The following is a 55348-nucleotide window of genomic DNA, read 5'->3' on the forward strand; positions in this document are numbered from 1 at the left end:
CTTTCCTTTTGTGGTGGCCTTTTAATTTTTTTAATATCCCCCCGCCCTTTCCCCCGCCCCCTTTTTATCTTACACCCCGGGGGGGGGGCGGGGGCCCCCCCGCCCCGCCCCACCCCTCTCCTCTTCACTCACTCGAACAAGGAGTACGCATCACCATGGCCCGTTTCGACGTCAACGCCGCCCGCGCCCAGCGACAGGAGGCCCACGGCCGCGCCTGGTCCTTCGAGCTGGACGGCGAGAGCTACACCCTGCCCACCGAGCTGAGCCGCGCCACCGCCAAGGCGCTGCGGAAGCTCGACGACAACGACGTGGACGGCCTGCTCGCGCTCCTGATGGGTGAGGAACAGTTCGCGCGCTTCGAGCACCACGACGTCACCGTGCAGGACATCGCCGCCATCCTGGAGGCCTACGGCAAGGAGACCGGGCTCGGCCTGGGGGAAGACTGAGCCTCGTCGAGTTCGTCGAAGAACACGCCGAGGCCCTTGAGGCGGACTTCCTCCGCTACTACGCCACCGATCTGCTCGACTGGCACCGCGGCGAGCTCTCCAGCCGCCGGGTCCTGGCGCTGATCAAACACCTGCCGCAGGACAGCGCCGTCCAGCGCGAGCTCCACGGCGAGGCCGCCGAGTGGTCGGTCACCGACCATCTGCTGGCGGCCACGGTGGACCATCTCGCCGTCGCCAACTGGATGTTCGCCTGCGTCAACGTGGGCGAGGACGGCGATGCGCCCGAGGCACCGAAGCCCGTCCCCCGTCCGGGAAACGCGGACGAGGACGAGGACGAGGGCCGGCAGGGCACGGAACAGGGCGGGCGGAACACGCCCGCCGGGGCGGACGACGCCACGTCCCCCCACGCCCTCGCCCGGTTCTTCGGGTGATCCCGCGGCCCCCGGAGCCCCCTCCCGTCAGGGAGTGGGCTCCGGGGGCGCTTCCTGTGCTCGCTCGGCGGCCATGTCCTCCGCCAGGGCCCTGGCCCGGTCGGACAGCCGGCGTCCCTTGCTCGCGCGCGATACCGGTACGGCCGGGTCGGGCTCCGGGTCGGGCTCCGGGTCGGGTTCCGGTTCGCGGCGGTCGGCGGCCACGCCGGGCTGGATCGGCACCCCGGCGAGCGGCGGGACGATCGGGCGCCCGCCCTTGCCGCGGACGACCTTCCGTACCGGCTGGGCGTTCCGGCGGGTACGGCTCTCCTGGGCGGTCAGCAGGACCTCGGGTTCCGCGTCCGGTTCGGGTCCCGTGCGGTGCTCCGGTTCGGGCTCGGCGCGCTGGTCGAACAGCTCGCGCTCCTTGCGGACGCGCTCCTCGGCCTCGACGACGGCCGCGGGGGGTTCGAGGAGCCGGGCGAAGGGCAGCGCGATGACCCTGGCGCCCTCCTGGCCGACGTCCGTACGGCGCTGGGGGCGGCGGATTCCCCGCGCGTCACCCTGTCCCTGCGCGTAGGCGTCGGCGACCCGCTTCTCGTACTCCCTGCGGATACGGGGGAGTTCGTCCGACACCGCCTCGGCCCAGCCGGCGGTGAAGGCGGCGGTCTCCCGTCGGTCGATCTCGGCCCGCGGGATCACGACGAGTTCGTCGGGCGCGTACCCGGCAAGGTGGACGAGCTCCGAAAGGTAGGCGAAAAGGTGGGGCAGATCTGGGTGGGCGTCGAGCCAGTCGACTACCCGCTCCCCCCGATTGGCGCCCGGCTCCGTTTCCATGCGTCAGTGCTGCCTTCCAGCCCCCTGGGGTCCCCGCGCGCCCCTCGCGCCCCTCGCGCCCCGAAGTGGTCGGCCCCAGGAATGCGTCCTCCAGGTTACCCGGTCGAACGCATGAACAGATCAAGGGCCAACCCGTAGGGGGAACGCCGGAGGAGACACGCCGTCAGACGTTTCCCGCTCGACAAACATCGAACAGATGCTCCACACTCTGTTCGCACAACAGTTCGAACACACGTGGTGCCCCCGCTCCTCAGTCCGCGGCGCCGCCACACACGCACGGGCAAGCAACCGGAAGGCAGGCGTCCATGACCCAGCAGGCCGAGTCATCGCGACCGCAGATCCCTCTCCAGGACCGCCTCCGCCAGCTCCTCGACGGACCCGTCGCCCTCGACAAGAGAGCGCTGCTCGGCACGCTGTACGCCGAGGTGTCCCGCCGCGAGACCGTCGCGTACACGGCCGGCTGGAACGACGCCCTCGCGACGGCGCGCCGCGGACCCCGCCGGGACGAGGACGCCTAGCCGCGCCCGCTGCCCCCCACGAACGAGCCCCCGCCGGAACCGGCGGGGGCTTTTCGGCGCTTGGCCCTCACGGGCCGGAAGCGGAGCAACCATGTCAACCCTCAGATTCGACCCGGCGAAGACGGTTCCGGAGCTCTCGGACAACCTGAAGGACCACCACCAGTACCTCTCGAAGGTCGACGGCGACCCGCTGCCCACGACCGGCTGGATGACGCAGCTGATGGCCCCCGCCAACAAGCTGATCGCGGACCTCAAGGCACAGCAGGACAAGGTCGCCGAGGAGGTCGTCAAGCCCACCTGGGAACAGGTCATGGAGAAGCTGGGCCTCGGACCGGTGGCCGAGATCATCAAGAAGGGCATCGAGGGGGGCATCGGGGCCGCCATCATCGCCGGCATCGTCGCCCTCGGCGGCATCATCGTCCCCCTCCTCATGATCGCGATCGGTGCCCTCCTGGTCTTCCAGCTGCAGAAGTGGCACGCCGGCAGGAACGCCAACAACCAGACGGTCGGCATGCGCCCCGACGGCAGCTTCGGCCGGCGGAACTTCACGGACATCCAGAACGAGCGGAACGGCGTCGCCGGCGGCGGCATCGCCGACCTCCCGGCGAACGCCAACTTCGACGCCCTGCGCAACCAGCTCATGCTGCTGAACCCGCACCTGGAGACGTTCAACAGGCACGCCCCCGACTTCGTCACGCACTTCAAGAAGCTGCCGACCGAGAGCAAGGCCACCAAGGCCGCGAAGGGCGTCAAGGCCGTCGCCGAAGCCGTCGCGAACGTCGACCACCAGGCGATGCCCCTGGTCGCCAGCGGCATGGGCAAGATCAACGGCGCCGTGAAGAACTCGGACCCCAAGAAGACGGCCAGGTTCGCCGACGGCATCGGGAAGCTCAAGATCGCCATGACCGGCCTCGACGTGGACAAGGTCCCGAAGGCGGGGACCTTGGGGCAGGCGGCCGACGCCGCCCAGCGACTCGCCGAGAAGACCGGGACCCTCGCCCAGAAGATGCGCGACTTCGCCCGGGAGGTCAGCAGCATCAACGCCGAGCTCGGCGGCGCCACCAATCCCTGATCCCACGTCACCACGGAAGGAGGAACACCCATGTCTCTCGTCAGAAACCTCAAGAACGCGTCCACGGCCCTCGGCAACCTCAAGACCCAGGCGTCCGGCGCCGGCACCTCGGTCAAGAAGGTCGGCGACGCCGGCAAGGCGGCCTCCGGCCACCTGAAGAACCTGCGCACCAACGCCCAGGGCTCCACCGGCCAGCTCAAGAACCTGAAGACCGCGTCGGACCAGGCCGAACGCGCCATGAAGAAGGCCGGCGACACCGCTCAGTCCGCCGGCGGAAAGCTCGGCAAGTACGAGTCGGGCGCCGGCAAGGCCGCCAAGGGCCAGGACAAGCTCAACAAGTCCATGAAGGGCAACATCCTCGCCCGGCTCCTCGAACTCTTCATGCCGCTCATCGAGAAGATCGTCGAGATGGCGATGCGCTCGAAGACGATGCAGACGGTCATGAAGAAGGCGTTCGACGCCATCAAGACCGTCATCAGCGCCGTCATGAAGGCCATCGGCCCGATCATGAAAAAGGCCGGCGACCTGATCAAGACGGTCTGGAACGGCATCAAGACCGCCATCTCCACCGTCGTCAAGGCCGTCGCCACGGTCATCAAGACCTACGTGAACATCTGGAAGACGGTCATCACCACGGTGATGAACGCGATCAAGAGCATCATCAGCGGGGTCTGGAACGGCATCAAGGCCGTCATCACGCCGGTCGTCGACTGGATCAAGACCACGATCCCGAAGGCGTTCACCGCCGTCAAGGACAAGATGTCGGACATCTGGAACGGCCTCAAGGACATCGCGTCCCGGGCGTTCGACGGCATCAAGAGCGGCGTGAAGGGCCCGATCAACTCCGTCATCGGCCTCATCAACTCGATGATCGGCAGCCTCAACCGCGTCAAGGTCAGCGTCCCCGGCTGGGTCCCGATCGTCGGCGGCAAGACCTTCGGCGTCAACCTGCCGACCATCCCCATGCTCGCCACCGGCGGTGTCGTCATGCCCCGCCACGGCGGTGTCCCGGCGATCCTCGCCGAGGCCGGCGAGGCCGAGGCCGTCCTCCCGCTCTCCAAGCTGGACCGGCTGCTCGCCCTCACCGCACAGCGCGCCCGCACCGCCGCGGGACCGCAGGCCGGCCGGGACGGCGCCGGACTGCACATCGAGCACTACCACGCCGCCCGCGGCAGTGACCCGCAGTCCACGGCCGACGCCCTGATGTACCTGGCGAAGGCACGCGGATGAGTGCGGTCGCAGCCATGCCGAACTTCCGCGGGGCCGTCGGACCGGTCGACAACCTGCTGCGGGGAATCGGTTCGGCGGGCGGCTCCCTCAAGCAGCTCAAGCAGGGCATCCAGCAGGCCTCGAGGGGGCTCGGCGGCCTCCACACCATGGCCCGCAACGCCGGGACGACCCTGAAGCCCCTCGGCCAGGGCGCGGCCGGCGCCGCCGGCTCCGTCGACAGGATCCGCCGGTCCACCGCACCCGACCGCATCAAGCGGATCGGCACCGCGGCCGGCAAGGCCCGTACCGCCGCGGGCAAGATCGGCACCGGCGTCGGCGGGATCCTCGCCCTGCTGCTCCCGATGCTCCCCGTCGCCGACGTCATCACCGGCCTGATGGGCACCTTCGGCACCGTCATGACCGTCGCCTCCGTCGCCATGACCGCCATCAACGTCGCCATGCGGGCCAACCCGCTCGGCTTCGTCGTCGGCATCATCGTGCCGATCGCGGCGGCCATCATCGAGTTCGCGCTGAACTCCGAGACCGGCCAGCGGATCATGGAGCAGGTCTTCGAGCACGCCTTCGCGGTCATCGAGGAGATCTGGGCGTTCCTCGCCCCGTTCGTGGAGCTGATCGGGACGGCGATCGGGACCTACTTCGAGGGGTACCTGGCCCTGATCACCGGAGTGATCACGGGCATCGGCGCCGTCATCGGCGGCATCACGAAGCTCGAGTCCGCCGTCTCCTCGGCGTGGAACGCGCTGCGCGGGATCGCCTCCGGCGCGATGGACGGCATCAAGAACGCCGTACGGCCGGTCGTCTCCTGGATCACCGAGTCCGTCCCCGGCTTCTTCCGGACCGCGAAGGACGCGGTCTCCGGGGCCCTGCGCGGGATCGGCGACCTGATCGAAGGCGCCCTGAGCACCGTGATCGGGGTCGTCAAGGGACCGATCAACGGCCTGATCGCCTTCGTCAACTGGATCATCGACGGTCTCAACAAGCTCAGCTTCGAGATCCCCTTCACCGGCAAGAAGTTCGGCGTCGACCTCGACAAGATCCCGATGCTCGCCGACGGCGGCATCGTCTTCCCGGGCGGCGACGCGGACGAGTACCGCATCGACTCGCTCTCCCAGCTGGAGAACCGCCGCGTCCCGGCCCTCACCGAGGCGCCCCGGCAGCCGCACCGCGTCCGGGAGTTCCACGAGGCGCCGGGCGCCGGCCCCCGGTCGACCGCCGAGGACCTGCTCTTCCTCGCGGCCGCCCACGGCTGACCGCTCGCCTGCGGATCGACCGTCCACGGCTGACCGCCCGCCCGCGGATCGGCCGTCCGCCGTTGACCGCCCGCCCGCACCGCCGGGCGACGGCCCGCCCGCGAGCGACCGCCCGCCCCTGACACACCCCGCCGACCTCCCATCAGAAGTGAGGTGACGGCCCCCATGGCCGAGACCACCACCGCATACGCCGGAAACACCTACACCGCCGACCTCGCGCCCGGCTCGCTGATCACCCAGGACGGGCAGATCCAGTGGGCCGGGCTGCTCATCGGGCCCGGCACGCCGTTCGCCGTCGACAAGTCCGGCCTCTCCGGCTGGGAAGACCTGCCCGAGTACGACTCCTCCGACGCCGACCGGCCGACCTCCCACGGAGCCTGGCCGGGCTCCCGGTTCGCCAAGCCGCGCAAGGTCGGCGGCACGATCGTGCTGATGCCGGAGTACGACCACGCCACCGAGGCCATCCGCGCGCTGCGCCAGGCGCTCGCCCTCCTCGACGAGGAGCGCTGGCTCACCGTCCGGCTGCACGGCGAGCTGCTCGCCGTACGCGCCCGGATCGCCCAGCGCGTCGTCCCCGCCGACCAGGGCTTCGCCACCCAGGGCAGCTCGCGCATGTCGGTCCAGTGGCTGGCGTCCGACCCCCGCCGGTACGGCGTCACCGAGCAGATGGTCAGCACGACGGCCCCGCAGCCCGAGCGGGGTCTCGAATGGCCCCTCACGTGGCCGCTCACCTGGGGCGAGGCCAAGAGCACCGGTGACGCCGTCGCCGTGAACACCGGCTCCGCCGCCTGCCATCCGGTGATCGTCTTCCGCGGCCCGTGCTCCGTCCCCACCGTCACCGAGCGGACCACCCGCCGCCGGTTGCGGTACGCGATCGACCTGGCCGCCGGCGACGAACTCGTCGTCGACACCGGCGCGGGCACGGTCATGCTCAACAACTCCGCGTCGCGACGGCACACCGCGATGGCCGACTCCAACCCGGAGGAGCTGTTCGCGCTCGAACCGGGCCGTACCGAACTGTCCTTCCGGCCCGACTCGGCCACCCCGGACGCCCAGATGACGGTCCGCTGGCGCAGCGCCGAATGGTGACGCGCCACCGCTGACCCCGGCCCGGCCGACCCCCGGCGCCGATCCCGGCAGCCGACCCCGGCAGCCGACCCCGGCCACCCGATCTCAGGCCTCCGGCCACCGATCCCCGGCCACCCGATCCCCCCTGATCCCGCCGCCCCGACCGTCACGGAGAGGTGACCCATGACCGTACGCGCCGCTTGGCTCCAGACCACCGGCCAGACCCGCGAGGACACCCGGCTCGCCCTCGCCGCCCTGCTCACCCCCAGTGGCCAGAGCGCCGAGGAGACCCCGCTGCGCTCGCGGCCGGGCATCCTGCCGGGCGGTTTCGTCCTGACCGGCAGCTCGCCCATGCAGTGCTCCATCGGCACCGGCCGGGCGATCGTCCAGGGCAAGGACACCGCCCAGGGTGCCTACCTCGTCGCCGTCACCTCCCCGGAGCTCCTCACCATCGCCGACGGCGACCCGATGTACGACCGGATCGACCTGATCGAGCTCGCGGTCGTCGACGACGCCTACGACCGCACCGGTGTCACGGAGGCGGTGGTCCGCCTGGTCAAGGGCACCCCCGCCGCCTCCCCCGCCGCCCCGGCGAGCGGACCGGGCAGCACGATCCCGCTCTACACGGTCCTGGTGCCGAAGGGCATCTCCGCCGGCGCCGGCGGCATCCTGTGGAGCACCTCGGCCGTCACCGTCATGCACTGGCCGGTCGTGGCGCTCGGCGGCATCCTGCCCGCCAGCGGCTTCAAGGGCGCGTACGTCGGCCAGTACCGCGACACCGCCGGGCTCCTCCAGCGCTGGGACGGGACGACCTGGGTCTCGTACCCCAAGCCCATCGGCGGCATCGCCCCGAGCACCACGGCCGCCGGCGGCTACACCGGCCAGTACCGGGACAACGGCGGCGGACTCCAGCGCTGGAACGGTTCCTCCTGGCAGTACGTCGAAGGCGCCTCGACCGTGCTGTTCAGCGCCACGCAGTGGCAGACCGCCCAGGCGCAGAGCGTCGCCCCCAACACCTGGACCGTGCTCAGCCTGCCCACCGTCGAGATCGACGACGCCGCCGCCTGGACCACGAACACCACCTACGTCGTGCCGCGCACCGGCTGGTGGCGGGTCTCCGGACACGCCACCTGGGCCAACGAGTCCCAGACCGGCATGCGCGGCGCCCGCGTCATGGTCGGCGGTGTCGGCCAGTCCCGGCTGACCTGGCTCATCCCCGCCGGCAACGGCGCCATTTCCGTGGGCGGGAGCGGCCTGCTCCGGCTGGTCGCCGGCGAGACCCTCCAGCTCTCCGGCTTCCACAACCACACCGCGGCGATCAAGACCCTCGGCGGCTCGGGCTACGCCTGCAACCTCTCCGCCGAATGGGTCAAGTCCTGACGCCCCCGACCGCTGAACCGTCCTTCCCCTCCTCGAACGGAGAAACCCCATGAACCTGCGCAGCAGCTGGGTCGCCGAGACCGGCCAGACCCGCGAGGACACCCGCCTCACCCAGACCGGCGTGACGACGCTGGCCAACCCCGTCCAGGTCCGGTCCGGCGTCCTGCCGGGCTCGTACTCCGGCCAGTACCGGCTGTCCGGCTTCTGGACGACCGGCACCTCCGCCATGACGGCGACCGTCTCCGAGGGCCGGGCCGTCGTCCAGGGCGAGATCTCCCAGGGCGTCTACCCGGTGACCCTGCCGACCTCCGTGGTCGTCACCTTCGAACCGGGCGACGCCCAGTACGGCCGCATCGACCTGATCGTCGTCCGGATCTACGACAACCTCTACGACTCCTCGAACCGCAACGAGGCGAAGGTCGAGATCATCAAGGGCGTCCCCGCCCCGACTCCGCAGGCCCCGGCCGTCCCGCCGCGCACCCTCGCGCTGTACGAGGTGACCGTCCCGGCCACCGTCAGCGCGGGCAACGGCGGCATCCCGTGGGCGACCTCCCTCAAGGACCTGCGCACCCCGATCGTCTCCCTCGGCGGCATCCTCCCGGTCGAGGGCCCGGTCTTCCCCGGCGCCTACCCGGGCCAGTACCAGGACTCCGGCGGCGCCCTCCAGCGCTGGGACGGCAGCGCCTGGGTGCCGTACCCGTCCGCGCTGGGCGGCATCGCCCCGGCCGGCGCGGTCAACGTCGCCAGCTACACGGGCCAGTACCGGGACACCGCGAGCGGCGTGCTCCAGCGGTGGAACGGCACGGCGTGGGCGCCGGCGGTGCCGGGACCGGCCTTCGTCGACAACTCCGACTACGGGGACACCGCGTCGACCACATACACCCCGACGCTCGCGGCGCGGGCCACGAACCCGCTCGCGGTCTCCTTCACCGCCACGACGTCGAAGGTCATCGTCAGCTTCGGCGGCCGCATGAAGTCCCGTGACGACCACTACTGCTTCATGGCGCTCAAGCTCACCCAGGGCGCCACGGTCGTCCAGGACCTCGACGACGAGCACGCGACCATCGTCGCCAGCACCACCACGATCTCGGCCTCCACCACGCGCCGGATCTCCAACCTGACGCCCGGCACGACCTACACGCTCACCGCGTACTTCCGGATCCTCGCCAACACCCTGGGGCTCAAGGCCGGTTTCGACAACACGTTCATCCGCGTCGACCCGCTGGCGTAACCGCCGTCCGCCCCCCTCTCTCCGGGAGAACCCATGACCTTGCACACCGGTTGGCTCGCCCCCACGGGACAGACCCGCCAGGGCACCCGCCACATCGCCGTCGGTGCCACCACCCCGGCCACTCCGCTCACCGCCCGCTCCGGCATCCTGCCCGGCACCAATGACGGCAAGTACCGCGTCGGCGGTCTGTGGCTGAGCGGCAACGGCCCGATGACCGCCACCGTCTACGCGGGCCGGGCGGTCATCCAGGGCCCCGCCGCCCAGGGCGCCTACCCCGTCACGCTCGACCAGGACACCGTCGTCACCTTCGCCGACGGCGACCCGCTGAACGACCGGCTCGACCTCGTCGTCCTCCGCGTGTACGACGACCAGTACGACAGCTCGCGGCGGAGCGAGGCCGCCATCGAGATCGTCAAGGGCACCCCGTCGGCCGTCCCCGCGGTCCCCGCGGCGCCCCCGGTCTCCCTCCCCCTGTTCAGCGTCAAGGTGGCGGCCGGCACCTCCGCCGGCAGCAACGGCATCCTCTGGTCGGCGACCGGCGTCGTCACCGACCTGCGCGTCACGACGGCCGGCGTCGGCGGCATCCTGCCCGTCTACAACAACGCGGCCGTGCCCGGCGCCTACCCGGGGCAGTACCAGGACAACGACAACACGCACTTCCTCCAGCGCTGGGACGGCACCGGCTGGGTCGCGTACCCCCGGGAGATCGGCGGCATCGCCCCCAACGGCTCTCTGCCCACGGGCAGTTACGCCGGACAGTTCCGCGAGGCGAACGGTGTCCTCCAGCGCTGGAACGGCACCTCCTGGGTGAACTACCACGCGCCGTACGACCACGAGACGATCACCACCGGCGCCGTCGCGCAGCCCGGCTGGAGCGTGTCGTCGTTCTGGGCCCGCCGCACCCGCGACGGCGTCGTCACAGTGCGCCTCAGCGTCACCCGCGCCGGTGCGGACATCGTCGCCAGCGCGAGCGGCGGCATCTCCGACTTCCCCCTCGCCACCCTGCCCGCGGGCTGGAACCCGGGCACGACGTTCGACGCCGTGGCCTCCAACTCCGTGGGCTCCGGCACCGCCACCTTCTACACCTACACCAACTCGCCGGTCACCCTGCGCGACTGGAGCGCCAACGGCACCATCGCCAACACCGGGGGACTGAACGTCTCCGCCACCTACATCCTGTAAGGGAGGAACGCGATGGCACTCGACACTCCCTACCGGGCGATCTTCTGCGATCTGCTCTCGGACCAGACCATCGACATCCTGCCCCTGCGGGACGTCCAGTTCGACGACTACATCGGCAAGGCCGGCTCCCTCTCCGGCACCATCCCCATCCCCGACCGGGCGATCGCCGAGCGCGTCCGCCAGGTCGAGGAGGGCCGCACCGCGGTCTACCTGGAGCGCGGCGGCGACCTGTGGTGGGGCGGCATCATCTGGACCAGCACCCTGCAGAGCAGCGAGCGCGGGGTGATGACGCTCTCCATCCAGGCCGCGACTTTCGACTCGTACGCCGCCCGCCGCCGCATCCGTACGAAGATCGACGTCACGACGCCCACCGACCAGCTGGAGATCGCCCGGACGCTCTGGAAGGAGCTCCAGAAGGCCAACGGCGGCAAGATCCGTGTCGAGTACGGGGAGGAGGTCTCCACAACCAAGCGGACCGCGAGCTGGCGCAAGGGCGACGAAACCCTCTACTCGGAGGCGCTCGAACAGCTCGCCTCCCTCGACGAGGGCTTCGAGCACCAGATCATGGTCTACCGGGACCCGGTCGACGGACGACGGATCCGCCAGCTCCGGCTCGGCGCGCCCAAGATCCGTACCGGCGCCACCGACCTGGTCTTCGACCGGCCCGGCACGATCCTGTCGTACTCCTTCCCGCGCGACGCGACCCGCGGTGGCACCACCTCCATGGCGCGCGGCGCGTCGATCAACTCCAACGCCGCCGCCGAGTCCCGGCCGCTGTACTCGGGCGAGAAGGAATCCCCGCTGATCAAGGGCGGCTGGCCGCGGATCGACCTGTCCTCGGACCACAACGAGATCACCTCCCAGGCCACCCTGGAGAAGATGGCCGAGAACGAGCTCGCCCAGGCCGCCGGCGCCGTCGTCATCCCCGAGATCACCATCCGGCTCGGCGGGGTCGTGCCGCCGGCGCTGCTCGGCCGCTCCGCCCGGATCCGGATCACCGACGAGTGGCACACCCCCGGCCTCGACGCCCGCTACCGCATCGTCGGCGTCAAGGTCAGGCCGCCGGAGCGCGGCCGCCCCGACACCGCCGAGCTCTACCTTGAGGAGGCCTGATGCCCCAGCTGCCCGAGGACATCATCGACCGGCTGACCCAGATGGAGCGCCGGATCCAGGCGCTGTCCACCGCGGTCAACACCCGGCCCGCCATGAACGAGGTCACCGACGGCGCCCTCAACGTCAAGCTGCCGAACGGCACCTCCGTCCTCCAGGTCGGCAAGTGGGACGCCGACCCGGAGAAGAGCGAGTACGGGGTGGCGGTGCGCCGCCAGACCGGCGAGCTGGCCATCGCCCTGTACAACGGCAGCGGCAGCGACACGACCAAGCAGGTGCTGCGGTTCTACGACGCGTACGGCCACGAGGTCTTCTCCGACGACATCGGCGCCGGCGGCCTCGCCCGGCCCTGGCTCGCGATGCTGCCGCCGCAGGACCTCGCCTCCGTGAACTGGCCGGCGACCGGTTCCCTGAACAACTGGGCGACGATCGCCCGCTCGTACAACCCGGTCTGGCAGCCGCGGATGCGCCTGCTGATGGAGACCCGCGTCAGCGCGGGCGCGACCGGCGAGGTGAAGGTGATCATCGACGGCGCCACCCAGTTCGGCGGGACCGTCGCCGCCGGCAGCCAGTTCGACGTCACCGACGCGATCGTCAGCGACATCACGACGCGTTTCGGCACCACCGCCAAGATCGAGATCCAGGCCCGGGTCACCAGTGCCTCCGGCACCGTCTACGCCAAGCCGGTCCTGATGTACGGCACCCAGAGCTGAGCCGTCCCGCCCCCATGGAGAGGAACACCCGCATGATCATCGACCCGGCACAGCCCTGGGGCGTGGCCATCGACTACGCAGGCCGCGCCACCGTCACCGACGGCGGTCACACGCTCGACGTCCGCATCTACGACACCACGCTCGGCGGCGCGCTGGAGGTGGACCCGATGACCGGCGAGTACCCGCAGGTCTACGTGACCGCCCAGCTCGGCGAGGCCGGCGCGGCCGGCTCCGCGCTGCGCGGCAGCGGGCTCGTCATCCTCAACGCGCAGGGCGGCCGGCCGGTCGGCCCGAGCCCGGAGGCCGTACGCGACGCCGTCGCCGCCGCGCTCGCCGACTTCGAGACCCGCCGGGCGGCCTACGCCGCGCTCTGCGCCACCTGGGCACCGCCGGCCCCGGACCCGACGCCGGACCCGGCCCCCACGCCGGAGCCCACTCCCGAGCCGACCCCCGAGCCGACCCCGGAACCCGTCCCGGAGCAGCCCGGCACCGAAACGCCCAAGGAACCGCAGGCCGCCCCCGAAGCGGCCGACGCCCCGGAGGCCACCGCCGAAGCGCCCAAGGACGCGGAGCCCAGCCCCACCCCGTAGCCGCGGCCCCGCCCCACCCGTACGAACGCCCGACCCGTACGTCCGCCCGCCCGAGTGCGGGCCTTCTTCATGTCCGGAGGACACCAGATGGCCACTCCCCTGCCCGCGGACCGGCTCCTCGCCGCACTCCGCGCCGAAGGCGTCACCGTCGTCGAACACCCCGGCTGGCGCACCCACAACCGCAACCACACCGGCGCCTGGGGCCCCGTCACCGGCGTGATGATCCACCACACCGTCTCCACCGGCACCGCCTCCTCCGTCGAGCTCTGCTTCAACGGCTACGAAGGCCTGCCCGGACCGCTCTGCCACGGCGTCATCGCCAAGGACGGCACCGTCCACCTCGTCGCCAACGGCCGCGCCAACCACGCCGGCGGCGGCGACCCGTCCGTCCTCCAGGCCGTGATCAGCGAGACGTACGGGGACCGGCCGCCGACCCCCCGCGCCCACCAGGGCAGCCCGAACGCCGTCGACGGGAACTCCCGCTTCTACGGCTTCGAGTGCATCAACCTCGGCAACGGCGCCGACCCCTGGCCGGCCGCCCAGCTCGACGCGATCGAACGGGTCTCCACCGCCCTCTGCCGGGCCCACGGCTGGGGCGCCCGCTCCGTCATCGGCCACCTGGAGTGGTCCGACTGGAAGAGCGACCCCAAGGGCTTCGGCATGCCGACGATGCGCGACCGCGTCCAGGCCCGCCTCGCCAAGGCCCCCGCCAAGAACACCCCGGGGAGCGGCGGGCCCGGCGCCGGAAAGCCGGCCGCCCCCCGCCTCCACCCCTTCCCGGGCACCTCGTTCTTCCGCAAGGAGACGAGCTCCCCGGTCATCACGGCGATGGGCCGCCGCCTCGTCGCCGAGGGCTGCTCCGCGTACACCGTCGGCCCGAGCCCCCGCTGGGGCGAGGCCGACCGGCTCAGCTACGCCAAGTGGCAGCACAAGCTCGGCTTCCGCGGCTCCGACGCCGACGGCATCCCCGGCGCCGCCTCCTGGAGCGCGCTGAAGGTCCCGTACACGAAGTAGCCCGCACGAGAGGAGACCCCCGATGTCCGATGCCGCCAAGCGCACGGCCCGCACCGTCCTCCAGTCCGCCGTCGGCATCGCCGTCGTGCTCCCCGCGATCGTCGACGCCTCCGGCGTCCCCGCGACCCTCCCCTGGGTCGCCGGGGCGCTGGCCGTCGCCGGCGGACTGACCCGGGTGATGGCCCTCGACGCGGTACAGCACCTGCTGCCGTCCTGGCTGCGCAGCTCCCCCGGCGGTGCCGATGACCGAGTCTGACCCGAACGACCCCGTCGCCGTCGCCCTCGAACTGGAACGCCTCCGCGGCACCCTGGAGGCCGGTTTCGCCCGCGTCGACGGCTCGCTCGCGCTGCTCGTCCAGCGCAGCGACCAGACCGACAAACAGCTGGCCGACCACGAGGCCCGGCTCGACGCCCTGGAACGCGCCCGCTGGCCGCTGACCAGCATCGCCGCGCTCACCGCGAGCGCCGGCGTGCTCGTCGCCGTCTGGGAACTGGCCGCGCGCTGACGACACCCGGGTGACGGGGCCCGGCCGACGAAGCCGGCCGGAAACGCCGAAGGGCGGCCACCCCGCAATCGGGGTGACCGCCCTTCGGTTCGCACTACTTACTGGTTGTACGGACCGTAGTCGTAGTCCTCCAGCGGAACGGCCTGGCCGGAGCCCGAGCCGAACGGCGAGTAGTCGATGTCGTCGTAGCCGACGGCCGAGTACATCGCGGCCTTGGCCTCTTCGGTCGGCTCGACCCGGATGTTGCGGTAGCGGGCGAGGCCCGTACCGGCCGGGATGAGCTTACCGATGATGACGTTCTCCTTGAGGCCGACCAGGGAGTCCGACTTGGCGTTGATCGCCGCGTCGGTCAGAACCCGGGTCGTCTCCTGGAAGGACGCCGCCGACAGCCACGACTCGGTGGCGAGCGAGGCCTTGGTGATACCCATCAGCTGCGGACGGCCGGAGGCGGGGTGACCGCCCTCGGTGACCACACGACGGTTCTCGGTCTCGAACTTCGAGCGCTCGACGAGCTCGCCCGGCAGCAGCTCCGCGTCGCCGGACTCGATGATCGTCACGCGGCGCAGCATCTGCCGGATGATGATCTCGATGTGCTTGTCGTGGATCGACACGCCCTGCGAGTTGTAGACCTTCTGGACCTCGGCGACCAGGTGGATCTGGACCGCACGCTGACCGAGGATGCGCAGCACGTCGTGCGGGTTGGTGGCACCCACGGTGAGCTTCTGGCCCACCTCGACGTGGTCGCCCTCGCCCACGAGCAGACGGGCACGCTTCGAGATCGGGAACGCCGTCTCGTCGGTGCCGTCGTCCGGGGTGACGACGATCTTCTTGGTCTTCTCGGTCTCCTCGATACGGATGCGGCCGGCCGCCTCCGAGATCGGGGCGACACCCTTGGGCTGACGGGCCTCGAAGAGCTCGACGACACGGGGCAGACCCTGGGTGATGTCGTCACCGGCCACACCACCGGTGTGGAAGGTACGCATCGTCAGCTGGGTACCGGGCTCACCGATGGACTGGGCGGCGATGATGCCGACCGCCTCACCGATGTCGACCAGCTTGCCGGTGGCGAGCGAACGGCCGTAGCAGAACGCACAGGTACCGACGGCGGACTCACAGGTCAGGACCGAACGGGTCTTGACCTCCTCGACGCCCGCGTTGACGAGGGCGTCGATGAGCACGTCACCCAGGTCGACGTTGGCCGGCGCGATGACCTTGCCGTCGACGACGACGTCCTCGGCGAGCATCCGCGCGTACACGGAGGTCTCGACGTCGTCCGTCTTCCGCAGGACACCGGTCTCGTCCTTGGCCGCGATCCGCAGCTTCAGACCGCGCTCGGTGCCACAGTCCTCCTCGCGGATGATGACGTCCTGCGAGACGTCCACCAGACGACGGGTCAGGTAACCCGAGTCGGCGGTACGCAGGGCGGTGTCGGCGAGACCCTTACGGGCACCGTGCGTGGAGATGAAGTACTCGAGGACGGTGAGGCCCTCACGGAACGACGCCTTGATGGGACGCGGGATCGTCTCGTTCTTGGCGTTCGACACCAGACCACGCATACCGGCGATCTGACGCATCTGCATCATGTTTCCTCGGGCACCCGAGTCAACCATCATGAAGATGGGGTTCGTCTTGGGGAAGTTCGCGTTCATCGCCTCGGCAACCTCGTTGGTCGCCTTGGTCCAGATCGCGATGAGCTCCTGCGTGCGCTCTTCCTTGGTGATCAGGCCGCGCTCGTACTGCTTCTGGACCTTCTCGTCCTGCGCCTCGTAGCCCTTGACGATCTCCTTCTTCGCCTCGGGAACGACGACGTCGGAGATGGCCACGGTGACACCGGAACGGGTCGCCCAGTAGAAGCCCGCCGCCTTCAGGTTGTCGAGCGTCGCCGCCACGATGACCTTGGGGTAGCGCTCGGCGAGGTCGTTGACGATCTCGGAGAGCTGCTTCTTGCCGACGGAGTAGTCGACGAACGGGTAGTCCTCGGGCAGCAGCTCGTTGAAGAGCGCGCGACCCAGGGTCGTCCGCAGACGGAACGAGTCACCCTGCTGCCACTCACCGGCGGCGACGGAGTCGTCACCCTCCTCCGTGACCGGGGGAACCCAGCCGCGGGGAGCGACCGTGCCGACGGGGAAGCGGATGTCGATCTCGGACTGCAGCGCCAGCTCGCCGGCGTCGAACGCCATGATCGCCTCGGCCGTGGAGCCGAACGCACGGCCCTCGCCCTTGGTGTCACGGAGCTCACCGTCGGTGGTCAGGAAGAACAGACCGAGGACCATGTCCTGGGTCGGCATCGTGACCGGACGGCCGTCGGCCGGCTTCAGGATGTTGTTCGAGGACAGCATCAGGATGCGGGCCTCGGCCTGCGCCTCCGCGGAGAGCGGCAGGTGCACGGCCATCTGGTCACCGTCGAAGTCCGCGTTGAACGCGGTGCAGACGAGCGGGTGGATCTGGATGGCCTTGCCCTCGACCAGCTGGGGCTCGAAGGCCTGGATGCCGAGGCGGTGCAGCGTGGGCGCACGGTTCAGCAGAACCGGGTGCTCGGCGATGACCTCTTCGAGGACGTCGTACACGACCGTGCGGCCGCGCTCGACCATCCGCTTGGCGCTCTTGATGTTCTGCGCGTGGTTCAGGTCGACCAGGCGCTTCATCACGAACGGCTTGAAGAGCTCCAGCGCCATGGCCTTCGGCAGACCGCACTGGTGCAGCTTCAGCTGCGGACCCACGACGATGACGGAACGCGCGGAGTAGTCCACACGCTTGCCGAGCAGGTTCTGACGGAAACGACCCTGCTTGCCCTTGAGCATGTCGCTCAGGGACTTCAGCGGGCGGTTACCCGGACCGGTGACCGGGCGACCACGGCGGCCGTTGTCGAACAGCGCGTCGACGGCCTCCTGCAGCATCCGCTTCTCGTTGTTCACGATGATCTCGGGGGCACCGAGGTCAAGGAGACGCTTGAGGCGGTTGTTGCGGTTGATCACGCGGCGGTACAGGTCGTTCAGGTCGGAGGTCGCGAAGCGGCCACCGTCCAGCTGCACCATCGGACGCAGGTCCGGCGGGATGACCGGCACGCAGTCGAGAACCATGCCCTTGGGGCTGTTCGCGGTCTGCAGGAACGCGGAGACGACCTTGAGGCGCTTGAGCGCACGGGTCTTCTTCTGGCCCTTGCCGGTACGGATGATCTCGCGGAGGCGCTCGGCCTCCTCCTCGAGGTCGAAGGACTCCAGGCGCTTCTGCAGGGCAGCCGCACCCATCGAACCGTCGAAGTACGTGCCGAAGCGGTCACGCAGCTCGCGGTAGAGGAGCTCGTCGCCCTCCAGGTCCTGGACCTTGAGGTTCTTGAAGCGCGACCAGACCTCGTCCAGACGGTCGATCTCGCGCTGCGCACGGTCGCGCAGCTGCTTCATCTCGCGCTCGGCACCTTCGCGCACCTTGCGGCGCACGTCGGCCTTCGCGCCCTCGGCCTCAAGCTCGGCCAGGTCGTTCTCGAGCTTCTTGGCGCGGGCCTCCAGGTCGGAGTCGCGACGGTTCTCGATCTGCTGACGCTCGACGGAGACGTGCGCCTCGAGCGAGGGCAGGTCACGCGTACGACGCTCGTCGTCGACGAACGTGATCATGTACGCCGCGAAGTAGATGACCTTCTCGAGGTCCTTCGGGGCGAGGTCGAGCAGGTATCCGAGGCGCGACGGGACGCCCTTGAAGTACCAGATGTGGGTGACGGGAGCGGCGAGCTCGATGTGGCCCATCCGCTCACGACGCACCTTGGCGCGGGTGACCTCGACGCCACACCGCTCACAGATGATGCCCTTGAAGCGGACACGCTTGTACTTGCCGCAGTAGCACTCCCAGTCCCGGGTCGGACCGAAGATCTTCTCGCAGAAGAGTCCGTCCTTCTCGGGCTTGAGCGTGCGGTAGTTGATGGTCTCCGGCTTCTTGACCTCGCCGTGGCTCCACTGACGGATGTCGTCAGCGGTAGCCAGACCGATCCGGAGCTCGTCGAAGAAGTTGACGTCGAGCACTATGCGTCAATCCCTCTCAGGGTTGTAAGTCTTGGGGTCTGGAACGGGGGTCCTGGGGCCGGCCGGGGGTTCATTGCTGAACCCCCGGTCCGGACTCCCGTCAGACCTCTTCGACGCTGCTCGGCTCGCGCCGGGACAGGTCGATACCGAGCTCCTCCGCTGCGCGGAAGACGTCCTCGTCGGTGTCGCGCATCTCGATGGACATGCCGTCCGAAGAGAGCACCTCCACGTTGAGGCACAGGGACTGCATCTCCTTGATGAGCACCTTGAAGGACTCGGGGATGCCGGGCTCAGGGATGTTCTCGCCCTTGACGATGGCCTCGTAGACCTTCACGCGGCCGGTCACGTCGTCGGACTTGATCGTCAGCAGCTCCTGGAGGGCGTACGCGGCGCCATAAGCCTCAAGCGCCCACACCTCCATCTCACCGAAGCGCTGGCCACCGAACTGGGCCTTACCACCCAGCGGCTGCTGGGTGATCATCGAGTAGGGACCGGTCGACCGAGCGTGCAGCTTGTCGTCGACCAGGTGGTGGAGCTTGAGGATGTACATGTACCCGATGGAGATCGGGTCCGGGAACGGCTCGCCGGAGCGGCCGTCGAACAGCCTCGCCTTACCGGTCGGCTGCACCATGCGCTCGCCGTCGCGGTTCGGGATGGTGTGGTTCAGCAGACCCGCGAGCTCGTCCTCACGCGCACCGTCGAAGACGGGGGTGGCGACGTTGGTGCCCGGGGCGACCTGGTCGGCACCGATGGCCTGCAGGCGCTGCGCCCAGTCGTCCGCCAGGCCGGAGACGTCCCAGCCGCGGCTGGCGAGCCAGCCGAGGTGGATCTCCAGGACCTGTCCCGGGTTCATTCGGGACGGGACACCCAGCGGGTTGAGGATGATGTCGACCGGCGTGCCGTCCTCAAGGAAGGGCATGTCCTCGATCGGAAGGATCTTGGAGATGACACCCTTGTTGCCGTGACGGCCGGCGAGCTTGTCACCGTCGGTGATCTTGCGCTTCTGGGCGACGTAGACGCGGACCAGCTGGTTCACGCCCGGGGGAAGCTCGTCGCCCTCTTCGCGGTCGAAGACGCGGACGCCGATGATCTTGCCGATCTCGCCGTGGGGCACCTTCAGCGAGGTGTCACGGACCTCACGGGCCTTCTCACCGAAGATCGCGCGGAGCAGGCGCTCCTCCGGCGTCAGCTCGGTCTCGCCCTTGGGCGTGACCTTGCCGACGAGGATGTCGCCGGCGACGACCTCGGCACCGATACGGATGATGCCGCGCTCGTCGAGGTCGGCGAGGACCTCCTCGGAGACGTTCGGGATGTCCCGGGTGATCTCCTCCGGGCCGAGCTTGGTGTCACGGGCGTCGACCTCGTGCTCCTCGATGTGGATCGAGGAGAGGACGTCGTCCTGCACGAGGCGCTGCGACAGGATGATCGCGTCCTCGTAGTTGTGACCCTCCCACGGCATGAACGCCACGAGCAGGTTCTTGCCGAGCGCCATCTCGCCGTCTTCGGTGGCGGGACCGTCGGCGAGGACCTGGCCCTCGATCACGCGGTCGCCCTCGTCGACGACGACCTTCTGGTTGACCGAGGTGCCCTGGTTCGAGCGCGAGAACTTGTGCAGGCGGTACGTGATGTACGTGCCGTCGTCGTTGGCGACCGTGACGTAGTCGGCCGACAGCTCCTGGACGACACCGTCCTTCTCGGCCTTGAGCACGTCGCCGGCGTCGGTGGCGCAGCGGTACTCCATGCCGGTGCCGACGAGCGGGGCCTCCGACTTGATCAGCGGCACCGCCTGACGCATCATGTTCGCGCCCATGAGGGCACGGTTGGCGTCGTCGTGCTCGAGGAACGGGATCATGGCGGTCGCGACCGACACCATCTGGCGCGGCGAGACGTCCATGTAGTCGACCTCGGCCGGCAGGACGTAGTCGACCTCGCCGCCACGCTTACGCACCAGGACGCGGTTCTCGGTGAGCCGCATGTCGTCGTTGAGCGCGGCGTTGGCCTGCGCGATGACGAAGCGGTCCTCCTCGTCGGCGGTGACGTAGTCGACCTCGTCGGTGACCTGGCCGTCGATGACCTTGCGGTACGGCGTCTCGATGAAGCCGAACGCGTTGACGCGGCCGTACGAGGCGAGCGAACCGATCAGACCGATGTTCGGGCCTTCGGGGGTCTCGATCGGGCACATGCGTCCGTAGTGGGACGGGTGCACGTCTCGGACCTCGAAGCCGGCCCGCTCACGGGACAGACCACCAGGGCCCAGCGCCGAGAGACGACGCTTGTGCGTCAGACCCGACAGCGGGTTGTTCTGGTCCATGAACTGCGACAGCTGCGAGGTGCCGAAGAATTCCTTGATCGACGCCACGACCGGGCGAATGTTGATCAGGGTCTGCGGCGTGATCGCCTCGACGTCCTGCGTGGTCATCCGCTCGCGGACGACGCGCTCCATACGAGCCAGACCCGTGCGGACCTGGTTCTGGATGAGCTCGCCGACGTTGCGCAGACGACGGTTGCCGAAGTGGTCGATGTCGTCGGTCTCGACGACGATCTCGTTGCCGTTCTCGCCGACCGTCTCGGTCTCGCCCGCGTGGAGCTTGACCAGGTACTTGATCGTGGCGATGACGTCGTCGGTGGTGAGCACGCCGGCGTCCAGCGGCTCGTCGGCGCCGAGCTTCTTGTTCACCTTGTAGCGGCCGACCTTCGCGAGGTCGTAGCGCTTCGGGTTGAAGTAGAGGTTCTCGAGCAGCGTCTGAGCGGCCTCACGGGTCGGCGGCTCGCCCGGACGCAGCTTGCGGTAGATGTCGAGCAGCGCGTCGTCCTGGCCCTGGGTGTGGTCCTTCTCCAGGGTGGCGCGCATGGACTCGTACTCGCCGAACTCCTGCAGGATCTGCTCGGTGGTCCAGCCGAGAGCCTTCAGCAGAACGGTGACCGACTGCTTGCGCTTGCGGTCGATGCGGACACCGACCAGGTCGCGCTTGTCGATCTCCATCTCCAGCCAGGCACCCCGGGACGGGATGATCTTGGCGGAGAAGATGTCCTTGTCGGACGTCTTGTCGATCGAGGAGTCGAAGTAGACACCCGGCGATCGGACCAGCTGCGACACCACGACACGCTCGGTGCCGTTGATGACGAAGGTGCCCTTGTTGGTCATGAGCGGGAAGTCGCCCATGAAGACCGTCTGGGACTTGATCTCGCCGGTCTCGTTGTTGGTGAACTCGGCGGTGACGAAGAGCGGGGCACCGTACGTGAAGTCACGGTCCTTGCACTCGTCGATCGAGTTCTTCGGCGGCTCGAAGCGGTGGTCGCGGAAGGTCAGCGACATCGACCCGGAGAAGTCCTCGATCGGCGAGATCTCCTCGAAGATCTCTTCCAGGCCGGACTTCGTGGGGACGTCCTGTCCCGACTCAAGGGCAGCCTCGACGCGAGCCTTCCAGGCGGCATTGCCGAGCAGCCAGTCAAAGCTCTCGGTCTGCAGCGCGAGGAGGTTCGGAACCTCGAGGGGCTCCCTGATCTTTGCAAAGGAGATGCGCAGCGGGGCGGTGCTTGCGCCGTTGTTCGTATTGGTCGAGGCGTTGCGCGAGGCGGCCAAGAGGGGGTCCTTCCGAGGGCTCGGACTCACTACGCGCGTACCGGTCCCCAGCAATGCTTTGCGGCAGACTTTTCCTGAGATGACCGAAAGGCCAGTTCAGACGGGGTCGGTCCACGAAGCGGATGCGAAGGTATGCCCCTGGTGACGGGCAGGGGGCAGCTAACAGGCAGCGCAAAGGGTCAGTGTAGCCACTTGGCTCACTGATGTCCAGGGCGAATAATTCGCGACCCTCGTTGCTCTCAACTCCGCGGTACCTCGCGCCGTGCGGCGCACCTCGATACTGCCCGTTCAGTCGTCGATCCATGCCTCGGATACGGATCGTTGTGACGACGCGTCCTGAGAATTGCGCGCTGCGTGCGGTTCGTCAAGGCCCCCCGGTCTGCGGGGCGCACGGCGAAGATCACCATACTCCGCCTCCGGCGGCCCTCGGGGGCCCCGCCACGCCCTTCCCGGGGAACGCCGAAAGGCGACCACCCAGAAGGGTGATCGCCTTTCGATGCCCTCGCGTTACACGAGGGCAGGAGTCAGCTTCAGCGACTCGAAACGGTCTTACTTGACCGTGACGGAGGCGCCGGCGGCCTTGAGGGACTCGGCAGCCTTCTCGGCGACGTCCTTCGCGACCTTCTCGAGGACGGCCTTCGGGGTGCCGTCGACGAGGTCCTTGGCCTCCTTGAGGCCCAGGGAGGTGAGCTCGCGCACGACCTTGATGACCTGGATCTTCTTGTCGCCGGCGCCCTCGAGGACGACGTCGAACTCGTCCTGCTCCTCAGCGGCCTCGGCGGCAACCGGGGCACCCGGGCCGGCAACGGCGACGGCCGCGGCGGCGGTGACGTCGAACTTCTCCTCGAACGCCTTAACGAACTCGGAGAGCTCGATGAGGGTGAGCTCCTCGAACTGGGCGAGAAGTTCGTCCTGGGTGAGCTTCGCCATGATGGGCGATCCTTCCACTAATTCGGCAGGTGCCGGATGTATAGAGAGGCGGGCGTAACGGCCCGCTGCGACCCACGCACTAGGCGGCGTGGATCAATGCGCGAGCCGAATTACTCGGCACCGCCCTGCTCGGCGAGCTTGACGCGAAGCGCCTCCGCAGTGCGGACGAACTTCGACGGCAGCGCCTGGAAGAGCGAGGCAGCCTGAGACTGCTTGCCCTTGAACGCGCCGGCCAGCTTGCTGAGCAGAACCTCGCGGGACTCGAGGTCCGCAAGCTTCTTGATCTCATCGGCGGTCAGCGCCTTACCGTCAAGGACACCGCCCTTGATGATGAGGTTCGGGTTCTCCTTGGCGAAGTCACGAAGACCCTTCGCCGACTCCACCGGGTCACCGGTGATGAAGGCAGCGCCCGTCGGACCGGTGAACTGGTCGTCGAGCGAGGTGATCCCGGCCTCGTTGGCCGCAATCTTGGTCAGCGTGTTCTTCACCACGGCGTACTGGGCGTTCTCACCGAGCGAACGACGCAGCGTCTTGAGCTGCGCGACGGTGAGACCCCGGTACTCGGTCAGCACGACGGCGCTCGAGCTCTGGAACTTGTCCTTGAGCTCGGCTACCGCGGCAGCCTTGTCGGGCCTTGCCATGAGCGCGGCCTCCTTCCGGGTGATGGGACCGCGCGGAAGGGGCTAACAAAACAAAACGCCCCGGCGCAGGCGCCAGGGCTTAGCTCGACCGCATCACAAGGATTCGGGAACTCATCCACAGTCACCTGCGCGGGTCGTTCGCATCTCAGCGAATCCTTCGGCCACCGCACCCGAGTGGGAGCAGCGACGACCAGCGGTCTTTGGCTTCTGTGGAAGCGTACGTGACGGGGCGCGGTTCGGGCAAATCAGCCCTGCTTGAGGCCCTCGCCGAGCTCCTTCAGCATCTGGAAGAGGTCCAGGGTGTCCTTGGCCGGCGGGGCCTGGACGGCGGCCTTGGTGCCGTAGTCGCTGTAGTCCGCCCGCATCTGCATCGAGCCCTCGGCCATGGTCATGCCGATGTCCATGCGCGCCGGGTAGCCGTCCTCGTTGACCCAGACCTCGGTGTCGTAGCCCTTGAGGCCCGACTTCTTCACGCCGGCGAGGAGCTTGTCGTAGTCCTCCTTGGGGAGCAGCTTCGAGGAGTCGCCGGCCTTGAGCATCTGCTCGACCGTGAGCGTCCCCTTGTAGTGCTGCGTCTCCATGCCGTTGATCTTCTCGGCGCCGACGTGCTTGAGGTTCGGCGAGTCGAGGAGCAGGGCGAGCTGCTGGGCCGGGTCCTGGTTCATGCTCTCCAGGCCGCCGGTCATCTGCTTCTGGAGGGCCTTGTCGCCGGAGGCCTCCGCGGCGGCCGTCAGGTCCAGCTTCATCCAGCGCTTGCCGTCCATCTCGGCGGCCTGCTTCGCACCCATGTCCATGTACATGACGTTGTCGAGCATGACCATGCGGACCTGCTCGGGTGCGTCACCGCCGGCACCGGCACCGGCGCCGGCGGCGCTCAGCATGGAGCCCTTCATGGTGATGTCCATGACCGCGGGGTCCCAGCCCTGGACGCCGGTCATCTCGGCGGTGCCCGAGTCCGCGCCGGCGCCGGTCATGCTCATCGTCATCTTGATCTTGGCGGCCTTGGCGGCCGAGGTCTTCTCGTACGCGGCCTGGATGACCTTGGTGACGTCCCCGCGGCTCTGCACCTCGGCGCCCGCCTTGGCGTCCCCGCCGTCCTGACACCCCGCGACGGCCACGACGGCGGCCGTGGCCGTCAGGGCGACGCCCGCGCGCTTCCATGCGGACATGTTCATGAGCGTTCCCCACCCCTTGGTGATTCTTTACGGTCCCTTGAACCGTAACAAAGAACAGGCCCCCGCCTCTCCGAGGAGAGGCGGGGGCCTGTTGAGCACTCAGTGAACCGTGTGAGGTTCGGCCCGGCTAGACAGCGGCCGGGTCCTCCTCGACGAGGAGGTTACGGGTGCGGTTCGAGTCCAGCGGGATGCCGGGGCCCATCGTCGTCGTCAGGGTCGCCTTCTTGATGTAGCGGCCCTTGGCGGCGGACGGCTTCAGACGAAGGATCTCGTCCAGGGCCGCGGCGTAGTTCTCGACCAGCTTCGTCTCGTCGAAGGAGACCTTGCCGATGATGAAGTGCAGGTTCGAGTGCTTGTCGACGCGGAACTCGATCTTGCCGCCCTTGATGTCGTTGACAGCCTTCGCGACATCGGGGGTGACGGTGCCGACCTTGGGGTTCGGCATGAGACCACGCGGGCCGAGGACGCGGCCGAGGCGGCCGACCTTGCCCATGAGGTCCGGGGTGGCCACAACGGCGTCGAACTCGTTCAGGCGGTTGCCCTTGGAGATCTCGTCGATGAGCTCGTCGGAGCCGACGATGTCGGCGCCGGCGGCGATCGCGGCCTCGGCACGGTCACCGGTCGCGAAGACCAGGACCCGGGCGGTCTTGCCGGTGCCGTGCGGGAGGTTCACGGTGCCGCGGACCATCTGGTCGGCCTTGCGCGGGTCGACGCCCAGGCGGAAGGCGACCTCGACGGTTCCGTCGAACTTGGTGGCGGCGGTGTCCTTGGCGAGACGGACGGCCTCGAGGGGGGCGTAGTTGCGCTCCCGGTCGATCTTGGCGTCCGCGGCGCGGAGAGCCTTGCTGCGCTTCACTTCTTCTCCTGTTGGTTCAGGTGTGGAGTCGTGGTGCGGGCCGGCGCGGGCCCTACCACTAGGTCACGAGGGGGGTGATCAGCCCTCGACCGTGATGCCCATGGAGCGGGCGGTGCCAGCGATGATCTTGGACGCGGCGTCCAGGTCGTTGGCGTTCAGGTCGGGGAGCTTGACCGTGGCGATCTCGCGGACCTGGGCGGCCGTGAGCTTGGCGACCTTGGTCTTGTGCGGCTCGCCGGAGCCCTTGTCCACACCAGCGGCCTTGAGGATCAGCTTGGCGGCCGGCGGAGTCTTGGTGATGAAGGTGAAGGAGCGGTCGTCGTAGACCGTGATCTCCACCGGCACGACCATGCCACGCTGCGACTCGGTCGCGGCGTTGTAGGCCTTGCAGAACTCCATGATGTTGACGCCGTGCTGACCGAGCGCGGGGCCGACCGGCGGGGCCGGGTTCGCCGCACCGGCGTTGATCTGGAGCTTGATAAGCCCCGTGACCTTCTTCTTCTTGGGAGGCATTGCTCTCTCCGGGTCCTAGTGAGAGTGTTCAGCCCGCCTTCCGGTCATCCGGATGCAGGCATACCGCACAACGATAACGGGTATAGACGCGCGGCTAAAAACCGACCAGGTCAGAGCGGCTGTGAGAGCCACTCTGACCTGGTCGGAAGACGGTGAGATCAGTTCTTCTGGATCTGGTCGAAGCTGAGCTCGACCGGGGTCTCGCGACCGAAGATCTCGACGAGGCCCTTGACCTTCTTCGAGTCCGGGTTGATCTCGTTGATCGTGGCCTGGAGCGTCGCGAAGGGACCGTCCGTGACCGTGACCGAGTCGCCGACCTCGAAGTCCAGAACCTGGACCTCCAGCTTGCGGGCGGGAGCGGGCTTGCCCTCGGCCTCGGCGGCCTCGCGGGCGGCCTTCTCCTCGGCCTCCGGGGCGAGCATCTTGACGATCTCGTCCAGGGTCAGCGGGTACGGGTCGTAGGCGTTGCCCACGAAGCCGGTGACGCCGGGGGTGTTGCGGACGACGCCCCAGGACTCGTTCGTCAGGTCCATGCGGACGAGAACGTAGCCGGGAAGCTTGTTCTGCTTGACGTTCTTCCGCTCGCCGCCCTTGATCTGGACGATCTCTTCCTCGGGGACCTCGGCCTGGTAGATGAAGTCCTCGACGTTGAGCGAGACGGCACGCTGTTCCAGGTTGGCCTTCACGCGCTTCTCGTAGCCCGCGTAGGTGTGGATGACGTACCACTCGCCGGGAAGGGTGCGGAGCTCCTCGCGAAGCGCGGCGACCGGGTCGACCGGGGCGGCCGGCTCGGCCTCCTCCTCGGTCTCGTCCTCGGCGTCCTCGGCCTCGACGGACTCTTCGTCGTCGGAGTCCTCGGACTCGTCCGACTCGTCTTCCTCGACCTCGACCTCGTCCTCGGCGTCCTCGTCGGACTCCTCGGTCTCGTCGGCTTCCGCCTCGTCCTCGTCCTCGACGTGGAGAGCGGCTTCCTCGGCGGCGTCGCCGGCGGCGTCGTCAGCAGCGTCTGCCTGGTCCTCGTCGGCGGCCTCGATGATGTCCAGCTCGTCCTCGACGGACTCGGACTCGAAGGCGTCGTTCAGGTTCGCGTCAGACACGGTGGCTGCTTCTTCCTGCGATACAGATGGGGTGGAACAAAAAGTCAGCCGAAGACGTACTTGACTGCTTCCTGGAAGCCATAGTCAATCACGGTGACAAGGCCGATCATGATGACGACGAAGATAATCACCACAGTGGTGTACGACGTCAGCTGGCTACGAGTGGGCCAGACGACCTTGCGGAGTTCCGCGACGATCTGGCGGTAGAAGAGCGCGAGACGGCCCAGGGGGCCCTTCTTGCCGCGCTTGCCGCCCTTGCGGGCCTTCTTCTTGGACTCAGAGGCCTCGTCGTCGGCATCAGGCATGTCGATGGAGCCTACGGCGTCCGTCACGATCTCTCACCTGATTCCGGGTCGGCCGTGCCGCGCCCGGGATGGAGCCGCACGGCGGTGCAATGAAGTACGTACATGCGCACAACACCTGGCGGTGTGTGTAGCAGGGCCGGAGGGACTTGAACCCCCAACCGCCGGTTTTGGAGACCGGTGCTCTACCAATTGAGCTACGACCCTTTGTTGGTGTCCCTCAACGTACCGCATCGTGAGATGTGGTCGGTGCGGGCCAACGAGGAGTGAGCATACGTGGTGATGGGGGTCCGCGTCGAACAGAAACCACGCCGACCTGCCGTCGGACGGGCGTACGACCGGTAATGACCGTTCCTGTCCGGTCCGTGAAACCTGTGTGCCGGGCCCGGATGCGGTCTGGGACGATGGGCCGTATGAGCGCTGCTACCCCTCCCACCGAGCGTCGGGTCTCCGCCCGCATCGGTGCGATCTCCGAGTCCGCCACCCTCGCCGTCGACGCCAAGGCCAAGGCCCTCAAGGCCGCCGGGCGCCCGGTGATCGGCTTCGGTGCCGGTGAGCCCGACTTCCCGACCCCCGACTACATCGTCGAGGCGGCCGTCGAGGCTTGCAGGAACCCGAAGTTCCACCGCTACACGCCGGCCGGCGGTCTGCCCGAGCTGAAGGCCGCGATCGCCGCCAAGACGCTGCGCGACTCGGGCTACGAGGTCGACGCCTCCCAGGTCCTCGTGACCAACGGCGGCAAGCAGGCCATCTACGAGGCGTTCGCCGCGATCCTCGACCCGGGCGACGAGGTCATCGTCCCGGCGCCGTACTGGACGACGTACCCCGAGTCGATCCGTCTCGCCGGCGGTGTCCCGGTGGAGGTCGTCGCCGACGAGACCACCGGCTACCGGGTCTCGGTGGAGCAGCTGGAGGCCGCGCGCACGGAGAGGACCAAGGTCGTCCTCTTCGTGTCGCCGTCCAACCCGACCGGTGCGGTGTACCCCGAGGCCGACGCCGAGGCCATCGGCCGCTGGGCCGTCGAGCACGGCCTGTGGGTCCTGACGGACGAGATCTACGAGCACCTGGTCTACGGCGACGCGAAGTTCACCTCGCTGCCGGCGATCGTGCCCGAGCTGCGCGACAAGTGCATCGTGGTCAACGGCGTCGCGAAGACGTACGCCATGACGGGCTGGCGCGTCGGGTGGATCGTGGGCCCGAAGGACGTCGTCAAGGCCGCGACGAACCTCCAGTCGCACGCCACGTCCAACGTGAGCAACGTGGCGCAGATCGCCGCCCTCGCCGCCGTCTCGGGCAACCTGGACGCGGTCGCGGAGATGCGCACCGCCTTCGACCGTCGCCGCCAGACGATCGTGCGGATGCTGAACGAGATCGAGGGCGTGTACTGCCCGACGCCGGAGGGCGCGTTCTACGCGTACCCCTCGGTGAAGGGTCTGCTCGGCAAGGAGATCCGCGGCAAGCGCCCGGAGACCTCGGTCGAGCTCGCGGCCCTGATCCTCGACGAGGCCGAGGTCGCGGTCGTCCCGGGCGAGGCCTTCGGCACGCCGGGCTACCTGCGCCTGTCGTACGCGCTCGGCGACGAGGACCTGGTCGAGGGCGTGTCCCGGATCCAGAAGCTGCTCGCCGAGGCGACCGCCTGATCCCCTCGCGTGACCTGACGGGCCCCGGTTCTTCGGAACCGGGGCCCGTTTTTACGTTCTAGCAAGGTCCCGATCGGGGAAACGGGGTGCCTTCGTCCATTCGGGTGCGGCAGTATCAGTCGATGGAGCACGTTTCACGCGACATCACCCTGCTGCCCAAGGCCCATCTGCACCTGCACTTCACCGGTTCGATGCGGCCCACGACGCTCATCGAGCTGGCCGACAAGTACGGCGTCCGTCTTCCCGAGGCGCTGAGCAGCGGTACGCCCCCCAAACTGCGGGCGACCGACGAGCGCGGCTGGTTCCGCTTCCAACGTCTGTACGACATCGCGCGCTCCTGCCTGCGCGAGCCCGACGACATCCGGCGGCTCGTCCGAGAGGCGGCCGAGGAGGACGTCAGGGACGGCTCGGGGTGGCTGGAGATCCAGGTCGACCCCACCTCGTACGCCCCGCTGCTGGGCGGGCTCATCGCGGCCATGGAGATCATCCTCGACGCGGTCGACGCGGCCGCCCGGGAGACCGGGCTCGGCATGCGGGTGCTCGTCGCCGCGAACCGGATGAAGCACCCCCTGGAGGCGCGGACGCTCGCGCGGCTCGCGGTGCGGTACGCGGACCGGGGCGTGGTCGGCTTCGGGCTCTCCAACGACGAGCGGCGGGGCCTGGCGCGCGACTTCGACCGGGCGTTCTCGATCGCCCGCGACGGCGGTCTCCTCGCGGCCCCGCACGGCGGTGAGCTGACCGGCCCCGCCTCCGTACGGGACTGCCTGGACGACCTGCGGGCCTCGCGCGTCGGCCACGGCGTGCGGGCCGCTGAGGACCCCCGGCTGCTGCGGAAGCTGGCGGAGCGCGGGGTGACCTGCGAGGTCTGCCCCGCGTCGAACGTGGCCCTCGGGGTGTACGAGCGGCACGAGGACGTACCGCTGCGGACGCTCTTCGAGGCGGGCGTCCCGATGGCGCTCGGCGCGGACGACCCGCTGCTCTTCGGCTCGCGGCTCGCGGCGCAGTACGAGATCGCCCGCCGGCACCACGGGTTCACGGACGAGGAGCTGGCGGAGCTGGCCCGTCAGTCGGTGCGGGGCTCGGCGGCCCCGGAGGGCGTCCGGGCGAAGCTGCTCGCGGGGATCGACGACTGGATCGCCGGCTGATCCCGCTCCGTATCCCTCTCCCTATCCCCCTCCGTATCCCTCGGCCGGTCCGTCAGCCGATCCCGCGCATCAGCGTGCGGGCGATCGTGCGGGCGAAGTCGTCGAGCGGCCCGGGGCCGTCCTCCGTCATCTCGTACGCGAAGGCCCGCTGGACGCAGGCGCCGAGGAGGAGCGCGGCGGCCGCCCGCGGGTCGGCGTCGGCGGCGACGCGGCCGAGGCGCTGCTCGGTGCGGAGGTAGGCGGTGAGCCCCTCGACGGGCTTGTGCGGGCCGGCGCCGAGCCGGCGCATGCCCTCCTCGTGGCGGGCCTTGAGCTGCGGCTCGGCGTAGAGCGAGGCGGCCATCGGGAAGCTCTCCTCGTAGAAGAGGGCGGCCTGCCGGGCGATGTCGGTGAGGTTCTCCTCGACGGTCCGGCTGCCGGGGTCGGCGGCGAGGGCGCCGAGCAGCCCGCCGAGCCGGGGAAGCCGTTCGTCGAGGACGGTCAGGAAGAGCTCTTCCTTGCTCGTGAAGTACTTGTAGAGCGCCGCCTCCGAGCAGCCGGCCGCCTTGGCGATCTCCTTGGTCGTGGTGCGGGCGAGCCCCGCCGTCCCCATGAGGTCGCGCGCGGCGTCGACGATCCGTACGCGGGTCGGTTTCCGTTCCATGCATCCTCCAGCCACGCTTGACGCGTGAGTGAGTATCCACCCACCCTGGGGGTGAGTGAACACTTACCCACCCTGGGAGGGTGCGACATGAGGCTCACAGTCTTCGGTGCGACCGGCGGCATCGGCCGGGAGCTCGTCCGCCAGGCACTGGCCTCGGGCCACGAGGTGACGGCGGTGGTGCGGGACCCCGCGCGGCTGACCGTCACCGGGGAGCGGCTCGTGGTCCACCGGGCCGACCTCACCGACCCGGAGGCCCTGCGCGCGGCCGTCACCGGCCGGGACGCCGTGCTCTCGGGTCTCGGGGCCCGCGGTCGCACGGACGCGGCCACGGGTGTCGCGGCCCGGCTGACCGGCTCGGTGCTCACGGCGATGGAGGCGGAGCGGGTCCGGCGGCTCCTGGTGGTCAGCGCGGCCCCGGTGGGCCCCGCCGCGGCGGGCGACGGGCTGCTCGACAAGGTCGTCCTCGCGGTGATCAGCAGTGTCCTGAAGGACGTCTACGCCGATCTGCGGGTGATGGAGTCCGCGCTGGCGGCGAGCGCCACGGACTGGACCTCGGTCCGCCCGCCGAAGCTGACGGACAAGCCGCTCAACGGCCGGTACCGCACGGTCGTCGGCGGCAATCCGCCCCGGGGCCGCACGCTGGCCCGCGCGGACGTGGCCCACGCGATGCTGGCGATGATCGACGCCCCGGCGACGGTCAAGCAGGGCGTGGGCGTCGCGTACTAGGCGTACGAGACGTACGAAGCGTGCTAGAGCTCCACGCCCACGGTGACGGGCTCGTTGACGAGGGTGATCCCGAAGGCGTCCCGCACGCCGGCGACGACCTCGCGGGCGAGGGCGAGGAGGTCCTCGGTGGTCGCCTCGCCGCGGTTGGTGAGGGCGAGGGTGTGCTTGGTGGAGATCCGGGCGAGCCCGGTGCCGTACCCCTTGGTGAACCCGGCCCGGTCGATCAGCCAGGCCGCGGAGGTCTTCACGGCGCCGTCCTCGCCCGCGGGGAAGGCCGGCGGGGCGACGTCGGGGCCGAGCCGTCCGGCCACGCGCGTGAGGAAGGTCTCGTACTCCCCCGCCGTGAGGATCGGGTTGGTGAAGAAGGAGCCCGCGGACCAGGTGTCGTGGTCGGCCGGGTCCAGGACCATGCCCTTGCCGGCGCGGAGCCGCAGCACGGTCTCGCGGGCCTGGCCGAGCGGCACCCGGTCCCCCGCCTCCACGCCGAGGGCGCGGGCGGTCTCGGCGTACTTGATCGGCGCCGAAAGACCCTCCGCGTCCTCCAGGTCGAAGCGGACCCGCAGCACCACGTACCGCTCGGGCTCGTCCTTGAAGAGGCTGTGCCGGTACGAGAAGGCGCACTCGGCGTTCGTGAGGGTGACGGTCTCCTCGGCGCGCCGGTCGTAGGCGACGACCTCGGTGACGGTCGCGGAGACGTCCTGCCCGTACGCGCCGACGTTCTGGATCGGGGTCGCGCCGGCCGAGCCGGGGATGCCGGCCAGGCACTCGATCCCGGCGAGCCCGGCCTCGACGGTCCGTGCCACGGCGTCCGTCCAGACCTCGCCCGCGGCGAGCTCCAGGCGCGTGCCCTCCAGGGCGAAGCCGGTGGTGGCGATGCGCAGCGCGGTGCCGTCGAAGCCCTTGTCCCCGATGACGAGGTTGGAGCCGCCGCCGATGATCAGCAGCGGGGTGCCCGCGTCGTCGGCCTCGCGGACGGCCGCGACCACCTCGTCGTCGGTGGTGGCGGTGACGAGCCGGGTGGCGGGTCCGCCGAGCCGGAAGGTGGTCAGGGGCGCGAGGGGGGCGTCGTGGAGTGGCTGCACGGGCTCAAGGGTACGGGCCCGCCGCTTCCGCGACGGGCCCGTGACGCTCGTACCGTCAGGCGAGCTCGACGACGGCGCGCGACATGCCGAGGACCTTCTGGCCCGCGCTCGTCGCGGTGAGGTCGACCCGCACCTTCCGGTCGTCCAGCTTCGCGGCGACCTTGGCGCTGACCTCGACGAGGGCGCCCTGGTCGTCGTTGGGGACGATGACCGGCTTGGTGAAGCGGACGCCGTACTCGACGACGGCGGCGGGGTCGCCGGTCCAGTCGGTGACGACGCGGATCGCCTCGGCCATGGTGAACATGCCGTGGGCGATGACGTCCGGGAGGCCGACCTCCACCGCGAACTTCTCGTTCCAGTGGATGGGGTTGAAGTCCCCGGAGGCGCCCGCGTACCGCACGAGTGTGGCGCGGGTCACGGGGAAGCTCTGGGCGGGCAGCTCGGTGCCGACCTCGACCTCGTCGTAGGCGATCTTGGCGGTCATGGTCAGGCCCCCTCGGGTGCGCGGGAGACGAGCTTCGTCCAGGCGGTCACGACGTGCTCGCCGGAGGCGTCGTGGACCTCGCCGCGGATGTCCAGGATGTCGTTGCCGGCGAGGGACTTGATCGCCTCGATGGTGGAGGTGACCGAGAGCCGGTCCCCGGCGCGTACGGGCCGGGTGTAGGCGAACTTCTGGTCGCCGTGGACCACGCGGCTGTAGTCGAGGCCGAGCTGAGGGTCCTCGATGACGGCGCCGGCGGCCTTGAAGGTGATGGCGAACACGAAAGTCGGCGGGGCGATCACATCGGAGTGCCCGAGCGCCTTGGCCGCCTCGGTGTCGGTGTACGCGGGATTGGCGTCACCGATCGCCTCGGCGAACTCGCGGATCTTCTCGCGGCCGACCTCGTAGGGCGGGGTGGGCGGATAGGTCCGGCCCACGAAGGACTGGTCGAGCGCCATGGACTCGATACCTCCTGGATGTATTGCCGATGGTGCCAATGCTGCGGATGCTGCGGAGAAACGACACGAGGCCGCCCCCTGGTGGGGACGGCCTCGTGTACGAGCCTGTTTAGCGCGTCTCGCGGTGCGCAGTGTGCGAGTTGCAGCGGGGGCAGTGCTTCTTCATCTCCATGCGATCCGGGTTGTTACGCCGGTTCTTCTTGGTGATGTAGTTCCGCTCCTTGCACTCCACGCAGGCCAGCGTGATCTTCGGGCGGACGTCGGTGGCAGCCACGTGAGTGCTCCTTGGACGGATGGGACGGATGAACGCATAAAAGAGTAGCCGATCGAAGGACCGACCCCACAATCGGCTACCGTGTGTAGCGGTGACCGGACTTGAACCGGTGACACAGCGATTATGAGCCGCTTGCTCTACCATCTGAGCTACACCGCTTTGATGATCTGGAACCCGCCCGAGGGCGGGGTCCTTCTCACCAGAGCCCCAATACGGAATCGAACCGTAGACCTTCTCCTTACCATGGAGACGCTCTACCGACTGAGCTATTGGGGCGAGCGAGGAAGACATTACACGGTCTCCCGCCCATCACCCAAATCGGTTTCCGCGCGCCCTCACGACGACCTTCGCCAAGCGTCCGCGACGGCTCTCACCAGGCGTCACGTACGCCACTCGTGGACTCATCGGTACGACTATTGCGCTCCTCCTCGAAGGTCGGTCCGAGCCCCCCTAGGCTCTGCCCCACCTTGCGCGATCTTGATCTTGAGAGGCCTTGAGGAGCCCGATGTCAGCCGACAGCAAGCAGCCCCAGCCGCCCGAGGACGGGGCCGCCACCACCGCCGACTCGACCTCGCTCCTGCTCTCCCACGCCCGCCTCACCGACGGCCGGACCGTGGACGTCCGGCTCGTCGGCGGGCGCATCGAGGCCGTGGGCACCGCCGGCAGCCTCAGCGCCGGCGGCGGTTCCCGCGTCGACCTCGCCGGCTATCTGCTGCTGCCCGCCGCCGCCGAACCCCACGCCCACGCCGACACCGCGCTCTCCGCCGACACCCCGGGCCCCGTCTCGTACGCCCCGGACGAGGTGCAGCGCCGGGCCACCGAGGCCGCCCTGCTCCAGCTCGGGCACGGCGCGACCGCGCTCCGCGCGCACGTGCGGATCGGCGACGTCCACGGCCTCGGCCCGCTCGAAGCCGTGCTCCAGGCCCGGCGTTCGCTGCGCGGCCTCGCCGACCTCACGGCCGTCGCCGTCCCCCGGCTCCTCACCGGGATCGCGGGCGCGGACGGGCTCGCGATGCTGCGGGACGCGGTGAAGATGGGCGCCGGGGTGGTCGGCGGCTGCCCGGACCTAGACCCGGACCCGGCGGGGTACGTGGAGGCGGTCCTGGAGGTCGCGGCCGAGCACGGCTGCCCGGTGGACCTGCACACCGACGGGGACGACCCGGCCCGGCTCGCCCGGCTCGCGGCGATGGCCGGCGGGCTGCGGCCCGGGGTGGCCATCGGGCCGTGCGCCGGGCTCGGCCGGCTCCCCTCGGACGTGGCGCGGCGGGCGGCGGACCAGCTGGCGGCGGCCGGGGTGACGGTGGTGTGCCTGCCGCAGGGCGGCTGCGGGGGGACGGAGCTGCGGGGCGCGGCCCCGGTCCGGCTGCTGCGGGCGGCCGGGGTGCGGGTCGCGGCGGGCAGCGGGGCGCTGCGGGACGTGTCCAACCCGGTGGGGCGCGGGGACCCGCTGGAGCCGGCGTACCTGCTCGCCTCGCTGGGCGGGCTGCCGCCCCAGGAGGCGTACGCGGCGGTGAGCGCGGGGGCGCGGGCGGCGATGGGGCTGCCGGAGGTGCGGGTGGAGGCGGGCTTCCCGGCGGAGCTGCTCGCGGTGCGCGGCGAGCGGCTCGCGGGCGTGCTGTCCCTCGCGTACAGCCGGATCGTGGTGCACCGGGGGCGGGTGGTGGCCCGGACGAGCGCGGTGCGGGAGTACTGCGACTCGGCGGCGGCCCTGGACCTGCCCCGGCAGGTGCGGCCGGAGCGGCCGCAGCCGCCCGAGCCGGGAAGCCCTCCGGCCGGTCCCGTCGTACGGTCGTGAGTATGCGCATCGTCATCGCTGGAGGACACGGACAGATCGCCCTGCGCCTGGAGAGGCTGCTGTCGGCGGGCGGGCACGAGGTCGCGGGGATCATCCGCAGGCCCGAACAGGGCGACGACCTACGGGACGCGGGCGCGGAGCCGGTGGTCCTGGACCTGGAGACGGCGTCGGTGGAGATGGTCTCGGCGGTGCTCCAGGGCGCCGACGCGGCGGTCTTCGCGGCGGGCGCGGGTCCGGGGAGCTCGGTGGACCGCAAGGACACGGTGGACCGCGCGGCGGCCGTGCTCTTCGCGGACGCGGCGGAGCGGGCGGGCGTACGGCGCTACGTCGTCGTGTCCTCGATGGGCGCGGACGCGGCCAAGGCGGGCGACGAGGTGTTCGACGCGTACCTCCGCGCGAAGGGCGCCGCCGACGACTCGGTCCGCGCGCGTACGGCCCTGGACTGGACGATCCTGCGACCGGGCGCCCTGACGAACGACGCGGGCACGGGCCTGGTCCGCCTGGAGGCCCACACGGGCCGGGGCATGGTCCCGCGCGACGACGTGGCGGCGGTCCTCGCGGAGCTCCTCGACACCCCTGCGACGGCCGGTCTGACCCTGGAACTGACCAGCGGCTCGACGCCGCTCTCGGTCGCGGTGAAGGACGTGGCCGGAAACTGACCCGAGGACGGGCGGCGCCCGCAAGGTCCGGAAACGAGTGAAGGTCCCCGGTGCGAACACCGGGGACCTTCTTCACGTGGCGACGCCAGGATTCGAACCTGGGTAGGCTAAGCCGACGGATTTACAGTCCGCTCCCATTGGCCACTCGGGCACATCGCCATGAGATCGCTGCCGTGGAGCCGCTTTCGCGGTGTTCCGTGGCAACGACGTAAACAATACCTGATCCCGGAGGGTGGTCCGCCACCGGATTGATCAGCGGTTCGAGTCGCGGCGAACCCCCTAGGCTTTGGGCTGTACCCCACAGCAACCGAGCAAGGAGCCACGAGTCATGGCCGACTCCAGTTTCGACATCGTGTCCAAGGTCGAGCGGCAGGAGGTCGACAACGCCCTCAACCAGGCCGTGAAGGAGATCTCCCAGCGCTACGACTTCAAGGGCACCAACGCCAAGATCGAGTGGTCGGGCGAGAAGATCCTCATGCAGGCGAGCGGCGAGGAGCGCGTCATGGCGATCCTCGACATCTTCCAGACCAAGCTGATCAAGCGGGGCATCTCGCTGAAGTCGCTGGACGTCGAGGGTGAGCCGCAGCTGTCCGGCAAGGAGTACAAGCTCTTCGCCTCGATCACCGAGGGCATCTCGCAGGAGAACGCCAAGAAGGTCGCGAAGGCCATCCGGGACGAGGGCCCGAAGGGCGTCAAGGCACAGGTCCAGGGCGACGAGCTGCGCGTCAGCTCGAAGAGCCGGGACGACCTGCAGGCCGTGCAGGCGCTGCTCAAGGGCAAGGACTTCGACTTCGCCCTCCAGTACGTGAACTACCGCTGACACATCGAGGCTCGTGTCCGAATTCCGCCAGCCCGAGGGTCGGCGGGCCCCGCACACTGGATCGTGGAAGGCCCGTGCGGGGAGAGGAACCAGTCATGACCGTGTACGCGTACGTCGACGGCCCCCTGGGCGAGATGCTGCTGGTCGGGCGGCTCGCCGAAGGGGGCCGTGCCGTGCTGCGCTCGCTGTCCCTGCCGGGGCAGAAGGGCGGCGTGGAGGTCGAGGACGGCTGGACGTGCGCGCCCGAGGCGTTCGAGGACGTCGCGCGCCAGCTCGGCGAGTACTTCGCCGGCCGCCGGGACCGGTTCGACGTCCCGTACGACCCGGGCGTCGGTACGGAGTTCCAGCGGCGCGTCTGGCGGGCGCTGGAGGAGATCCCGTACGGCACGACCGTCTCCTACGGGGACGTCGCCCGGCTCGTCGGCTCGTCCGGGGCCGGGGTGCGGGCCGTGGGCACCGCGATCGGGCGCAACCCGCTGCTCGTGGTGCGGCCTTGCCACCGGGTGATCGGGGCCGACGGAAGCCTGCGCGGGTACGCCGCCGGCCTTGAGCGGAAGGAGCGGCTCCTCGGGCTTGAGGGCGCCCTGGAGCGGTCCGCGTGAGCGAGGGGCTCTTCCCTCGCGAGCGGGCCGTCGTCGCGCCCGGGGCCGTGCACGTGCCCGGGTGGCTGCCGCCCGCGCGGCAGCGGGAGTTGGTGGACGCCTGCCGGGAGTGGGGGCGGGGGCCGGTGTCGTACCGGCGGACCGTGCTGCCGGGCGGGGGCGTCATGTCGGTGCGGTCGCTGTGCCTGGGCCGGCAGTGGGAGCCGTACCGCTATCTCGACTCGGTCGGCGTCGAACTGCCCGACTGGCTTGCCGCGTTGGGGCGGGAGGCGGTCGTCGAGGCGTACGGGGAGGACGGGGAGCACACGGGTTTCTCCCCTGACACGGCGCTCGTGAACTTCTACGGGCCGGGCGCGCGGATGGGCATGCACCAGGACAAGGAGGAGCGGTCCGGGGCTCCCGTGGTGTCGTTGAGCCTCGGGGACCGGTGCGTCTTCCGGTTCGGGAACGCGGAGAACCGCGGCCGGCCCTACCGGGACGTCGACCTGGCCTCCGGTGATCTCTTCGTCTTCGGCGGGGCCTCGCGGTGGGTCCATCACGGGGTGCCCACGGTCCACCCGGGGACGGCCGATCCGGCGCTCGGCCTGGCCGGGCGGCTCAACATCACACTGCGCGAGACCGGTTGCTGACCGCCCCCTAGGCTGAGGGCGTGGCAGAGGAACTGCGCCGGTCGCTCGGCGTCTTCGACGCGGTCGTGATCGGGCTCGGCTCGATGATCGGGGCCGGGATCTTCGTGGCGCTCGGGCCCGCTGCCGGTGCGGCCGGGTCCGGGGCCGGGCTCCTGTGGGCGCTCGGGATCGCCGCCGTCGTCGCGTACGCCAACGCCATGGCCTCCGCCCGGCTCGCCGCCCTCTACCCGGCCTCCGGCGGCACCTATGTGTACGGTCGCGAACGCCTCGGGTCGTTCTGGGGGTACCTGGCCGGCTGGGCGTTCGTCGTCGGCAAGACCGCCTCGTGCGCGGCGATGGCACTGACCGTCGGGACGTACGTGTGGCCCGCTCAGGCGCACGCGGTGGCGGTCGCCGCCGTGGTGGCCCTGACGGCCGTGAACTACCGGGGAGTTCAGAAGTCGGCGCTGCTCACGCGGGTCGTCGTGGCGGTGGTCCTCGCGGTCCTCGCGTGTGTCGTCACGGTCTCCCTCGAAGCCGGCGAGGTGTCCTCCGCCGCGTTCGCCGGGGAGGTGCTGGCGGGCTCGGAGCTCCAGGCCGCGGGTTTGCTCTTCTTCGCGTTCGCGGGGTACGCGCGGATCGCCACGCTCGGCGAGGAGGTCCGCGATCCGGCCCGCACGATCCCCCGGGCGGTGCCGGTGGCCCTCGGGATCACGCTCGCCGTCTACGCGGCGGTCACGGTGAGCGTGCTCGCCGTCCTGGGTCCCGCCGCCCTGGCGGACTCCCCCGCGCCGCTCGCCGACGCGGCCCGCGCGGCGGACGCGGGGTGGCTGGTGCCGCTCGTCACGGTGGGCGCGGCGGTCGCCGCGCTCGGCTCGCTGCTCTCGCTGATCCTCGGGGTGTCCCGGACGACCCTGGCGATGGCGCGGGACGGCTACCTGCCGGCCGGGCTCGCCGTCGTGCACCCCCGCTTCCGGGTGCCGCACCGGGCGGAGCTCGCCGTCGGCGCGGTGGTGGCCGTGGTCGCGGCGACGGTGGACGTGCGGGGCGCGATCGGCTTCTCGTCGTTCGGCGTGCTCGTCTACTACGGCATCGCGAACGCCTCCGCCTGGACCCTGGGCGGCCGGAGCCGGCCGCTCGCCGCGCTCGGGTTCGTCGGCTGCACCGTGCTCGCCTTCGCGCTGCCGCTCGGGTCGGTCCTCGCGGGGTCCGGGGTCCTCGCGGCGGGCGTCGTGGCGTGGGCGGTCAGTCGAGGACGAGCCGTACCCCCGCGTCCCTGAGGTCGTCGGCGAGCTCCTGGAAGGTCGGCGGGCGGTGCCCGCTGTAGGGCAGGACGCCCAGGCAGGCGCGGGCCACGTCGGCGTGGTGCCAGACGACGGTCGTGCCGGCCAGCTCCTCGACCGTCGCCCCGGAGCTTCCCGCGCCTAAGCAGCGGCCGGCGCCGAGCACGGCCTCCCCCAGAGCGCACCGGAACGAGTCCTCGTCGACGACGTCGGTGCCGTCGAGGTGGTACGTGGCGCCGGGGACGAGCTCCGGGGCGCCGTACGAGCCGTGGGCCGCTGCCCGGTCCAGCCACTCGCCGCGCGCCGCGCCGGTGAACCGCCGCCAGGTGCCGGGCTCGGTGGGCCTCGCGTGCCAGAACAGGTCCCATATCTCGCCGGTCGCGGGCGGCACCAGGCGCGTACGGGGGAAGGACAGGGTGAGGTCGAGGAGGCCGCGGTGGCGGGCGGAGGTGTCCCAGCCGGTGATGCGGCCGGCCTCGCCCTCGTGGTGCTGGTTCCCGATCCGGGTGAGGCCTTGGTAGCGCACCTCGCGGAACTCCTCCGCGCCCGCGGCGAGGGCGTCGCGGAGTGCGCCGCGCGGGGAGCAGCCGACGAAGGTGACGGCGGTGTGGGTCTCCTCCTCGGGTGCGGCGCGCGTGACCGGGATCAGGTTGCCGCACGGGACCGGGTCGGCGGCGTGGTGGGCGCGGCGCGGCTCGCCGGCGGCCTCGACCGTGACGACGTCGCCGCGCATGCCGAGGACCCGGGTGTCGGCGAGGGCCCATCGGGTGCCGTGGAGGTCCACGACGAGCGTGCCGAAGGGGGCTGTGCCCTCGACGACCGCCTGGGTGACGGCCCGGCCCAGCTCGCCGCGGGGTTCGCAGCCGCGGAGCTCGTAGCGGACGCGGGCGGGCCGGGCGGGTTCGGCGAAGAGGCCCGCCACGTCCTGGCAGAGGGCCAGGACGTGGGGGGCGGGATCTCCGGGGGCGGGCACCAGCGCGTAGCGGGGGTACTGCATCAGCGGGCCGCGTACGCCTGGTCCGTGGGGACGATCTCCTTGCCGAGGGGGAGCAGCGAGACGGGGATCAGCTTGAAGTTCGCGATGCCGAGCGGGATGCCGATGATCGTGATGCAGAGGGCGATGCCGGTGACGATGTGGCCGAGGGCGAGCCACCAGCCGGCGAGGATCAGCCACAGCACGTTGCCGATGCAGGAGGGGGCTCCGGCGTCCCGGCGGTCGACGACCGTGTATCCGAAGGGCCACAGGGCGTAGAGGCCGATGCGGAACGCGGCGAGGCCGAAGGGGATGCCGATGATCGTGATGCAGAGGAGGACGCCCGCGAGCATGTAGCCCAGGAACATCCAGAATCCGCAGAGGATGAGCCAGATGATGTTGAGGATGGTCTTCACGAGCGGGGACCTGCCATCTGTTCGAGCCGGGCGATGCGCTCGGCCATCGGCGGATGGGTGGAGAACATCTTGGACATGCCCTGACCGGGGCGGAACGGGTTGGCGATCATCATGTGGCTCGCGGTCTCGATCCGGGGCTCGGGCGGCAGCGGCAGCTGCTTGGTGCCCGCCTCCAGCTTCCGCAGGGCGCTGGCCAGGGCGAGTGGGTCACCGGTGAGCTGGGCTCCGGAGGCGTCCGCCTCGTACTCGCGGGAGCGGGAGATGGCGAGCTGGATCACCGAGGCGGCGATCGGGCCGAGGATCATGACCAGCAGCATGCCGAGGAGTCCCGGGCCGTCGTCGTCGTTGGAGCGGCCGACCGGGATCAGCCAGGCGAAGTTGACCAGGAACATGATCACGGAGGCGAGTGCTCCGGCGACCGAGGAGATGAGGATGTCCCGGTTGTAGACGTGGCTCAGCTCGTGGCCGATGACCCCGCGCAGCTCTCGCTCGTCGAGGATCGCGAGGATGCCCTCGGTGCAGCAGACGGCGGCGTTGCGCGGGTTGCGGCCGGTGGCGAAGGCGTTGGGCGCCTGGGTCGGCGAGATGTAGAGCCTCGGCATCGGCTGGCGGGCCTGCGTGGAGAGCTCGCGCACCATCTTGTACAGCGCTGGGGCCTCGAACTCGCTGACCGGTCGGGCCCGCATGGCCCGCAGCGCCAGCTTGTCGCTGTTCCAGTACGCGTACGCGTTGGTGCCGAGCGCCACGAAGAGCGCGACGATCAGCCCCGTCCGTCCGAAGAAGCTGCCGATGACGATGATGAGGGCGGAGAGCCCTCCGAGGAGGACCGCGGTCCTCAGCCCGTTGTGCCGGCGGTGCACGGTACGCCCTCCAAGTGGTGCGGCAGGGGAACCCTTTGCTTCGTGGTGGTCCACTCGTCCAGTGGACCCTCCCGTACTGGTCAACGCCAGGCGGGAGGCTCGGGTTCCCCCGGCCGTACCGGGGCGGCCAGGGCAGGCTCCAGGGCCGTTCGGGTGAAGGGGCTCGTCAGCGGGCCGCCGGGACGGCGAGCTTCTCCAGGGTGACGGCGGTGGGCTCGACCTCGCTGGTGCAGTGGGCGCAGCGGGAGGCGATGGCCGGGATCTCGGTGAAGCAGCGGGGGCAGTCGCGCTTCTCGGCCTTGGGGTCGGCCGCCTCCTCCTTGGCGAACCTCTCCTGGACCTTCGCGAGCGGGGCGACGATCAGGAAGTAGAGGACCGCGGCGGTGATGACGAACGCTATGGCGGCGGAGATGGCGAGGCCGTAGGGGAAGACGGTCTTCCCGACGCTGAACCTGGCCTCGCTGAAGTCGCCGACGGAGCCGGTCGCGAGACCGATGAGCGGGGTGATGAAGGCCTTGCTGAAGCCCGTGACGACGGCCGTGAACGCGGTTCCGACGGCCAGACCGATGGCCATCGAGATGACGTTCCCGCGAAGTATGAAGTCCTTGAATCCGTTCAGCACGGGGTGTTGCTCCTCGGTGTTTCTCTGTGGGGGGGGCTGTATGGGGGGGGTCAGAAGAGGCCGTCCGCCGCGAAGCGGAGGGCGAACTGCGGGTAGCCCGACAGCACGACTCCGGCGGCGGCGGTCAGCGCGATCGCCAGGGTGACCGGCCCGGAGGCCTTGTGGGGGACGGGGGCCCCCACCGGCGCGCGGAAGAGCAGCGCCGTCCAGCGCAGGTAGTAGTACAGCGCGATCACGACGTTGACGCCCATCACCACGGCCAGCCAGCCGAGGCCCGCGTCGACGGCCGACGAGAAGACGGTCACCTTGGCGAAGAGGCCGATGATACCCGGGGGCAAACCGGCCAGATTCAGGAGGAAGAACCCCAGCGCGAGGGCCGTGGCCGGGCTGGCCGCGTACAGGCCCCGGTAGTCCGCGATCCGGTTCTCGGGGCGGGTCCGGGCGACGAAGGCGACGACCGCGAAGGCACCGAGGTTCACGACGGCGTACATGAGGGCGTACGCGACGGTGGCGCCGACCTGCTCGTCGTCGGCGTACGCGGCGGCGGCGATCGGCACCAGGAGGTAGCCGGCCTGGGCGACGGACGACCAGGCGAGCAGCCGGACCGCGCTCCACGCGCGCGTGGAGACCTGGCGGAGGGCGGCGACGTTCCCGGCGGTCATGGTGAGCGCGGCGAGGACGGCGAGCGCCGGGCCCCAGACGTCCGCGTACGAGGGGAAGGCGACGACCGTCACCAGGATGAGTCCGGTGAAGCCGACGGCCTTGCCGACGACGGACAGGTAGGCGGCGACGGGCAGCGGGGCGCCGACGTAGGTGTCGGGGACCCAGAAGTGGAAGGGGACGGCGGCCGTCTTGAAGGCGAAGCCGACGAGGGTGAGGGCCACGCCCGCCTGGGCGAGCGTTTCCAGCTGCCCGGGGACGGAGTCGAGGCGCTGGGCGATCTCCGTGAGGTGGAGGGTGCCGGTCGCCGCGTACACGAAGCTGACGCCCAGCAGGGTGACGGCGGTCGCGGTGACGGAGGAGAGGAAGAACTTGAGGGCGGCCTCGCCGGACATGCGGTCGCCGCGCTTGAGGCCGACGAGCGCGAAGGCGGGCAGCGAGGCCACTTCGAGGGCGATGACGAGGGTCGCGAGGTCGCGGGAGGCGGGCAGCAGGGCCGCGCCGGCGGCCGAGGAGAGCAGCAGGAACCAGAACTCGCCGGCGGGGAGCTTCTCGCGGGTCTGGTCCAGGGAGAGGAGCGCGGTGAGCAGCGCGCCGCCGAGGACGAGTAGCTGGATGACGAGCGTGAAGTGGTCGGCGGTGTAGCTGCACGCGCCCGCGTGCCCCTGGGCCTGGGCCTCCGCGGTGAGGCAGAAGGTGGAGCGGTCGCCGGCCCGCAGCGGGACGAGGAGCGCGAGGGCGGCGACGAGGCCGCCGATCGCGGTCCAGCCGAGGAGCCGCTTGCGCTCCGGGGGGACGAACAGGTCGGCGACGAGGACGACGAGCGCGACCACGGCCGTCAGGGTGGGGGGCGCGATCGTGAGCCAGTCGACGGACTGGACGAGCGACTCACCGGCGAGTGCCGTCACTGGGGTCATCGGGTGCCTCCGGCGAGGAGCTGCTGGACGGCCGGGTCGGTGAGGCCGAGGAGGACGGCGGGCCAGAGTCCGGCGAGGACGGTGAGGGCGACGAGCGGGGTCCAGGCGGCGAACTCGTACCCCTGGACGTCGGCGATCGTCGTCTCCCCCGCGGGCCGCGGGCCGCCCATGCAGACGCGGCGGACGACGAGGAGGAGGTAGGCGGCGGTGAGGAGGGTGCCGAACGCGCCGATCGCCATGAAGGTGAGGAAGGCGGGGCGGCTGAGGCCCGGGGCCGGGTCGAAGGCGCCGAAGAGGGCCAGCATCTCGCCCCAGAAGCCGGCCAGGCCGGGGAGGCCGAGGGAGGCGACGGCGGCGAAGGCGAGGAGGGCGCCGAGGCGCGGGGCGCGGCCGTAGAGGGCGGCCCCGGTGGCGCCGGCGAGGGTGTCGAGGTCGGCGGTGCCGTACCGGTCCTTGAGGGCGCCGACGAGGAAGAAGAGCAGGCCGGTGACGAGGCCGTGGGCGATGTTGGCGAAGAGGGCGCCGTTGACCCCGGTGGGGGTCATGGTGGCGATGCCGAGGAGGACGAAGCCCATGTGGCCGACGGAGGAGTACGCGATGAGGCGCTTGAGGTCGCCCTTGGCGCCGGGGCGCACGAGCGCGAGGCAGGCGAGCGATCCGTAGATGATCCCGGCGACGGCGAAGGCGGCGAGGTAGGGCGCGAAGGTCCGCATGCCGTCGGGGGCGATCGGCAGGAGGATCCGGACGAAGCCGTACGTGCCCATCTTGAGCAGGACGCCGGCGAGGAGGACGGAGCCGACGGTCGGGGCGGCGGTGTGGGCGTCCGGGAGCCAGCTGTGGAGCGGCCACATCGGGGTCTTCACCGCGAGCCCGAGACCGATCGCGAGAACGGCGGTGACCTGCACGGACGTGGTCAGTTCGCGGCCGTTGTCAGAGGCGAGTGCCACCATGTCGAAGGTGCCCGCCTGTACGCCGATGAGGAGCAGGCCGAGCAGCATGACGACGGAGCCGAGCAGCGTGTAGAGGATGAACTTCCAGGCGGCGGCCCGCCTGCCCTCGCCGCCCCAGCGGGCGATGAGGAAGTACATCGGGACGAGGACCATCTCGAAGGCCAGGAAGAACAGGACGAGGTCGAGGACGGCGAAGGTCGCGAGGGTGCCGGACTCCAGGACGAGCAGGAGCGCGACGAAGGCCTTCGGGGACGGGCCCGCGGGCATCTTGAAGTAGCTGTACAGCGCGCAGAGGAAGGTCAGCAGCGCGGTCAGGACCAGGAGGGGGAGGGAGATGCCGTCGATGCCGAGGTGGATGCGCACGTCGAGTGCGGGGATCCACGCGATGTCCGTCGTGGCCTGCATCCTCGACGGCTGGTCGTGGTCGAAGCCGACCGCGAGGACGATCGCGGCCAGCAGGATCACGCCGGTGACGGTGACGCCGTGGCGGAGCACGGCCTGGTCCGGGGACTTCCCCTTCAGCCCGGGCGGGGCCGGGAGGAGAGCGGCGGCCGCGCCGATGAGCGGGCCGACGACGGTGAACGCGAGAAGGAACTGCATCACGGATTCGCTGATATCGATCACGGCTCACGCTCCGGCGACGGCGTTGGCGAGGGCGACTGCGGCGATCACCAGGACGACGGAGCCGGCGAGCAGGGCGCTCAGATAGGTCTGGACGTTGCCGGTCTGGGCACGGCGGACGAGCCAGCCGAGGCCCTGGGCGGAGTTGCCCGCGGCGCGGACGTAGGTGTCGACGACCTCGCGGTCCAGGAAGCGGACCAGGGAGGCGGCGGCGAGGACGGGGCGGACGAACGCGGCCCGGTAGACGGCGTCCAGGTGGAAGCCGTCGGCGGCGGGGGCGTACAGCGGGCCCAGGAGGGCGCGGCCGGGGTCGGCCGGGTCCTCGGCGGGGTGCGGCAGGTGCAGCGCCTCGGCCTCGACCAGGCCGGCGTCGGCGTCCGGGTGGGCCACGTGCGGGGCCGGGGGCCGTACGACGGCGGTCCTCGCGGCGAGGGTGCGCCAGACCGCGTAGGTGATCACGGCTCCGGCGACGGCGAGGCCCGTGCCCAGGACGGCCGTGGTGACGGTCGGGGTGAGCGGGTGGCCGTCGAACCAGTCGTCCAGGTAGGTGACGGCAAGGCCGAAGCCCAGGGAGGGGATCGCGAGGACCCACAGGACGGTCGTCATGGCGATCGGCTGGCGGCCGTGGTCGGGGGCCTCGGCGCCCCGGCCGCGGAAGGTCCGCAGCCACAGGCGGAGCGCGTACGCCGCGGTGAGGAGCGCGGTGAGCAGCCCGGCGACGAGGACGGTCCAGCCGGCCCCGGCGGGGGCGACGCTCCGGTCCCCGAGCGCGGTGTGCTCGGCGGCCACGAGGACGGCGTCCTTGGAGAAGAAGCCGGCGAAGGGCGGGATCGCGGCGAGCGCGAGGAGGGCGACGGTCATCGTCCAGTACGCGTCGGGGATGCGCTTCGCGAGGCCGCTCATGCGGGACATGGCGGTGAGCGAGTTCGTCCCGGCGGCGTGGATGACGGTGCCGGCGGCGAGGAAGAGGAGCGCCTTGAAGGCGCCGTGCGAGATGAGGTGGAAGACGGCGGCCCCGCGGTCGCCGACCGCGAGGGCGCCGGCCATGTAGCCGAGCTGGCCGATCGTCGAGTAGGCGAGGACCCGCTTGATGTCGTCCTGGGCGAGCGCGGCCAGTGCCGAGCCGACCATCGTGATCGCGGCCATCACCGCGAGCACGGTCATCGCGGCGGCGGAGGCGGCGAAGACGGGCAGCAGCCGGGCCGTGAAGTAGATGCCGGCGGCGACCATCGTCGCCGCGTGGATGAGCGCGGAGACGGGGGTGGGGCCGGCCATCGCGTCCGGGAGCCAGGTGTGCAGCGGGAACTGGGCGGACTTGCCGGCCACGCCCGCGAGCAGCAGCAGCGCGATCAGGGTGGGGTGGTCGAGGCCGCCGCTCGCGACGGTGCCGAGGACACCGGTGATGCGGAAGGTGCCCGCGTCGGTGGCGAGCGCGAAGAGACCGATGAGGAAGGGGACGTCACCGAGCTTGGTGACGAGGAAGGCCTTGAGGGAGGCGGCCCGCGCCTCGGGCGTCTCCCAGTAGTGGCCGACGAGGAAGTACGAGCAGATGCCCATGATCTCCCAGCCGACCAGGAGCACCATCAGGTCGCCGGAGTAGACGACGAGGAGCATCGCGGAGGTGAAGAGGGAGACGAGCGCGGCGTACGACGGGTAGCGGGGGTCGTCGCGGAGGTAGCCCGTCGAGTAGATCTGCACGCAGGTCGCGACGACGCCGACGAGGACGGCGACGAGGGCCGCGAAGCCGTCGATGTAGAGGGCCAGGTCGATGGGGACCGAACCGGTCGGGGTGAGCTCGGTGGCCGCGACGATCGGCTTGCCCCCGCCCTGGCGGGCGGCGACGAGGACGGCGAGGACGGCCGCCGCGAGCGTCGGGAGCACGGCGAGCGGGCGGACGAAGCCGGGCGCGGTGCGGCCCAGGAGAAGTCCGGCGACGGAGCCGAGGAACGGGAGGAGGGGGACGAGGACGGCGAGGGTCGTGGTGGTCACGCGGTGGCCTCGGCCTTCTCGCCGTGGGGCGTGTCGTCTGCGGGTGCGTCGGTGTCGGATGCCCCGTCCGGGGACTCCGGCCGTTCCGCCGTGTCGCGGAGGCGGTCGACGTCCGCGGTGCCGCGGTTGCGGTGGACCATCAGGACGATCGCGAGACCGATGCCGATCTCCGCGGCGGCGACGGCGATGGTGAAGAGGGTGAGGGCCTGCCCGGCGTGCAGGGTGTCGCGGAGCCAGACGTCGAAGGCGACCAGGTTGAGGTTGACGGCGTTGAGCATCAGCTCGACGGACATCAGGACCAGGATCGCGTTGCGGCGGGCGAGGACGCCGTACACGCCGACACAGAAGAGGAGGGCGGCGAGGACCGCAGGATAGGCGAGGTGCATCAGCGCTCCTGCTCCTTCTTGCGGGAGAGGACGATCGCGCCGACCAGCGCGGCCAGGAGGAGCACCGAGAGGGCCTCGAAGGGCAGCACCCAGTGCTTGAAGAGGGTGGCGCCGGTGACCTCGGTGGAGCCCTGGACGGCTCCGTCGAGGTCGATCCAGGTCGTACGGAACGCGTCGACGACGACCCAGACGAGCGCGACGGCGGCGGCGAGCGCGACGCCGAGGGCGACCGGGCGGTTGCCGGAGTCGGCGTCCGGGGAGCGGCCGATGGGGGCCTTGGTGAGCATGAGGCCGAAGAGCAGGAGGACGACGACGGAGCCGACGTAGATCAGGACCTGCACCCAGGCGATGAACTCGGCGGTCAGGAGCAGGTACTCGACGGCGAGCCCGCCGAGCGCCACGACCAGCCAGAGGGCGGCGTGGACGAGTTGGCGCGTGGTGACGGTGACGACGGCGGCGCCGAGGGTGACGAGGCCGACGAGGAGGAAGGCGATCTCGACGCCGGAGGGCGAGAGGAAGCCGGGGGCCTCCGCGGCCGCTTGTGCTGCCAGGATCACTGCTGTTCCTCCTGGGCCTCGGCGGCTGCGGCCTTCTCCGCCGCCGCCTTCTCGGCCGCCTTCTCCGCCGCCTTGCGGGCCGCGGCGATCTCCTTCGGTTCCTCCGCCTTCGGGTCGAGCGCGGGCGGCTCCGGGACCGTCCACATCCACTCGCGGAGCTTGTCGCGCTCGTGGGTCAGCTCGTGGATGTCGGTCTCCGCGTACTCGAACTCCGGCGACCAGAAGAGCGCGTCGAAGGGGCACACCTCGATGCAGATGCCGCAGTACATGCAGAGCGAGAAGTCGATGGCGAAGCGGTCGAGGACGTTCCGGCTGCGCTCGCGGCCGCCGGGGGCGGCGGCCGGCACCGTCTCCTTGTGGGAGTCGATGTAGATGCACCAGTCGGGGCACTCACGGGCGCAGAGCATGCAGACCGTGCAGTTCTCCTCGAACAGTCCGATGACCCCGCGGGTGCGGGGCGGCAGCTCGGGCTGGACGTCCGGGTACTGCGCGGTGACGGTCTTCCGCGTCATCGTGCGGAGCGTGACGGCGAGGCCCTTGGCGAGGCCGGAGCCGGGGATGGGAGGCATGGTTACTGGATCGCCACCTTCACGATGCCGGTGAGCGCGATCTGCGCGAGGGCGAGCGGGACGAGCGTCGTCCAGGCGAGCTTCTGGAGCTGGTCCTCGCGCAGGCGCGGGTAGGTCACCCGCAGCCAGATCACGACGAACGCGAGGACGGCGGTCTTGAGGAGCGTCCAGACCCAGCCGAGTCCGTCACCGCCGAAGGGGCCGTGCCAGCCGCCGAGGAAGAGGACGGTGGTGAGACCGCAGAGGACGACGATGCCGGCGTACTCGGCGAGCAGGAAGAGCGCGAAGCGGAGGCCGGTGTACTCGGTGTACGCGCCGAAGATGATCTCCGAGTCGGCGACCGGCATGTCGAACGGGGGCCGCTGGAGCTCGGCGAGACCGGCGACGAAGAAGACGATCGCGCCGACGATCTGCCAGGGCAGCCACCACCACTCGAAGGCGTTCAGGATGCCGGGGAGGGAGACGGTGCCGGCGGCCATCGCGACGGACGCGGCGGCGAGCAGCATCGGGAGCTCGTAGGCGAGCAGCTGGGCGGCGGTACGGAGACCGCCGAGCAGCGAGAACTTGTTGGCGGACGCCCAGCCGGCCATGAGGCTGCCGAGCACGCCGATGCCCATCACGGCGAGCACGTAGAAGATGCCCGCGTCGACGACCTGGCCGACGGCGCCCTCGCTCGGCCCGATCGGGATCGCGACGAGGACGAGGAGGTACGGGAGGAGGGCGACGGCCGGCGCGAGCTGGAAGATCCGCCGGTCCGCGTCCTTCGGGACCACGTCCTCCTTCTGCGCGAACTTCACGCCGTCGGCGACGAGCTGGGCCCAGCCGTGGAAGCCACCGGCGTACATGGGGCCGAGGCGGCCCTGCATGTGGGCCATGACCTTGTGCTCGGTCTGCCCGACGACCAGCGGCAGGACGAGGAACACGCCGAAGACGATCAGAAGCCGGACGGCGACGTCGAGTGCGTCGTTCACGCGGGGTCGCCTCCGGCGGGGTCGGTGGGTTCGGTCGGTTCGATCGCCTCTTCCCGCCCTGCGGGCGGCGGGGCTTGGGGGGCGTCGGGCTGGGGGCCGGGCTCGGGCTGGGCGGCGGGCTCGGCCGGGGTGGCCGGGGCGTCGGGCTTGGCCGGGGCCGGGGCTGTCGGCTCGGCCGGGGTGGCCGGTGCCTCGGGCTCCGCCGGGGTGCCCGGTGCCTCGGTCGGCTCAGCCGCCGGGGCGGCCGGGCTCTCGGCCGGAGTGGCCGGTGCGGCCGGGTCCGGGGTGGCCGGTGCCTCGGGCTCCGCCGGGGTGCCCGGTGCCTCGGTCGGCTCCGCCGGCGGGGCGGCCGGGGGCTCGGCTGCGGTGGCCGGGGCTGCCGGGGTTTCCGGGTTTTGTGGTTTCTCGTCGAAGGCCGGGCGGGCGTGGTGCCAGGGGGCGTCCGCGCTGCGGGTGCGCGGGGTGGCGTCCGTCGTCGCGCCCTGCTCCGGGGTCGCCTGGCTCGCCGAGCCGTCGGCGGCCGTGCGGGAGCGGCGCGGCGGGCGCGCCGTGGGCGGGGCCTCCGCCGGCGCGTCCCCTGTCGGGGTCGCCTGGCTCGCCGAGCCGTCCGCTGCCGTGCGGGAGCGGCGCGGCGCGGGCGGGGTTCCGGGCTCCGGAGTGCCCGGCTGGGCCTCCGTCGCGGGTGTCTGGCTTGCCGAGCCCTCCGTCACGGAGCGGGAGCGGCGTACCGGCGCGCCGGCCTCCGGGGTCGGCTGGGTCGCCGAGCCCTCCGTCACCGAGCGGGTGCGGCGGGCGGGGCGGTCGCCCGCGGCCGCCCGGGCCGGGCGGGCCGGGGCCGGGGGGAGCTGGCCCTTCTGGGGGCCCCACTCGTTGGGGTCCGGCACGCCCGGCGGGAGCATCTGGCGGCGCTTCGGGCCTCCGCCGTCGTGGGACTCGCCCGGCTCCTTCGCACCCGGCCACGCCTTCGCGACGCGGGCCGCGAGGACGAAGTCCTTGCGGAGGGGGTGGCCCTCGAAGTTCTCGGGGAGGAGGAGCGGGACGAGGTGGGGGTGGCCGGTGAAGTCCACGCCGAACATCTCGTGGGTCTCGCGCTCGTGCCAGCCCGCGCCCGCGTACACGCCGATCGCCGTCGGGAGGGCCGGGGCCTCGTGCGGGACCGTCGTCCGGACGAGCAGGCGGCGCGGGGCGTGGCCGGCCGTGAGGGCCACCACGTGCGCGCAGACGCGGAAGCCCGTGCCCGGCTCGTCGACCGCGCTCAGCCAGTCGAAGTAGGTGCAGCCCAGCTCGTCGCGGGCCGTCGTGAGGGCCTCGATCCAGGAGGCCGGCGGGACGTCGACGGTCAGCAGGTCGTACGCCTGCTCCGCCGTCGCCTCCTCGCCGAAGATCTCCGTGACGGAGTCGGGGAGGGAGTCGTACGTACTCATGACCTGTCTCCCGGCGGCGGCGTCAGCGGGCTGGTCAGTTCCGCGACCGACGCGGTCGACGCCGTCGTCGCGTACCGCTCCGCCAGGCTCTCGCGCGCGATCTTCTCCTGGAGCTTGAGGATGCCCTGGAGGAGCGCTTCGGGGCGGGGCGGGCAGCCCGGTACGTACACGTCGACCGGGATGATCTGGTCGACGCCCTTGGTGACCGAGTACGAGTCCCAGTAGGGGCCGCCGCAGTTGGAGCAGGCGCCGAAGGAGATCACGTACTTCGGTTCGGGCATCTGCTCGTACAGGCGCTTCACGGCCGGCGCCATCTTGTCCGTCACCGTGCCGGAGACGATCATCAGGTCCGCCTGGCGCGGCCCGGGCGCGAAGGGGATCACGCCGAGCCGGATGAAGTCGTGCCGGGCCATCGACGCGGCGATGAACTCGATCGCGCAGCAGGCGAGGCCGAAGTTGAAGACCCACAGGCTGTAGCGGCGGCCCCAGTTCAGGACCACCTTCATCGGCTCGGGCGCCAGGCGGGCGAGCGTCCCCAGCTTCGGAGCGGGCAGCGGTGTTACGTCCATGACAGGACGCCCTTCTTGTACGCGTAGAGCAGCCCCACGGCCAGGAAGCCGAGGAAGACGAACATCTCGACCAGGGTCGTGGCGCCGTAGCCGGGCGCCGCGAAGACCGTCGCCCAGGGGAAGAGGAAGATCGAGTCGACGGCGAAGATGACGTAGAGGAAGGCGTACACGTAGTAGCGGACCTGGGTGTGGGCCCAGCCCTCCCCCACGGGGTCGACACCGCACTCGTAGGTGAGGAGTTTCTCGGGTGTCGGCACGACGGGCCTGAGCAGTCGCCCGGCGCCGAACGCCACGGCGACGAAGAGCACGCCGACGACGGCGAGCAGCCCGACGACGGAGTACGTCTGGAAGTAGTCCGCCGCGTCGGCCGCGACAACGGTCGGTTCCCGCACGTCCGCCCCTCGGTCTCGGTGTCTCATGGGTCACTTCTGTACGCACGCGAGTCTAGGCCCTGTTAAAAGGACCGTAAGCGGTCCCCGGGTACTCCTTGGTAGCCCCCGGTGGGGATATCCCTACCGCCTCTCACCCACCTCCCCCATGGCGTCGCGCGCTCCGCGACCGGCAGGCTGGGGGCCATGAGCGCCGATCATGAATCTCCCGGTTCCGCCGATGCCCCCCGTCCGCCCGTGCGGTCCGCCTACGGGAAGGAGACGTGGAAGGAGATCTCCTTCCTCCTCTCCAACCTCTTCACGGCCCTGGCCGGGTTCGTCTACGCGGTCGTGACCGTCGTGCTCGGCGTGAGCCTCTCCGTCACGGTGATCGGGCTGCCGCTGCTCGCCCTCGGTCTCGGCGGCGCGCGCTGGCTCGGCCGGTCGGAGCGGGCGCGGGCCCGCGCGCTGCTCGGGGTACGGGTCGCGGAGCCGTCCCGGATGCCGCGGCGCCGCGGCTTCTTCGCCTGGCTGTGGTCCTCGCTGAAGGACCCGGTCGCCTGGCGGACCCAGCTGTACGGGCTGATCCGGCTGCCCTGGGGCATCGTGACGTTCACGGTCACGCTCGTCTCGCTCTTCGTCCTCTGGCCCGTCCTGCCGTTCATCTCGCGCGGTCTCGCCAACGCCGACCGGGGCATGGTCCGCGGGCTGCTGTCGCCCTCCGACGAGCTGGAGCGGCGGATCGCCGAGCTGGAGTCGGACCGGGGCGTGGTCGTGGACACGGCCGCGGCGGACCTGCGGCGCATCGAGCGGGACCTGCACGACGGCGCGCAGGCCCGGCTCGTCGCCCTCGCGATGGGGCTCGGGCTCGCGAAGGAGAAGCTCCTGGAGGACCCGGAGGGGGCCGCGGCGATGGTCGACGAGGCCCACGGCGAGGTGAAACTCGCGCTCCAGGAGCTGCGGGACCTGGCCCGGGGCATTCACCCGGCGGTCCTCACGGACCGGGGGCTGAGCGCCGCGCTCTCCTCGGTGTCCGCGCGCTGCACGGCGCCGGTGAAGGTGTCGGTGGACCTGGCGGAGCGGCCGGCCGAGGCGATCGAGGGCATCGCGTACTTCACGGTCTCCGAGCTGCTCCAGAACGTCTCCAAGCACGCGGGGGCGCGGTCCGCGTCCGTGGAGGTGTGGCGGGCCGAGGAGCGGCTGATGCTCCAGGTGCGCGACGACGGTGTCGGCGGCGCGCGGCTCGACGGCGGGACGGGGCTCGCGGGTCTTGCGGAGCGGCTCGGGGCGGTGGACGGCCTCCTCGTCGTCGACTCCCCGGAGGGCGGCCCGACGACGGTCACGGCGGAACTGCCGTGGCGCCCCCGCCCCACCGCGTGAGCCCTGGGCCGTGATCACCGGGCCGCAACCGCCCGGTCGTCAGCATCGGGCCGCGACCGCCCGGTCGTCAGCACCGGGTCGTCAGCACCCGGCCGTCAGCGTCCGGCCGTCAGCGTCCGGCCGCCAGCCCCCGGCCGTCAGCACCCCACCGAAGGCCCCGCGGGTAGGGAAAACCCCCGCCCCGAGACGCCCACTCCCCTCATGGTCCGGGGCGCGGCGAGACGGAACCCTGGAACACGTACCGCCCCACTCCCCTTGAGCAGAGAAGGACGACCGTGATGGCCTCCCCCCGACTCCCCGCCGCGATCCGCGCGCCGTTCGAGGCCCGCACCTGGCGTGCCCTCGGCTACGTGCTGATCGGGCTGCCGCTGAGCGTCTGCTGGTTCGCGCTCTCCGTCGCCTTCGTCTCGGCCGGCGCCGGCCTGCTCATCACCTTCCTCGGTGTGCCGATCCTGGCCGGGGCGCTCGCGATGTGCCGGGGCTTCGGCGCGGTCGAGCGGGCCCGGGCGCGGGCGCTGCTCGACGTCGACGTGAAGGCGCCGGAGCCGGTGCGCGGCAAGACCGGCGGGGCGTTCTCCTGGATGGGGGCCATGCTGAAGAGCGGGGCGTCGTGGCGCCACCTGCTGTACGCGCTCCTCCACATGCCGTGGGCCGTCTTCGGCTTCTCGGTGACGGTGGCGCTGTGGGCCTGGGGCTGGAGCCTCTTCACGTACCCGCTGTGGCAGTGGATCTTCCCCACGTGGGTCGGGCAGGACGGCATCCAGCTGTACGGGGACGCCACCCACCACATGTACCTCGACAACACCTTCGAGATCGCCGTGACCAGCCTGATCGGCCTGCTGTTCGTCCTGATCGGGCCGTGGGTGCTGCGCGGGGTCGTCGCCGTCGACCGGTTCCTCGTCGCCGGGCTGCTCGGCCCGTCGCGGCTGGCGTCCCGCGTGACGGAGCTGGAGTCGGACCGGGGCGTGGTCGTGGACACGGCCGCGGCGGACCTGCGGCGCATCGAGCGGGACCTGCACGACGGCCCGCAGGCCCGGCTGGCCTCGCTCGCCATGGACCTGGGGCTCGCGAAGGAGAAGCTGGCGGAGGACCCGAAGGCCGCGGCGGCGATGGTCGACGAGGCGCACGGCGAGGTGAAGGTCGCCCTCAAGGAGCTGCGGGACCTGGCCCGGGGCATCCATCCGGCCGTCCTGACCGACCGGGGCCTGGACGCGGCGCTCTCGTCGGTGGCCT

55 protein-coding genes, 4 tRNA genes and 1 pseudogene (1 of these 60 cut by a window edge) are annotated in these 55348 nt (G+C 70.7%); 27 read left to right on the forward strand and 33 right to left on the reverse strand.

Translation table 11 applies throughout. The features are described from left to right. Positions 1 to 155 precede the first annotated feature (155 nt). Both ACFC0G_RS29130 and ACFC0G_RS29135 read left to right on the forward strand, forming a co-directional pair. Positions 156 to 446: a hypothetical protein gene (locus ACFC0G_RS29130; RefSeq protein WP_376408568.1), complete on the forward strand. Its 291-nt coding sequence runs from the start codon at positions 156 to 158 to the stop codon at positions 444 to 446. 215 nt (positions 447 to 661) lie between these two features. Next, positions 662 to 877: a hypothetical protein gene (locus tag ACFC0G_RS29135; protein WP_376408571.1), complete on the forward strand. Its 216-nt coding sequence runs from the start codon at positions 662 to 664 to the stop codon at positions 875 to 877. Positions 878 to 904: 27 nt separating this feature from the next. On the opposite strand, the gene ACFC0G_RS29140 is transcribed toward ACFC0G_RS29135, so the two are convergent. Continuing rightward, positions 905 to 1693, reverse strand: a complete 789-nt coding sequence (locus ACFC0G_RS29140; RefSeq protein ID WP_376408574.1) for a hypothetical protein — start codon at positions 1691 to 1693, stop codon at positions 905 to 907. Between the two features lie 305 nt (positions 1694 to 1998). On the opposite strand from ACFC0G_RS29140, the gene ACFC0G_RS29145 reads away from it, so the two are divergent. From ACFC0G_RS29145 to ACFC0G_RS29210, 14 genes are all read left to right on the forward strand, one after another. After that, positions 1999 to 2211, forward strand: a complete 213-nt coding sequence (locus ACFC0G_RS29145; RefSeq protein ID WP_376408577.1) for a hypothetical protein — start codon at positions 1999 to 2001, stop codon at positions 2209 to 2211. 91 nt (positions 2212 to 2302) lie between these two features. Continuing rightward, on the forward strand, positions 2303 to 3283 hold the full coding sequence (locus tag ACFC0G_RS29150) for a hypothetical protein (RefSeq protein WP_376408580.1): 981 nt from the start codon (positions 2303 to 2305) through the stop codon (positions 3281 to 3283). 30 nt (positions 3284 to 3313) lie between these two features. Further along, entirely contained in the window at positions 3314 to 4513 is a 1200-nt protein-coding gene (locus ACFC0G_RS29155) for a phage tail protein (protein WP_376408583.1), read from the forward strand. After that, positions 4510 to 5763 carry a tape-measure protein gene (locus ACFC0G_RS29160; RefSeq protein ID WP_376408586.1) on the forward strand — a complete coding sequence of 418 codons (1254 nt, stop codon included), beginning with the start codon at positions 4510 to 4512 and terminating at the stop codon, positions 5761 to 5763. The genes ACFC0G_RS29155 and ACFC0G_RS29160 overlap by 4 nt, the downstream gene beginning before the upstream one ends. A gap of 165 nt (positions 5764 to 5928) precedes the next feature. Beyond that, complete coding sequence (locus ACFC0G_RS29165; RefSeq protein ID WP_376408589.1) at positions 5929 to 6852, forward strand: phage tail protein; 924 nt, start codon at positions 5929 to 5931, stop codon at positions 6850 to 6852. Between the two features lie 162 nt (positions 6853 to 7014). Further along, on the forward strand, positions 7015 to 8211 hold the full coding sequence (locus ACFC0G_RS29170; RefSeq protein WP_376408592.1) for a hypothetical protein: 1197 nt from the start codon (positions 7015 to 7017) through the stop codon (positions 8209 to 8211). A gap of 49 nt (positions 8212 to 8260) precedes the next feature. Continuing rightward, positions 8261 to 9442, forward strand: a complete 1182-nt coding sequence (locus tag ACFC0G_RS29175) for a hypothetical protein (RefSeq protein ID WP_376408595.1) — start codon at positions 8261 to 8263, stop codon at positions 9440 to 9442. 33 nt (positions 9443 to 9475) lie between these two features. Beyond that, positions 9476 to 10624: a hypothetical protein gene (locus ACFC0G_RS29180; protein WP_376408598.1), complete on the forward strand. Its 1149-nt coding sequence runs from the start codon at positions 9476 to 9478 to the stop codon at positions 10622 to 10624. Between the two features lie 12 nt (positions 10625 to 10636). Next, positions 10637 to 11737 carry a hypothetical protein gene (locus ACFC0G_RS29185; protein ID WP_376408601.1) on the forward strand — a complete coding sequence of 367 codons (1101 nt, stop codon included), beginning with the start codon at positions 10637 to 10639 and terminating at the stop codon, positions 11735 to 11737. Further along, a complete protein-coding gene (locus ACFC0G_RS29190) occupies positions 11737 to 12447 on the forward strand; it encodes a hypothetical protein (protein WP_376408604.1) in 711 nt (236 codons plus the stop codon). The genes ACFC0G_RS29185 and ACFC0G_RS29190 overlap by 1 nt, the downstream gene beginning before the upstream one ends. 32 nt (positions 12448 to 12479) lie before the next feature. Next, a complete protein-coding gene (locus tag ACFC0G_RS29195) occupies positions 12480 to 13037 on the forward strand; it encodes an ATP-binding protein (RefSeq protein WP_376408607.1) in 558 nt (185 codons plus the stop codon). 87 nt (positions 13038 to 13124) lie between these two features. Beyond that, positions 13125 to 14051 carry a peptidoglycan-binding protein gene (locus tag ACFC0G_RS29200; protein ID WP_376408609.1) on the forward strand — a complete coding sequence of 309 codons (927 nt, stop codon included), beginning with the start codon at positions 13125 to 13127 and terminating at the stop codon, positions 14049 to 14051. 22 nt (positions 14052 to 14073) lie between these two features. Next, the gene (locus ACFC0G_RS29205; RefSeq protein ID WP_362253242.1) at positions 14074 to 14307 is read left to right on the forward strand and encodes a hypothetical protein; all 234 of its coding nucleotides are present in this window, start codon (positions 14074 to 14076) and stop codon (positions 14305 to 14307) included. Then, a complete protein-coding gene (locus ACFC0G_RS29210) occupies positions 14294 to 14557 on the forward strand; it encodes a hypothetical protein (RefSeq protein ID WP_376408612.1) in 264 nt (87 codons plus the stop codon). The genes ACFC0G_RS29205 and ACFC0G_RS29210 overlap by 14 nt, the downstream gene beginning before the upstream one ends. Before the next feature lie 98 nt (positions 14558 to 14655). Here ACFC0G_RS29210 and ACFC0G_RS29215 read toward each other — a convergent pair whose 3' ends face one another. The 10 genes from ACFC0G_RS29215 to ACFC0G_RS29260 form a co-directional block, all read right to left on the reverse strand. Then, the gene (locus ACFC0G_RS29215) at positions 14656 to 18570 is read right to left on the reverse strand and encodes a DNA-directed RNA polymerase subunit beta' (protein ID WP_376408615.1); all 3915 of its coding nucleotides are present in this window, start codon (positions 18568 to 18570) and stop codon (positions 14656 to 14658) included. A gap of 100 nt (positions 18571 to 18670) precedes the next feature. Then, positions 18671 to 22153, reverse strand: a complete 3483-nt coding sequence (rpoB, locus tag ACFC0G_RS29220; RefSeq protein WP_376408618.1) for a DNA-directed RNA polymerase subunit beta — start codon at positions 22151 to 22153, stop codon at positions 18671 to 18673. Positions 22154 to 22702: 549 nt separating this feature from the next. Continuing rightward, positions 22703 to 23083: a 50S ribosomal protein L7/L12 gene (rplL, locus tag ACFC0G_RS29225; protein ID WP_376408621.1), complete on the reverse strand. Its 381-nt coding sequence runs from the start codon at positions 23081 to 23083 to the stop codon at positions 22703 to 22705. Between the two features lie 110 nt (positions 23084 to 23193). Then, positions 23194 to 23724: a 50S ribosomal protein L10 gene (rplJ, locus tag ACFC0G_RS29230; RefSeq protein ID WP_024755372.1), complete on the reverse strand. Its 531-nt coding sequence runs from the start codon at positions 23722 to 23724 to the stop codon at positions 23194 to 23196. A gap of 245 nt (positions 23725 to 23969) precedes the next feature. Continuing rightward, positions 23970 to 24899, reverse strand: a complete 930-nt coding sequence (locus tag ACFC0G_RS29235) for a hypothetical protein (protein WP_376408624.1) — start codon at positions 24897 to 24899, stop codon at positions 23970 to 23972. A 127-nt stretch (positions 24900 to 25026) separates the two neighbouring features. Beyond that, a complete protein-coding gene (gene rplA / locus ACFC0G_RS29240) occupies positions 25027 to 25755 on the reverse strand; it encodes a 50S ribosomal protein L1 (RefSeq protein ID WP_024755370.1) in 729 nt (242 codons plus the stop codon). 78 nt (positions 25756 to 25833) lie between these two features. Beyond that, the gene (rplK, locus tag ACFC0G_RS29245; protein ID WP_315891551.1) at positions 25834 to 26268 is read right to left on the reverse strand and encodes a 50S ribosomal protein L11; all 435 of its coding nucleotides are present in this window, start codon (positions 26266 to 26268) and stop codon (positions 25834 to 25836) included. A 158-nt stretch (positions 26269 to 26426) separates the two neighbouring features. Next, on the reverse strand, positions 26427 to 27365 hold the full coding sequence (gene nusG / locus ACFC0G_RS29250) for a transcription termination/antitermination protein NusG (RefSeq protein ID WP_376408628.1): 939 nt from the start codon (positions 27363 to 27365) through the stop codon (positions 26427 to 26429). A 44-nt stretch (positions 27366 to 27409) separates the two neighbouring features. Further along, on the reverse strand, positions 27410 to 27697 hold the full coding sequence (gene secE / locus ACFC0G_RS29255) for a preprotein translocase subunit SecE (protein WP_024755368.1): 288 nt from the start codon (positions 27695 to 27697) through the stop codon (positions 27410 to 27412). A gap of 104 nt (positions 27698 to 27801) precedes the next feature. Beyond that, positions 27802 to 27874, reverse strand: a tRNA-Trp gene (locus tag ACFC0G_RS29260). Positions 27875 to 28080: 206 nt separating this feature from the next. Between ACFC0G_RS29260 and ACFC0G_RS29265 the strand changes: the two genes are divergently transcribed. Together ACFC0G_RS29265 and ACFC0G_RS29270 are read left to right on the forward strand one after the other, a co-directional pair. Beyond that, positions 28081 to 29307, forward strand: a complete 1227-nt coding sequence (locus ACFC0G_RS29265) for a pyridoxal phosphate-dependent aminotransferase (protein WP_376408631.1) — start codon at positions 28081 to 28083, stop codon at positions 29305 to 29307. Positions 29308 to 29429: 122 nt separating this feature from the next. Then, on the forward strand, positions 29430 to 30452 hold the full coding sequence (locus ACFC0G_RS29270) for an adenosine deaminase (RefSeq protein WP_376408634.1): 1023 nt from the start codon (positions 29430 to 29432) through the stop codon (positions 30450 to 30452). A gap of 52 nt (positions 30453 to 30504) precedes the next feature. Here ACFC0G_RS29270 and ACFC0G_RS29275 read toward each other — a convergent pair whose 3' ends face one another. Then, the gene (locus tag ACFC0G_RS29275) at positions 30505 to 31095 is read right to left on the reverse strand and encodes a TetR/AcrR family transcriptional regulator (protein WP_376408637.1); all 591 of its coding nucleotides are present in this window, start codon (positions 31093 to 31095) and stop codon (positions 30505 to 30507) included. Positions 31096 to 31182: 87 nt separating this feature from the next. On the opposite strand from ACFC0G_RS29275, the gene ACFC0G_RS29280 reads away from it, so the two are divergent. Next, positions 31183 to 31821, forward strand: a complete 639-nt coding sequence (locus ACFC0G_RS29280; protein WP_376408640.1) for an NAD(P)-dependent oxidoreductase — start codon at positions 31183 to 31185, stop codon at positions 31819 to 31821. 23 nt (positions 31822 to 31844) lie between these two features. Here the strand turns inward: ACFC0G_RS29280 and ACFC0G_RS29285 are convergent. The 6 genes and pseudogenes from ACFC0G_RS29285 to ACFC0G_RS29310 all read right to left on the reverse strand — a co-directional run. Then, a pseudogene (locus ACFC0G_RS29285) lies at positions 31845 to 32918 on the reverse strand (UDP-N-acetylmuramate dehydrogenase); the annotation flags it as partial. Positions 32919 to 32958: 40 nt separating this feature from the next. Continuing rightward, positions 32959 to 33387: a MaoC family dehydratase gene (locus ACFC0G_RS29290; RefSeq protein ID WP_376408643.1), complete on the reverse strand. Its 429-nt coding sequence runs from the start codon at positions 33385 to 33387 to the stop codon at positions 32959 to 32961. A gap of 2 nt (positions 33388 to 33389) precedes the next feature. Then, on the reverse strand, positions 33390 to 33842 hold the full coding sequence (locus tag ACFC0G_RS29295; protein WP_024755361.1) for a MaoC family dehydratase N-terminal domain-containing protein: 453 nt from the start codon (positions 33840 to 33842) through the stop codon (positions 33390 to 33392). Positions 33843 to 33951: 109 nt separating this feature from the next. After that, positions 33952 to 34116: a 50S ribosomal protein L33 gene (rpmG, locus tag ACFC0G_RS29300; protein WP_007265873.1), complete on the reverse strand. Its 165-nt coding sequence runs from the start codon at positions 34114 to 34116 to the stop codon at positions 33952 to 33954. Positions 34117 to 34202: 86 nt separating this feature from the next. Next, positions 34203 to 34275: transfer RNA gene (locus tag ACFC0G_RS29305), tRNA-Met, on the reverse strand. A 44-nt stretch (positions 34276 to 34319) separates the two neighbouring features. Then, positions 34320 to 34392: transfer RNA gene (locus tag ACFC0G_RS29310), tRNA-Thr, on the reverse strand. A gap of 229 nt (positions 34393 to 34621) precedes the next feature. On the opposite strand from ACFC0G_RS29310, the gene ACFC0G_RS29315 reads away from it, so the two are divergent. Beyond that, positions 34622 to 35911 carry an amidohydrolase family protein gene (locus ACFC0G_RS29315; RefSeq protein ID WP_376408647.1) on the forward strand — a complete coding sequence of 430 codons (1290 nt, stop codon included), beginning with the start codon at positions 34622 to 34624 and terminating at the stop codon, positions 35909 to 35911. Between the two features lie 2 nt (positions 35912 to 35913). After that, positions 35914 to 36570 carry an NAD(P)H-binding protein gene (locus tag ACFC0G_RS29320; RefSeq protein WP_376408650.1) on the forward strand — a complete coding sequence of 219 codons (657 nt, stop codon included), beginning with the start codon at positions 35914 to 35916 and terminating at the stop codon, positions 36568 to 36570. Between the two features lie 77 nt (positions 36571 to 36647). On the opposite strand, the gene ACFC0G_RS29325 is transcribed toward ACFC0G_RS29320, so the two are convergent. After that, positions 36648 to 36729: transfer RNA gene (locus ACFC0G_RS29325), tRNA-Tyr, on the reverse strand. 169 nt (positions 36730 to 36898) lie between these two features. Between ACFC0G_RS29325 and ACFC0G_RS29330 the strand changes: the two genes are divergently transcribed. From ACFC0G_RS29330 to ACFC0G_RS29345, 4 genes are all read left to right on the forward strand, one after another. Next, on the forward strand, positions 36899 to 37390 hold the full coding sequence (locus ACFC0G_RS29330; RefSeq protein WP_376408653.1) for a YajQ family cyclic di-GMP-binding protein: 492 nt from the start codon (positions 36899 to 36901) through the stop codon (positions 37388 to 37390). Positions 37391 to 37485: 95 nt separating this feature from the next. After that, a complete protein-coding gene (locus tag ACFC0G_RS29335; protein WP_376408656.1) occupies positions 37486 to 37992 on the forward strand; it encodes a methylated-DNA--[protein]-cysteine S-methyltransferase in 507 nt (168 codons plus the stop codon). Continuing rightward, positions 37989 to 38621 carry an alpha-ketoglutarate-dependent dioxygenase AlkB gene (locus ACFC0G_RS29340; protein ID WP_376408659.1) on the forward strand — a complete coding sequence of 211 codons (633 nt, stop codon included), beginning with the start codon at positions 37989 to 37991 and terminating at the stop codon, positions 38619 to 38621. The genes ACFC0G_RS29335 and ACFC0G_RS29340 overlap by 4 nt, the downstream gene beginning before the upstream one ends. A gap of 20 nt (positions 38622 to 38641) precedes the next feature. Further along, positions 38642 to 39880 carry an APC family permease gene (locus ACFC0G_RS29345; protein WP_376408662.1) on the forward strand — a complete coding sequence of 413 codons (1239 nt, stop codon included), beginning with the start codon at positions 38642 to 38644 and terminating at the stop codon, positions 39878 to 39880. Here ACFC0G_RS29345 and ACFC0G_RS29350 read toward each other — a convergent pair. The 14 genes from ACFC0G_RS29350 to ACFC0G_RS29415 all read right to left on the reverse strand — a co-directional run bounded on the left by ACFC0G_RS29350 (position 39846) and on the right by ACFC0G_RS29415 (position 52786). Beyond that, positions 39846 to 40880, reverse strand: coding sequence for a hypothetical protein (locus tag ACFC0G_RS29350; RefSeq protein WP_376408665.1), 1035 nt, complete (start codon positions 40878 to 40880; stop codon positions 39846 to 39848). The genes ACFC0G_RS29345 and ACFC0G_RS29350 overlap by 35 nt on opposite strands. Further along, positions 40880 to 41272, reverse strand: coding sequence for a YccF domain-containing protein (locus tag ACFC0G_RS29355; RefSeq protein ID WP_376408668.1), 393 nt, complete (start codon positions 41270 to 41272; stop codon positions 40880 to 40882). Before ACFC0G_RS29355 ends, ACFC0G_RS29350 begins: the two co-directional genes overlap by 1 nt. Then, positions 41269 to 42132 (reverse strand): zinc metalloprotease HtpX, encoded by an 864-nt coding sequence (gene htpX, locus ACFC0G_RS29360; RefSeq protein ID WP_376408671.1) that lies wholly within the window; start codon positions 42130 to 42132, stop codon positions 41269 to 41271. The genes ACFC0G_RS29355 and htpX overlap by 4 nt, the downstream gene beginning before the upstream one ends. 166 nt (positions 42133 to 42298) lie before the next feature. Next, positions 42299 to 42754 carry a large conductance mechanosensitive channel protein MscL gene (mscL, locus tag ACFC0G_RS29365; RefSeq protein WP_376408674.1) on the reverse strand — a complete coding sequence of 152 codons (456 nt, stop codon included), beginning with the start codon at positions 42752 to 42754 and terminating at the stop codon, positions 42299 to 42301. Between the two features lie 50 nt (positions 42755 to 42804). After that, positions 42805 to 44331 (reverse strand): NADH-quinone oxidoreductase subunit N, encoded by a 1527-nt coding sequence (locus tag ACFC0G_RS29370; RefSeq protein WP_376408677.1) that lies wholly within the window; start codon positions 44329 to 44331, stop codon positions 42805 to 42807. Further along, positions 44328 to 45881 (reverse strand): NuoM family protein, encoded by a 1554-nt coding sequence (locus ACFC0G_RS29375; protein WP_376409010.1) that lies wholly within the window; start codon positions 45879 to 45881, stop codon positions 44328 to 44330. Before ACFC0G_RS29375 ends, ACFC0G_RS29370 begins: the two co-directional genes overlap by 4 nt. A gap of 27 nt (positions 45882 to 45908) precedes the next feature. Further along, positions 45909 to 47891, reverse strand: a complete 1983-nt coding sequence (locus tag ACFC0G_RS29380) for an NADH-quinone oxidoreductase subunit L (RefSeq protein ID WP_376408680.1) — start codon at positions 47889 to 47891, stop codon at positions 45909 to 45911. After that, positions 47888 to 48277 (reverse strand): NADH-quinone oxidoreductase subunit NuoK, encoded by a 390-nt coding sequence (gene nuoK / locus ACFC0G_RS29385; RefSeq protein WP_376408683.1) that lies wholly within the window; start codon positions 48275 to 48277, stop codon positions 47888 to 47890. The genes ACFC0G_RS29380 and nuoK overlap by 4 nt, the downstream gene beginning before the upstream one ends. Continuing rightward, positions 48277 to 48831 carry an NADH-quinone oxidoreductase subunit J gene (locus tag ACFC0G_RS29390; protein ID WP_376409012.1) on the reverse strand — a complete coding sequence of 185 codons (555 nt, stop codon included), beginning with the start codon at positions 48829 to 48831 and terminating at the stop codon, positions 48277 to 48279. Before ACFC0G_RS29390 ends, nuoK begins: the two co-directional genes overlap by 1 nt. Then, positions 48831 to 49403, reverse strand: coding sequence for a NuoI/complex I 23 kDa subunit family protein (locus ACFC0G_RS29395; protein WP_376408685.1), 573 nt, complete (start codon positions 49401 to 49403; stop codon positions 48831 to 48833). The genes ACFC0G_RS29390 and ACFC0G_RS29395 overlap by 1 nt, the downstream gene beginning before the upstream one ends. Before the next feature lie 2 nt (positions 49404 to 49405). Beyond that, positions 49406 to 50374 carry an NADH-quinone oxidoreductase subunit H gene (locus ACFC0G_RS29400; protein ID WP_376408688.1) on the reverse strand — a complete coding sequence of 323 codons (969 nt, stop codon included), beginning with the start codon at positions 50372 to 50374 and terminating at the stop codon, positions 49406 to 49408. Continuing rightward, complete coding sequence (locus tag ACFC0G_RS29405) at positions 50371 to 51798, reverse strand: NADH-quinone oxidoreductase subunit C (protein WP_376408691.1); 1428 nt, start codon at positions 51796 to 51798, stop codon at positions 50371 to 50373. The genes ACFC0G_RS29400 and ACFC0G_RS29405 overlap by 4 nt, the downstream gene beginning before the upstream one ends. Beyond that, a complete protein-coding gene (locus tag ACFC0G_RS29410) occupies positions 51795 to 52367 on the reverse strand; it encodes an NADH-quinone oxidoreductase subunit B (protein WP_376408694.1) in 573 nt (190 codons plus the stop codon). The genes ACFC0G_RS29405 and ACFC0G_RS29410 overlap by 4 nt, the downstream gene beginning before the upstream one ends. Further along, positions 52358 to 52786 carry an NADH-quinone oxidoreductase subunit A gene (locus tag ACFC0G_RS29415; RefSeq protein ID WP_189800433.1) on the reverse strand — a complete coding sequence of 143 codons (429 nt, stop codon included), beginning with the start codon at positions 52784 to 52786 and terminating at the stop codon, positions 52358 to 52360. Before ACFC0G_RS29415 ends, ACFC0G_RS29410 begins: the two co-directional genes overlap by 10 nt. A gap of 156 nt (positions 52787 to 52942) precedes the next feature. Between ACFC0G_RS29415 and ACFC0G_RS29420 the strand changes: the two genes are divergently transcribed. Continuing rightward, a complete protein-coding gene (locus ACFC0G_RS29420; RefSeq protein ID WP_376408697.1) occupies positions 52943 to 54115 on the forward strand; it encodes a sensor histidine kinase in 1173 nt (390 codons plus the stop codon). A gap of 278 nt (positions 54116 to 54393) precedes the next feature. Then, positions 54394 to 55348: the 5' portion of a sensor histidine kinase gene (locus ACFC0G_RS29425; RefSeq protein ID WP_376408700.1), read on the forward strand. It continues 332 nt past the right edge of the window; 955 of the gene's 1287 nt are visible here — the first part of the coding sequence; the start codon lies at positions 54394 to 54396; its stop codon lies beyond the right edge, outside the window.

Source organism: Streptomyces sp. NPDC056169 (assembly GCF_042268445.1).
GTDB lineage: Bacteria > Actinomycetota > Actinomycetes > Streptomycetales > Streptomycetaceae > Streptomyces.

Bases quoted from the DNA above. Each gene is read 5' to 3' on its own strand.
- ACFC0G_RS29275 (WP_376408637.1), bottom strand. From the start codon at position 31,095: ATGGAACGGAAACCGACCCGCGTACGGATCGTCGACGCCGCGCGCGAC.
- ACFC0G_RS29180 (WP_376408598.1), top strand. From the start codon at position 9,476: ATGACCTTGCACACCGGTTGGCTCGCCCCCACGGGACAGACCCGCCAG.
- ACFC0G_RS29420 (WP_376408697.1), top strand. From the start codon at position 52,943: ATGAGCGCCGATCATGAATCTCCCGGTTCCGCCGATGCCCCCCGTCCG.
- ACFC0G_RS29375 (WP_376409010.1), bottom strand. From the start codon at position 45,881: ATGCAGTTCCTTCTCGCGTTCACCGTCGTCGGCCCGCTCATCGGCGCG.
- ACFC0G_RS29280 (WP_376408640.1), top strand. From the start codon at position 31,183: ATGAGGCTCACAGTCTTCGGTGCGACCGGCGGCATCGGCCGGGAGCTC.
- ACFC0G_RS29145 (WP_376408577.1), top strand. From the start codon at position 1,999: ATGACCCAGCAGGCCGAGTCATCGCGACCGCAGATCCCTCTCCAGGAC.
- ACFC0G_RS29205 (WP_362253242.1), top strand. From the start codon at position 14,074: ATGTCCGATGCCGCCAAGCGCACGGCCCGCACCGTCCTCCAGTCCGCC.
- ACFC0G_RS29330 (WP_376408653.1), top strand. From the start codon at position 36,899: ATGGCCGACTCCAGTTTCGACATCGTGTCCAAGGTCGAGCGGCAGGAG.
- ACFC0G_RS29395 (WP_376408685.1), bottom strand. From the start codon at position 49,403: ATGCCTCCCATCCCCGGCTCCGGCCTCGCCAAGGGCCTCGCCGTCACG.
- rplK (WP_315891551.1), bottom strand. From the start codon at position 26,268: ATGCCTCCCAAGAAGAAGAAGGTCACGGGGCTTATCAAGCTCCAGATC.
- ACFC0G_RS29350 (WP_376408665.1), bottom strand. From the start codon at position 40,880: ATGCAGTACCCCCGCTACGCGCTGGTGCCCGCCCCCGGAGATCCCGCC.
- ACFC0G_RS29170 (WP_376408592.1), top strand. From the start codon at position 7,015: ATGACCGTACGCGCCGCTTGGCTCCAGACCACCGGCCAGACCCGCGAG.
- ACFC0G_RS29155 (WP_376408583.1), top strand. From the start codon at position 3,314: ATGTCTCTCGTCAGAAACCTCAAGAACGCGTCCACGGCCCTCGGCAAC.
- ACFC0G_RS29195 (WP_376408607.1), top strand. From the start codon at position 12,480: ATGATCATCGACCCGGCACAGCCCTGGGGCGTGGCCATCGACTACGCA.
- rplL (WP_376408621.1), bottom strand. From the start codon at position 23,083: ATGGCGAAGCTCACCCAGGACGAACTTCTCGCCCAGTTCGAGGAGCTC.
- ACFC0G_RS29265 (WP_376408631.1), top strand. From the start codon at position 28,081: ATGAGCGCTGCTACCCCTCCCACCGAGCGTCGGGTCTCCGCCCGCATC.
- ACFC0G_RS29200 (WP_376408609.1), top strand. From the start codon at position 13,125: ATGGCCACTCCCCTGCCCGCGGACCGGCTCCTCGCCGCACTCCGCGCC.
- ACFC0G_RS29410 (WP_376408694.1), bottom strand. From the start codon at position 52,367: ATGGACGTAACACCGCTGCCCGCTCCGAAGCTGGGGACGCTCGCCCGC.
- ACFC0G_RS29405 (WP_376408691.1), bottom strand. From the start codon at position 51,798: ATGAGTACGTACGACTCCCTCCCCGACTCCGTCACGGAGATCTTCGGC.
- rplJ (WP_024755372.1), bottom strand. From the start codon at position 23,724: ATGGCAAGGCCCGACAAGGCTGCCGCGGTAGCCGAGCTCAAGGACAAG.
- ACFC0G_RS29185 (WP_376408601.1), top strand. From the start codon at position 10,637: ATGGCACTCGACACTCCCTACCGGGCGATCTTCTGCGATCTGCTCTCG.
- ACFC0G_RS29295 (WP_024755361.1), bottom strand. From the start codon at position 33,842: ATGGCGCTCGACCAGTCCTTCGTGGGCCGGACCTATCCGCCCACCCCG.
- ACFC0G_RS29210 (WP_376408612.1), top strand. From the start codon at position 14,294: ATGACCGAGTCTGACCCGAACGACCCCGTCGCCGTCGCCCTCGAACTG.
- ACFC0G_RS29370 (WP_376408677.1), bottom strand. From the start codon at position 44,331: ATGACCCCAGTGACGGCACTCGCCGGTGAGTCGCTCGTCCAGTCCGTC.
- ACFC0G_RS29335 (WP_376408656.1), top strand. From the start codon at position 37,486: ATGACCGTGTACGCGTACGTCGACGGCCCCCTGGGCGAGATGCTGCTG.
- ACFC0G_RS29235 (WP_376408624.1), bottom strand. From the start codon at position 24,899: ATGAACATGTCCGCATGGAAGCGCGCGGGCGTCGCCCTGACGGCCACG.
- ACFC0G_RS29165 (WP_376408589.1), top strand. From the start codon at position 5,929: ATGGCCGAGACCACCACCGCATACGCCGGAAACACCTACACCGCCGAC.
- ACFC0G_RS29150 (WP_376408580.1), top strand. From the start codon at position 2,303: ATGTCAACCCTCAGATTCGACCCGGCGAAGACGGTTCCGGAGCTCTCG.
- nuoK (WP_376408683.1), bottom strand. From the start codon at position 48,277: ATGCACCTCGCCTATCCTGCGGTCCTCGCCGCCCTCCTCTTCTGTGTC.
- ACFC0G_RS29290 (WP_376408643.1), bottom strand. From the start codon at position 33,387: ATGACCGCCAAGATCGCCTACGACGAGGTCGAGGTCGGCACCGAGCTG.
- ACFC0G_RS29320 (WP_376408650.1), top strand. From the start codon at position 35,914: ATGCGCATCGTCATCGCTGGAGGACACGGACAGATCGCCCTGCGCCTG.
- ACFC0G_RS29315 (WP_376408647.1), top strand. From the start codon at position 34,622: ATGTCAGCCGACAGCAAGCAGCCCCAGCCGCCCGAGGACGGGGCCGCC.
- ACFC0G_RS29175 (WP_376408595.1), top strand. From the start codon at position 8,261: ATGAACCTGCGCAGCAGCTGGGTCGCCGAGACCGGCCAGACCCGCGAG.
- ACFC0G_RS29190 (WP_376408604.1), top strand. From the start codon at position 11,737: ATGCCCCAGCTGCCCGAGGACATCATCGACCGGCTGACCCAGATGGAG.
- ACFC0G_RS29415 (WP_189800433.1), bottom strand. From the start codon at position 52,786: ATGAGACACCGAGACCGAGGGGCGGACGTGCGGGAACCGACCGTTGTC.
- ACFC0G_RS29270 (WP_376408634.1), top strand. From the start codon at position 29,430: ATGGAGCACGTTTCACGCGACATCACCCTGCTGCCCAAGGCCCATCTG.
- ACFC0G_RS29130 (WP_376408568.1), top strand. From the start codon at position 156: ATGGCCCGTTTCGACGTCAACGCCGCCCGCGCCCAGCGACAGGAGGCC.
- ACFC0G_RS29140 (WP_376408574.1), bottom strand. From the start codon at position 1,693: ATGGAAACGGAGCCGGGCGCCAATCGGGGGGAGCGGGTAGTCGACTGG.
- ACFC0G_RS29160 (WP_376408586.1), top strand. From the start codon at position 4,510: ATGAGTGCGGTCGCAGCCATGCCGAACTTCCGCGGGGCCGTCGGACCG.